This window comes from Bacillus manliponensis (genome assembly GCF_000712595.1).
GTDB lineage: Bacteria > Bacillota > Bacilli > Bacillales > Bacillaceae_G > Bacillus_A > Bacillus_A manliponensis.
Map to the genome: position 1 here is coordinate 230686 of NZ_JOTN01000005.1, position 50716 is coordinate 281401.

Sequence of the window (50716 nt, forward strand, 5' to 3'; positions counted from 1 at the left end):
CCTATTAAAAAGGATAGTTTTTAACATTTATATGTTATAAAGTATCTTAACTAAATATTGCGTCTGTTTTTTCTCAAAGTTGTTGTAAAAATAAGGTGATACAATCATATTTGTAAGTCCCTTTTCAATGCCTTGTTCCCATTAGACATACGAAGCAAAAAAATCACTCTGTTATGAGTGATTTTTTTGTGTAGTTATTCAAACAGCGGTATGTGTAGATCGCGAATATGCTCTGTTAAAAGTGTATGTAACTGCGCACGATGATGGTAAAAATGTGCAACGATTTGCAGGAGCCACTCAAAACGTGTATATGAAACACCCCAGTAAGATTGATTAATTTCCTTTAGTTCTGTAATAGAGTAACTTTGAAATGTTTCACGAAGAAAGTGGAAGCTTTCTAGTAACGTTTTTTGAATATCTTGGGTAGTAGAAAAGGTGTAACGATTGTAAAATCTATCTAACTCTTCTTTTGAAGCCCCATTTGCAATTAATAAATCAGCATGTGGTATAAGTGCCATATGTGTACAAATGTTAAAAAGTGAGCGTTTATTATGTATTGGTTGTAATTGTAGTTCTTCATAAGAAACGTGCTGTAGTATTTGTATCATCGATTTTACACCAACTTCCAATTGATGTAGGGCAGCTGTTGTAAACATTGAAAATCCCCTCGCATTCGTTTATAATTAATTGTTGAGAATATTATACCATGTTTAAAATTTTGAAAATTCTTGTAGTTTGACTGAGAAACCGAAACGTATTATAGTGTTAAAGGTTATAGAGAACGAAAATAGAGTGGATAGCAATTGCTGAGTTAGGAGTTTATATATATGAGTTCGAGATATGGAAGAGATACAGTCATCGAAATTAATTTAAATGCAATCAAGCATAATATAAATGAATTTAAAAATCATGTAAACGATGAAAATATTGCAATAATGGCAGCTGTAAAAGCAAATGGATATGGACATGGGGCAGTTGGGGTAGCTAAAGCGGCCGTTGCTGCTGGAGTGAGTCACCTTGCTGTTGCTTTTATAGACGAAGGAATCGAACTGCGTGAAGCAGGAATTACGGTGCCGGTTTTAGTATTAGGGTATACACCAAAAGAAGCGGCTATAGATGCGATTGAATATGATATTATGATGACAGTATATCGTTTGGAAGATGTGCGGTATATGAATGAAGCTGCTAAACAAATTGGAAAAAAAGCACGTATTCAAATTAAAATCGATACTGGAATGAGCCGAATCGGTTTACAAGAGGAAGAAGTAAAGCCATTTTTAGAAGAAGTAAAAGAAATGCAGTATGTAAAAGTAGAGGGAATATTTACTCATTATTCTACTGCTGATGAAATAGATAAAGCATATACGATCATGCAAACAGAGTTGTTTGAGAAAGCGGTAAGTATGGCAGCCGAAGTTGGGTTAGATATTCCACTTATTCATAGCTCAAATAGTGCAGGAACGATGGAAATGCAGCATACATTTCAAAATATGGTTCGTGTTGGTATCGGAATGTACGGTATGTATCCGTCTAAAGAAGTTGATAAGACTACCGTTTCGTTACAACCAGCATTAACGTTAAAATCCAGGATAGCTCATATCAAGCGTGCCAAAGCAAACCGTGGTGTGAGTTACGGAAACACGTATGTAACAACTGGAGAAGAATGGATTGCGACAGTGCCAATTGGTTATGCAGATGGTTTTAGTCGTCAATTATCTAGCAAAGGTCATGCATTGATTAATGGTGTTCGTGTACCAGTTATCGGAAGAGTATGTATGGATCAGCTTATGCTTGATGTCACGAAAGCGATGCCTGTTCAAGTTGGAGATGAAGTTGTTTTTTACGGAAAGCAAAATACGGAAGAAATTTCAGTAGAAGAAGTAGCAGATTTATTAGGGACAATTAATTATGAAGTAACTTGTATGTTAGACCGTAGAATTCCGCGTATCTATAAAGAAAATGGTGAAGTTGTTGCTGTTGTAAATACATTAAGAAAATAAAAAGAAGAATGGGCTGCCATTCTTCTTTTTATTTTTTATCTACTCAATGGGCTATGCCCTTCACGTTCCTTGAAAAAGGAGTATTCTTGGCTAAATAGATAAAAAGTGTACATGTAAACATCCCTCAAACAGTGTAGCGACGAGTCCACCTTTTATTTCTTACTGTTAAACAAATGTTTTCGAAAGGCGTATTTTCTTGTGATGGGATTTGTTGTTTACTAAATACAATTAATTGTTCGCAAATATATTTGCTATCTGTTTCGATCCACTCATTATGTATTTGCACAACTATTACTCTTTTTGAAATTTGATATGTATTATACAACAAGAGAAGGGAGAGTATGTTAAAAATATGACAATATACGTTTTGAATTTGCATAATAAGTCGCTTTCTTTGTAGTTTTCGTAAATGTTTTATATAATAAATATAAGAAAATATATATGTTTTGGGGGGATTGAATGAAAAAGGTATTAGAATATGTAATGTTAACGGTTGGATCCATCATTGTAGCTGGAGCGTTAGAATTAATTTTAGCGCCAAATGGTTTAGTAGACGGTGGGGTTACGGCGATTGCGATTATGGCAAATAAAGTAGCTGGCTTGCCACTATATGGCGTGTTTTTAGGAATTAACATTCCAATATTGCTATTTACAGCAAAAGTAATGGGAAAGAAATTTTTCATTCGTACAGCGTATGCAAATATTATTACAACAATTGGATTAGTATATTTAAAGCCTTTTCCAGCAATTACAACATCTGAATTGCTAATTGTTTTATATGGTGGTGTATTGTTTGGGGTCGGTGTAGGAATTGTTGTAAAGATGGGCGGGGCCATTGACGGGTCAGAAATGTTAGCCGTTTGGATGAATAAACATTTTAAAGTTCCAATTAGTACATTTTTAATGGCAGTAAATGCTGTGATTTTTGTATTTGTAGCAATTTTATTTTCCGTTGAACAAGCGATGTTTTCATTGGCGATCTTTTATATCGTAACAAAAATGATTGATTTCATTTTAGATGGTATTAATCAAGGTAAGAGTGTCATGATTATATCAAATAAAAGTGAAGAAATTGGTCAGTTATTGATGAAAGAGTTTGAACTCTCTGTTACGTATCTACATGGAGAAGGTGGTTTTTTAGGAGAACAACGAAAGATCATTTATTGTATTACAAACCGATTTATGTATCCAAAAATGAAAGATCTCGTTCTCTCTGTAGATCCAAGTGCGATATTAGAAGCTTCGTTTTCAACAGAAACAACTGGTGTGAAGCGAAAAGGTGCAGTTTCTCGTTCAGCTAAATAAAATGTAAAAAGAGTCGCTCAAAATTTTGAGACGACTCTTTTTTGTTTATCCCGCATTACCGGGCTGTAAGACTTCTATCTCAAAACTTGAGGAAAGCGAAGAAGTTTAGGTAAGAGATAAACAGCCTGTAAAAGTCTGATTGGTCGGGCTAACACTCAGTGAGGTATGGAGAAAACCCCCGCTGAGTAAAGTTTTACTTTAGGACCATGCTTCTTTTAATAATGTAATGGCATTAGAGATTTCATCTTCCTGGATTCCTCCAAATCCAAGTAACACATAAGATTCCTTTTGTAAATGACCAGTGATGTCATAAAGAGAAAGGGGATATACCTTTACATTCTTTTTAGCTGAAGACTGAACCAGCTCTTTTTCGGTCATGCCGTTATGAACTTGCAAAACGATATGTAGGCCAGATTGAGAGCCGATAATCCGGACGAATTGTCCGAGTTCGTCTTCAATGGCTGAAATTAAACGCTGGTGTTTTCTTTTATATACTGTGCGAATACGATTTAAATGACGCTCCCAATACCCATGCTTCATAAATTCAGAAAAGGCAAGTTGCTGTATTTTTGGTACTGTTTGTTTAATAATTATGCCGCGCTCCTTATAAATGCATAGTAAATCGCTAGGTAAAACGAGATAGCTCATCCGGATAGACGGCAAAAATGATTTTGAAAATGTTCCGGCGTATATAACACGATTGTTTCGATCTAATCCTTGTAAGGAAGGAATCGGTTTCCCAACGTAACGAAACTCCCCATCATAGTCATCCTCTATAATATAACCTTGTGTTTCATTTGCCCACTTTAATAGCTTCATTCTTTCAGAAAGTGGCATAATCATTCCAAATGGGAATTGGTGAGAAGGTGTTACATACACAATATTTGCTCCACTTTTATATAAATCTGTAATACAAATCCCTTTATCGTGTAAAGGAATTGGATGGATGGGTAAGTTGTAACTCTCTAGCACCGCCCTCACGCGGTGAAACCCCGGGTTCTCCATTCCATATTTATAATTATTAGGAAACAATTGTACTAATAGAGAAAGTAATTGCTGCGTACCAGCTCCAATAATGATTTGTTCTGGAGTAGAGCAAACACCACGGGATTTATATAAGTATTGTGAAATTTCATTTCGAAGCTGCCACTCACCTTGAGGGTCTTCGTTCGTAAATAACTCACTTTCATATTGTAAGAATGAATGTGACATGATTTTTCGCCAAGTTGATAAAGGGAATGAATTTGTATCAATACTACCGTGATGAAAATCATAACGAAATGTTTCTGTAGGCATTGGTACAATTGTAGTTTGTCCCGCGTTGTTCTCATTTTGCTGTACACTATAATCTACACGGGAAACAAATAAACCACGTTTTGGTTTACTTTCTGCATAGCCTTCCGCAATGAGTTGTTGATAGGCACACTCTACCGTATTTCTGCTTACGCCAAGTTGTAAAGATAAGTTACGGTGAGAGGGGAGGCGGCTACCTACTTTGATATTTCCATTCCAAATTTCTTGTTTAATATGCTGATAAATTTGCATGTACAATGGTATTTTACTTGTTGTTTGTAACGAAATAGCGAGCTCCATTGTTATGTCCCTCCTAAACTGGCACTATAAAAAAGTTATGAACTGTCACTTTCGGAAAAGGCAGAATCTTTTTACTATGAGTATAGAACATCTTGAATATTTTATAAACTATAGGAGGGAAATATGATGTATGTACAAGAGGTAAAAACCGTAAAGCAGTTTGAAGAGGTATTTCCAGTTTTAAAGCAATTACGAACGAATCTTTCAGAAGAAGAAGCGCTTTCGCTTTGGGATAGGATGAAAGAAGAGAGGTACCAATTATTTGCGATGTATAATGAACAGAAGGAAGTTGTCACACTTGCAGGGATAGGGATTTGCATAAATTTTTATCATGAAAAACATGTTTTTTTATATGACCTTATTACAGCGGAAGCCCATCGTTCAAAAGGATATGGAGAGAAAATGCTATCACACATTGAAGTATGGGGAAGAGAGCATGGTTGTTCATCTGTTGTGTTAACTTCAGCATTTCCAAGAATAGACGCTCATCGCTTTTATGAAAGAGAAGGGTATGAAAAAGCAAGCTACTCATTTAGGAAACAAATTTAAAGGTAAATAAAGTGAAAATTCAATCAGCGGGAGGGTTCTCCATCCCCCGCAAATAGCGGGATAAAAAGGTAATCTTGCGTTGGAGATTGCCTTTTTATTTTATGTAGAAATAGAAGAACGTTTTCTATCATTTTGAGCATGTACATATGTAACAGAATTTTGTTCATTTATCATATTTTTTATGAGACGTACTCGTATCATATGTCCAGAGCGTAATCCCTTGCTATATGCGACTTCAATACATTGTTTGTTATGTTCCTCCTTTATATAATCATCATTCAAAGTATTTGCAGGGTAGATAGTATTGATAAACAAGCAATAGGAAATAAATATACTCGTTTTTCATTTGTAAATAAAGGTGGGAGTGTCCATCATATGAGTAGTGTAAATACTGTGATGATTGCTTGTAATAATGAAAAAAGTAGTTTTTTAGCATAATATATCCTGAATGTTGTTTACAATATTATACAATATCTTCGGGATTTATTTTCAGAAAAGTTAAAAACTTATTAGGTTTTTCAGGCGAAAAAGTTAGATTTAGCAGTTATTATTTTTCTATTACGATATTATGAATATCCAATATATAGGATTTATTTAGAAAAAGATGTAATTTTTGTTTTAATTTTTGGTACTTATTGCTATAATTATGTCGTGAAATTGAAAAATATTTTACGATTTTATTAAATTGATAGGGGGAAATAAAAAATGGCTGGACAAATTCGTATGAGCCCAGAAGAATTAAAGGACAAAGCGAGACGTTATGGAGATGGTTCACAAAAGGTGCGCGATGTTCTTCAAGATTTAAAGAGACTACAAAATGATTTGAGAACGCAGTGGGAAGGTCAAGCGTTTGATGGATTCGATCGTCAGTTCACTGATTTAGAGCCAAAGGTAAATAACTTTGCACAACTATTAGAAGATATTCAAACGCAGTTAACGAAAACTGCAGATGCTGTTGCAGCACATGACCAAGAGCTATCTAAAAACTTCGGTCTTAACTAATTAAAAGACAAGCTATGAAAGATATACGCATCAGCCATACGACCTTAGGTTGCATGGCTGATTTCTTCTTTAAAGAAATATTAACAATAGACAATGAATTTTTTCATTGCAGGAGTGATACAACTTGAAAAAAATGAAGTGGAGTATCCTGTTATTTATTATTTTGGCTCTTGCATTGTCAGCAGGAACTTCTTATTTAGCTTTAACTGAAAAGTTTAAAAGGGAAGATATACAACGTACATCAAAAATGGCTATCGCTTTAGTCAATGAAGACGCAGGAGCATTGTTTGAAGGTGAAAAGATTTCATTTGGAGATCAGTTTGTTAAAAGTGTAGGAAAAGATAATAAACATCAGTGGAATGTAGTGAGTCGCGGAGTTGCAGAAAATGGCTTGAAGAATAATAGTTATAACTTAATGATTGTTATTCCGAATGATTTTTCTAGTAAAGCAGTCTCCATTCATTCAGAATATCCAGAAAAAGTAACACTGAATTATAAAATTAATGCAAGCGGAAACGATGATTTGAAACTAGAAGCCGAAAAAGCGGCTGCTGCGATTGTGGAAGATGTCAATAGCCGTGTTATAGATGTATATTTTGCAAGTATTATAGGGCAATTGCAAACTGCGCAAAATAATATTGGTACGATTATCAAAAAAGAACAAGAACATATGAATGCGTATCAAAAAGATGTACATAATCCGCTAGCTAGTTATACAAATCAATTCCAGTCTGTACAAAACTATACGGATGGTTTGGTCAATAATTTTGGTGGATTTCAAGATGTTTTAAAAACCTTTGATCAAACAATTGATGGCAGTTCACAGTCAAATGCTTCTCTTGTAGACAACTTCGGTAATCTCCAAAAGACAAAAGAAGCTGGGGATGTAGTAACCGGTGGATTTACAAATAAATTAAATGACTTTACGACTAGTATGAGTGCAGAAGATGTTTTAAAACACTTATCTGTACTAGAGTCTACAAATAAAATGATAGCTAGCCAGTTTGACTCTACAAATGAGCAAGCAAATATTTTGTCTGATTCATTAGCTGTACAGCAATATTTAAAAGATGTAAACAGCAAAATTAATGATTATGATGTAGAGTTAGCAGAAAAATTAAATTCAGATATTCAAGAGGTTTTATATGAGAAATTGAAAAAAACACTCTCGAATGATAATGAAAAAGAAATATATGTAAGTAATTTTATGCAACAGCCGAATAACCAGATAAAGAAGCATATTGAAGAAGCGATAAAAAAGCTCCCAAGTGTGGATTTAGAAGAGATGGATGAACTTGAAGTTTCAGCAGAGACAAAAGTTCAATTAAAGAATGTTATTGAAGTTACAAAGAAGTATGGAAAAGAGAACGATTTTGATTATGAGAAAGACGGAGATATACCAATTGGGGAATCGGTTGAGCGTATAAAAGAGAAGTTAGCAAATGATGGGATTGTTTTTAAGTCAGCAGAGACAATACAAAAAATGAACTCACCACAAACGTTCCAATTATATCTTCCAGATTATTTTGGCTTGCATTGGAGTTCAGGGTCTTTAACCATTAATGGAAAAGATTATACAACGGAGTTTTTAAATAACGGCTATGTAACACTTCCGGCACAAGAGGCAGGAAAATTAAAAGTACATGCTAGGGTAAAATTACTTGATGTAAAGGCAAATATAGATGTACTTGCCCCTGTAACATGGAAGTGGAGTTTAACCCATAGTGATGAACAAGTTGTTACATCTACAACGTCTGAAACTAATCAAGTAAATGAAGCAGTACAGAAAGAACAAGTAAGTACAAATGTAGAAGATGAATCAAGCGGTAATGTAACGAATGAAGAAAGAAAAGAAGAAAATGCAACTACTGGTGCAGATGAAACGGTTCAACAAGAAGCTGCAAATGAAAAAGATGTAGAGCAGCCGAAAAAAGAACAACAAACGGTCGTGCAAACAAATGTTGAAAAACAAACGATTGAACGAACAAACAACAAAATTATTTTTGAAAAAGAAGAGCGGTTGTATAGTAACTCATCGGAAGAAGAGGTAAGCGACCTGCAGTATTATCAACAGCTATTGAGTCTTTATGGATTATACTACGGTTTTGATATGCAGTCTCCAAATTTAACAAGTCAGTTAGAAGCAGGAACATTACATGATATTGCAACAACAGACTCGTTATACCACATGTTAATAAAACAAGATGTTATTGAACTATTAGCTGGTGTTGTTTCTTCTGAAATTCATGCTGAAGTAACAGCTGATACGAAAGCTTTAAAGCAAAAAGTAGAAGAATATAAAAAACTGGTAGATGAAGCGGATAAAAATTCAGAACATTTAACGCAAGTATTAAATGAAACAACAGCACAAGCAAAAAGTATGAATGAAAGTTTAAGCGAATATTTAAAAGCGTTAGCTACTTGGCGTGAGAGTAGTTTAGATTTAATGAAAGAACAGCAAAATGTTGTAAGTAGCAGGCAAGAAGAACAAACAGCAGTGTTGCAGTTAAATAGTGAAGCAAGCTCATTATTTACGCAAAGTCAAGCGTTAGCTCAGCAATCTGAACGAAGCCTTTCTAATTCTGAAAGTGTATATGATACTTTCGATAGAATTAATAATCAAGCAAAAGAAATTGAAAGTAGTGGCGTAACGATTGTATCGAAGGCAGATACATTACTGAAAAACTTAACAAAGAAACTAGACGATGATCAGAAATTTTCTAAAAACTTTACAAAAGTATTAGCAAATAGCCGTATTGGGGATCGTCCGAATGAAAATTTATATCAATTTTTAGCAAATCCGATTGAAAAACAAAATGCAGGTATTATTGTTGCAGGAGATGCATTTACACCATATTTAATTGTATTAGTTTGCTTTATTGTTGCGTTATTTACAGCGTATGTTATTGCAAATTATGATAAGCAGCGTAAACAAACGGATGATTTTGAAGAAGAATTGTCTTTAATAGCAATGAATTTCCCAATTACAGCTGTAGCGTTTGGGATTAGTATTGTTGAAGGTGTTATAATCGGCCTTGTTTCAGCGCATCTATTAGAATTCGGAAACTCGCAAACGTTAATTTGGATATCATTTATAACAACGGTTATGGCATCGTTTATTTTCATAGCATCATATTTATTACGTCAAGCGAAAATGATCGGGATGTTTATTTTATTACTTTGTTTCAGTATGTACTTGTTCTTAACAGATGCAGTTGGAAATGCAACAACTAAAGTATCTTCTATTGGAAAATGGCAACAGTTCTCACCACTTCAATATGTAGAAGAATTCTTTAATGACTTTATGAGTGGTAAGACTGGTGATCATATGATCTTTATTAGCATTCTTGTTATCGCAATCGTTGGATTTATTGCGAATTTACTTGTTTTGCGTAAAGAAAAGAAAGAAGTTGAGTTAGATGAACAAACAATGGAAATTAGTGGTTAAGCTATCGTTTGTGTTGTTTGTATGCTTATTTGTCGCGCTCCCGATAAGGGGCGCGGCAGAAAGCTATTTAAATGATAGCGGACAATTGGAATTTAAAGTGGATCGAATCGAGAAAACAGATGAAGAAAAAAGAAATCCAGAGCAAAAAGAAACAGAGCTTGATAAGCGAGCGATTGATTTGTTTTCTGAAGAAACAACGAGTTTGATGGAAGATAGGAAACGACAAGAAACACAAGAGAAAGAAGAGTTGTATTCTTCTTTGTTTTTAGATGAACAAATAGTTAATCCTCTGAAGAGTACATTGCAAACTTTATTTCACTCAGATTATGCAGTGAAGTTAGAAGGAAAGGAAATGAATCAAGGGGATAAAATGAATGGAGAGTCAATCAGTAATGTGGTTACAGGTTTACTAATTGCTGTCATTGCTCTTATTTGCATTGGTATTTATATCATCCTTCGAAAAAGCTGGAGGTAAGAACAGAATGGCTATTCAAACACATATTAATGTTACCGTAGATTTTCAGAAGTGGAATGGAAGCGTATATGATTTACGCATTCCGAATCATCAATCTGTTAAATATTTAATTAGAAACTTAATAGAAACATTAAAAATTGAAAATTATGACCAAACACATTATGTGATAAAGGTTACAAATAAATTGATTGTTATAACAGATGACGATCGCCTTGTAGATTATAAAATAACAGATGGAGATATATTACAAGTATTGTAAATAGCTAGAGTGGTGTTCTGTAATTTTGCGTAGTACTAGTTAGAGAACACGTATGTATCGAAGTGGAAAAGGAGAAAGAGAGAACATGACAGAGGAGAAAATTGTGATGGGCGAAACAGAATATCAATTCGAAATAGATGGAGATAAATGGAGTTTGGAAGTCGCTAAATCACAAACATATGTAAAAGATTTTCGACAACTGCAATTATTTATGGAGCCATCGACAGTTTTTGTACCGGCAACAGTGAAGGAAGATGATAGTACATATACATTTATGTATGTAGTCGATAAAAAATATAAGAAATGGAAAGATGTAAAAGAACTAGAAAGAAACGAAAAACTACGATTACTTCGAAATATAGCTCGCTTTAAAATGTATTTACACAAACGAGTTACTTTCTTTATGCACCCTGACAATATTGTGTTTGATGATAATTTTATACCTTATATTGTCCATCGAGGTATTCGCGATATTGTTCCCCCTAAACCATTATCAGATGAACAATTTTTAACCCAGTATAAATGTCTCATTGTTGCGTTATTTTCAAAAAAATATACTTACGATGATTTATACGGCGGATTGCTAGAGAGTCAGCAAGAAACTGCATTTGAACAAAATGTTGCTAGTATTAACGATTATGATGAGCTTATTCAGCTTTTGAATAAAAGTTTTGAAAAAGAACAAACAACAGCCGAAAAAAGTATGCAACTTGTACCGAAAAAACGCTTTAAGCTATTTAAATATTTATCGTATTCATTCATAGCAGCAACAGTTGTCTTACTTATGCCGCTTATATATTTACTTTTTATGAAAGTACCGTATCAAAATACATTATTAGCAGCGAATACAAGTTTTATTGCAGATAATTATGATGAAGTGATTCAGCACTTGCAAGATGAAGAAGTAGAATCATTACCAACAACAGCAAAATATGAGCTAGCATACTCTTACATTAGAGTTGAAAGATTAGCGGATAAACAAAAAGAAACAATTATGAAAAATGTAAGTTTAAAAAGTGATGAAAAATACTTAATGTACTGGATTTATAATGGTAAAGGAGACTTCGATAAGTCGCTAGATTTAGGAAGACAACTTGGTGACGCACAGCTTATTATGTACGGGCTAATTCAGAAAATTGAAGCTTTGAAAAATGACAAAGAGTTGTCAGGTAAAGAGCGAGATGATCAGTTAAAGAAATACGAACAACAGTTAAAAGATTATGAGAAAGAATATAGTGAAATCATGAAAGATGAAAAATTAGAAGATACATCAAGTGAAGAAATGAACCAAAATGCAGGGCAAACAACAGAAGGAGAAGGTGGAGCGGCAAATACAGAGCAAACAACACCAACTCAAGGAGATGCGACACCAAGTACAGAGCAAACAACTCCAGCGGAAGCTACAACAAGTGCAGAGTAGCAGCGGTGTTCTTGACATTAGAGTGAAGAAGGAGAAAAGTTATGGAGCAACAACTATTACTAGTAAGCTATAAAAACAGACTACATAAGTGTGGTTTGAATCCGTATGAACATCCAGAGGTAACAGTTGGTGGAGAGTGGACCAACAACATTACGAATCTTGAATTGAAAGAGTCATTTCCGCTAACTTGGGACGAACATATTAACGCATGGAAAATAAAAGATACAGTTATACCTTATCAAAAAGAATATACAATGAAATTACATTCTCATGAAATAGTAAAGGTTTGGATTACGAATATAGAAGAAGTAATGATGCTTGATACTGGTATGAAGTATTCCATTATGATTAGTAACAACAATGATGATGAAATTTCCATTGCAGATACAAAAGCTGATATTGTTTTACTACGTGAATCGCTATATGAGCCTTTTCAAATTCATGTTCATAACGGTGATGTGTATCATAATTACTGTAAAGTTGAAGGGACAACTACCATTCAAGAAGGAGACCATCTGTACGTTGATGGTGTAATGATCGAAATGGGGAAAGAGCACATTCAGCTTTACACTTCTCATAACTATGTACAATCTACGCTCCCTCGCTTAATAGAAGGGGACAACAATATGTATGGAGAAGACTATCCGGACTATCATCGCTCACCACGTATTATTTATCGTGAGCCTGTTGAGAAAATGACGATAGCAAAACCGTCTAGTGAGCCGACTAAGCCAACAGAACAACTTTGGAAACTTATTGCGCCATCACTTGTGATGATTTTTGTAACAGTTATGTTAGCGCTTTTCATGCGATACGGTGCATTTATCATTGCATCTTTAGCAATGACAATTGTAACAATTATTGTCTCTGTGACAACTTATATTAACAATGTAAGGCAATATAAAATTGACATGGAAGAGCGGGATACAAGCTATCGTGAGTACATAAAGCAAAAAACAAAAGATTTACATGAAGAACGTGAAAAACAACGCCATGCTCTTTACTATCATTATCCTAGTGTAGTGGAAGTTCGTGATATGGCAGTGCAAATGAACCATCGTATTTATGAGAAAACAATGCTACACCATGATTTCTTAACATACCGTGTTGGTACTGGTCGTACTGATATGAGCTTTGAAATTCAGTTTAGTGATGAAGAATTTAGCCAAAAGAAAGATGAACTTGTTGAATTAGGAAGGGAATTACGAAGACGTTATCTTTCGCTTGACGATGTTCCAATTACAACAGACTTAATGAATGGACCAGTTGGATATATCGGACAGCGCTCTTTAGTAATAGAACAGCTACAATTATTAGTTGCGCAAACATCTTTATTCCATAGTTATTATGATTTACAATTCATTACTATCTTCCCAGAAGAGGAGAAGCAACAGTGGGATTGGATGCGTTGGTTACCACATGCAAGCGTTCGGGACATTAATGTACGTGGATTTGTCTATCACGAACGTAGCCGAGACCAAGTATTAAATAGTTTGTATCAAATTTTAAAAGATCGAAAATTAAAGGTAGAAGAAAAAGCTTCTTCAAATGAGAAAATATATTTCGCACCGCATTATGTTGTACTTATCACGGACGAAAAGTTGATTTTAGATCACACTATTATGGAGCTCTTTAACGAAGATCCAACAGAATTAGGCGTATCACTTATTTTTGTACAAGATGTAATGCAAAGCTTACCAGAGCATGTGAAGACAGTTATTGATATAAGAGATTCGAAGCAAGGAAATATTATTTTGGAGCAAGGGGAACTTGTAAATCGTAAATTTAAATTAGATCGTTTCCCAGAAGGATTCCAAAAAGAAGAAATTACGAGAGCGCTAGCGCCTTTAAATCATCTGCAAAATTTAAAAAATAGTATTCCAGAGAGTGTAACATTTTTAGAAATGTACGGTGTTGAAAAAATCCACGAACTAAATGTTATGGGACGCTGGGCAAAAAATGCAGCGCATAAATCGTTAGCTGTACCGCTTGGTCTGCGTGGAAAAGAAGATATCGTTAATTTAAACTTGCATGAAAAAGCACATGGACCACACGGTTTAATTGCCGGTACAACAGGGTCAGGTAAATCTGAAATTATTCAGTCGTACATTTTATCACTAGCAGTAAACTTCCACCCGCATGAAGTCGCATTTCTACTAATCGACTATAAGGGCGGAGGAATGGCAAATCTATTTAAAAATTTACCGCATTTATTAGGAACAATCACAAACTTAGACGGTGCTCAAAGTATGCGTGCCTTAGCGTCAATTAAAGCGGAACTACAAAAAAGGCAGCGCATATTTGGTGAAAATGACGTTAACCATATTAATCAATATCACAAACTATATAAAGAAGGTTCCGTACAAGAGCCAATGCCGCACTTATTCTTAATTAGTGATGAGTTCGCGGAATTAAAAGCAGAACAACCAGAATTTATGAAAGAACTTGTTTCAACAGCACGTATTGGACGTTCACTAGGTATTCATTTAATACTTGCGACGCAAAAACCAAGCGGTGTTGTTGACGACCAAATTTGGAGTAACTCGAAATTTAAGTTGGCACTAAAAGTACAAAACGTAGCTGATAGTAACGAGATTTTAAAAACACCAGATGCGGCAGAAATTACCCTGCCAGGACGTTCTTACTTACAAGTCGGAAACAACGAGATTTATGAACTATTCCAATCTGCATGGAGTGGTGCGGACTATGTAGAAGACAAAGAAGATCAAGAACAACTAGATGCAACAATTTATGCAATTAACGATCTCGGACAGTATGAAATCTTAAGTGAAGACTTAAGTGGACTTGGTCATAAGAGCCCAGTTACAACTGTACCGACAGAACTAGATGCAGTTATTGATTACATTCATGATTACACGGAGCAGGCAGGGATTGCGCAGCTGGCAAGGCCGTGGTTACCGCCGCTTCCTGAAAAGTTATTCTTACAGGACTTACATCCGGTTCACTTTAAAGAAGCATGGGCAGAAAAGAAGAAACCGTTACAAGCAACAATTGGTTTACTAGACCAACCAGAGTTACAATCTCAATCACCGCTTACATTAAATATAAGTAAAGATGGACACGTTGCGGTTTATTCAAGCCCAGGATACGGAAAGTCAACGTTCTTACAAACGGTAGTTATGGACTTAGCTCGTCAGCATAACCCAGAACATTTACACATGTATTTAGTTGACCTTGGAACGAATGGATTACTTCCATTAAAAGGACTACCTCATGTAGCTGATACAATTACAGTTGATGAAACAGAGAAATGCTTGAAATTAATAGAGAGATTAACGCAAGAAATGAAGACGCGTAAAAGGATGTTAAGTCAACACGATGTTGCTAGCTTAGAAATGTACGAAAAAGCAAGTGGAAATGAAGTACCAAGTATTATTGTCGCAATAGATAATTATGATGCGGTAAAAGAAGCTGGCTTCTATGAAGCATTTGAAATGCTCATTATGCAAATCGTTAGGGAAGGCGCAAGTGTGGGAATACATGCTGTAATTAGTGCTGGAAGACAAAACGCATTACGTATGCAGATTTACAACAATATTAAACTACAAACTTGTCTGTATATGATTGACTATACGGAAGTATCAAGTATTGTGGGAAGAACAAGTTTAAGGGTAGAAGAAATAGCAGGCAGGGCGATTATAAAAATAGAATCACCTACAATATTCCAAGCGGCATTACCGACGATGGCAGAAGATGCATTGCAACAAATTCAGCTATTACAGCAAGAAGCGAAAGAGATGGATAGTGAATGGCAAGGAGAACGTCCAAAAGCAATTCCAATGATGCCAGAAGTTATCGACCTAGCAACATATCGTATGAATAGACAAGTAGGAAGAGCGCTAAAGCAAGGACATATTCCAATTGGCTTAGACTTCAAAGATGTAGAAGTCATCGCTCATGACGTTGCCGTTAACGATCATCTTATGATTTATGGTGTAGATGATAGTTTAAGAAAACGAATTGTCGCTAGCATCGTTGCTCAAGTAAACAAAGACTACTTCGAAAGCGTCACGCTTATCGATACAGCGGAATACAGCTTCGTTGAACAAAAAGAAGAGGTTACACACTACTTAGTAGGAGAAGAAGAAACGCGAAGCCACGTTACAAATTGGATAGCAACAATCCATGAACGCTCGCAAGAACTATCAAATGCAAGACAAGAAGGAAGAGAAGCACCTGTATTTCCAAAGCAGCTAATTATCGTTTCGAATGTAGAAGAATTTAACAAATTCATGCAAATTGAAGATGATGATGCAACAACGTTAGTAGACTTATCTCGAGCGGTAGGAATCTACTTCGTCTTTGCAGGACACCACGACTATATATACCGAAACCGAGAAGCGCTGCCAATGAAAATTCGTGGCAAACTAACAGCCGCTATTGTAGCAATGCCGTTAAACGACCAAAGTATCTTCAGTGTGAAATATATTAGTAACGAGCCAGCTCTAGGAAAAGATGAAGTGTATTACTACGTAAAAGGAAACATCATAAAAATCAAAATGCCGAGAGTATTAACTGGGGTGACAGTATGAAACAAAAGCTAATGATAAAACTAACAGCAGTAGTGACAACAGTAGCAACTTTATTAGGAGGATGTGGAATCGTGGGAGAAACAAAAATAGCGTATGAACCGTTTGAAAAAGCATTAGATGAAGGTGATATGGCGAAGGTGATGTCAGCTGGGGAAGATGGGTATGCGCATGTGGGTGAACAAGTGATTTTTAGTACGCGAGAAGCTAAGGAAGATGGTAAGCATATTAAAACCATCTATCAAACGACGAATGGAGTTTATAATTCGACAGAAAAGAAATTATATGGAAGTACGACACAAAAAATCGCTACAAAGATTAAGAGTAAGGAAGACCCTACATCCGTTGAAAATTATAAAAGCGAACATATTTATGATGCCGATATTATGTATGCGGATGGAAAGGTAACAAGTGTGAATCCCGATGTGGATATTTCTCATGTTTCATTTCTTCTTGATCAGTTACAAGGAATTGGTAAACTGACACCAGATGAAGATACACAAGGAGGAAGTGAGCCGAACTCTGTTGGGTATGATCTAACAGAAGAGCGATTCCAAGAGTTAATTAACAATAAGTTGAACATTAATTATGATGAGTTTGAGGACGGGTCTATTGTATTAGATTTTAACTCTACTAAAGGATCTAGTACTTTACCCATGGCATTATTGGAAATCGGGATAGTTGTAAGGTTTAAGAAAAAGAATGATGAAGGGAGTCTAGTAAATCATAGTTTGCAAATATACTACAGTTTTAATGATAAGAAAGGTAATGAAAAAGCCAAGGCAGTTTACATGGACTATGAAAATAAGTACAAAAATAAATAAATAAAAGGAGGGGAAAGCAAAAATGAATGAAGAGAAGTTTAACCTATCCTCTGATCGAGGAAAGTTACAATTAGCTAGTGATGATATTTATAAATTTGATGGGGGTAAAAAACCATATAATTCTTCAACGGAGAGTAATATTCTAGACTTAGAAGAGAAATTTAATGCAACGATTAAATATCCTGAGACAGATCCTAAAACAGGGTTTTCAGGATATACATTTGAAACTGATACTGGGGAAATAGTAATAGCGTATGTAGGAACACAAACAGATAAGGATTTAGCATTTAATATTGGTACGGTAGATGCAAAGGATGTTAAAGAGGATGCAAAAATTGGTTGGAATAATATATTTAACACAAACATCCCAGTAGATAACTATGATAAGTCAGATGAATATTATAAAATGATAAGAGAAAAGTATCCTGATAAGAAAATTACAGTAATCGGTCATTCATTAGCAGGAGGAAGTGCGAATACTGTTGTAGTAAGAAATCCAGGAGATAATGTTGAATCGTTAACTTACAATCCAGCTCCAATTTTAGATTCGGATTTTGAAAAGTATGGAAGTATGCTGGATGAAAGGAATATTCGCAATGCAATTAATGAATATGACCCTTTATATCAAGGGGTAAAAGCTATGGATTTTATTATTCCAGGGCAAAAATTTATTATAGAAAATGGTGCGGGACACTCTAACGCACTTAAAGATAATGATTTTGATACAAATAGCGACCTAATAAGGTTTAAAACATTACCAAATAATGATGAAACAGGCGTAGATACTACTCCTAGCATTTTGGAACTTGTAAAAGCGAGTGGGGCACTTTATGCGGGGATTACATATGATGGAAAAGAAGTCTCCGCTGCAGAAAAAATAATAGGTGGTGGAGTAGTAAGGAGTATTATGAGGGCTCCAGGGATTTCTCATTTGCTAGTAAGTTTGAGTTTCGCTGCAGATATTGGAGAGGCAGAAGAAATAGTAAAAAAAGTTAAAGCACAAATTGAAGAAAATATGTCTAAGCTAAACGGGATATATGAAGGTGCAAAATCAAAAGTTATTGCAGAAGCTATAAAGTTTAGTATAGTAGTTTCTACGGAAATTAATAGTACAATTGATGAAGCTGTTGACTGGATTGAGACAAATTTAGCACGTTGCAAAGAACTTGTTATGAAAGTACTAGAGTCTGTTTTTGATCATGCAGTAGACTTTTTAGCTGGATGCATTGCAGTGTATTTAACATTAGGGGAAATTCAGGAGATTGCTACAGAAATAGCCGCCTCACTTGTACAAGATATATTAGACTTGTTTGAAGGAGATTTTGTTCTTGATACAAGTATTACCGCAATTGTTGGTGATCATATCCGCAGTAATCGAAATGCGTTAACGAATTTATTTATGAATGATAGTAGAAGAGGTATTGATCGTTCATTGTTGAATGAGGTCGCAAAAGATATAAAAGAGTTTTCAGAAGAGCTAAAGGAATTTAAGGAAGATGTTTCATCTGCAGTTGTTTCTATGATGGCAAAAGATGAAGAACTTTATGCAGTTAAGTATCACTAAGTTTTGAAAGAAATAAAATTTGATAGATTATATGGATGAGGAGAATCAAGATGAACTTGCATTTGATTATGAGTAGAATCCATAGTACATTTCCTGATAATGGTGGACAGGCTGAAATTACGAGTGTAGTCAATAAGCTTGAGAAAGCTGCTGTTGCTTTAAAAGCTGATGTGAAAAAATTAGAAAGTAGTATTGATACACACATGCAAGGTAAAACACGAGATGCTTTTATTGATCGAATCGATAAGTTAGAAAAAAAGAGACGTAAAATAGAAGAGAAAATTACGGTATTGAAAGGGACGATTAATTAACATGAAAGACTACATGGAGAATGTGTTGCCACTAGGAAGTGTTGTACGAGTCAACTTTGACGAAAAAGTAGAGTATGTCATTACAACACGCGGCGTTTTACTAGATGATGAAACATTTTATGACTATGGGGGAGTGTTACACCCAGTAGGGTTAACAGCAGAAAGTTATAAGTTATTTAATCACTCGGATATTGTAGAAGTAAAATTTGAAGGGTATAAAAATAAAATTGAAACTCAATTTGCGGCTAAGTTTAAAGTATGGCGTAATGAGTTCGTTGAGAAAGTAATTGAAAAAAACAAAGAAGAGAAAGAAGAGCAACTAGTAGAAGGATGAGATTCATAATTTATGTGAGGCCATCAGGTTTATCGATGAAATAGAATATAATTTGCCTTTACAAAATGAATAGATTTCATAAGTATCCTTAATAGATAGTTGAAGTAATTAAAGATGGGTTCGGGAAATCGAACCCATCTTTTTTGTTTAGTAAGTGAATGTATACAAAAGTTCAGGAATGAAAATACATGGATGGTTAAAGAAAATAAAATATGAACTGGAGTAAAAATATGAAACGAAAGTTGATGATAAGGTTTGTAGTAGTAACAATAGTAGCAACTTTATTAGGAGGATGTGGAATCGTGGGAGAAATAAAAATAGAGTACGAAAGACTTGTAAAAGCATTAGATGAAGGTGATATGGCGACGGTGATGTCGGCTGGGGAAGATGGGTATGCGTATGTGGAAGAAAGGGGGATATATAGTATTCTTGAAGAGAAGGAAGATGGTGAACATAGCAAGACAGTGTATCAAACGACAGAGGGTATCTATAATACAAAAGAAAAAATTTTATACGGGGATACAACACAAGAGATTGTTACAGATATTGAGAAGGAAGAGAATCTAATATCACGTGAAAATTATAAAGATGAACACATTTATGATGCCAATATTATGTATACCGATGGAAAGGTAACGAGTGCGAATCCAAATGTAGATGTTTCTTACATTAAAATGATTATTGATAGTTTACAGGGAATTGCTGAGTTAGAACCAACTAATGATACAAAAGGTGGGAGCGAACCAAATACAGTAGGTTATACCTTAACAGAAGCGCAATTTCAGGAAATAGTAAATGCCAAATTGAAAATAGAGTATGACGAGTTTAAACATGCGACTATTACTTTAGATTTTGATTCGGCTAAAGATTCTAGTACATCGCCAATGGATTTGGTAAAAGTTGGGATAGTGGTGAGTTTCAATAAAAAGAATGAAGAAGGCCAGAGTCTGTATCATCAGTATCAAACTTATTATAGTTTCAATAGTAAAAAAGATAATGAGGAGGCCGAATCAAAAGAAGATTATAAGGATTATAAAGAGGAGTACCTAAATAGATAGATTAAGGAGTGGAAAATTAATGACTAATAATAAAGTTAAATTGTCTTCTGATAGAGGAAAATTACAATTGGCCGGCGATGATATTTATAAGTTTGATGAGGGGAAGCCACCATATGATGACCCTGATAAAAAAATATAAAGAAATTAGAAGCCAATTTTAATGCGGAAGTTAAATATCCTGAGACAGACCCTAATACAGGATTTTCAGCATATACATTTAAAACTAAAGATACTAAGGTAGTCATAATGGAGAGAATAAGAAAAGGCAGATTTGGTGTTCACGCTGGTAAAGAATATAAAATATATGAAAATGATAATGGGAGTTATGATTTGGTTTCCAGTGATATAACAGATTTAAAGAATGGTTTTGTTGAAGAATATCCATCCACTTTTGATCAATAATTGTAGAAAAGTAGTGTTACTTACTGTCCTAAGCATAATGAGTAGAAGGATAAAAATTAAAAAAGGTAAATGTGGAGGACTTCAGTATTAATCTGAAGCCCTTTTTTATAGAATTCATGTAGTACAATACAGGTAGACTAGTAGGGAAACTTAGTTATAGTAAAAGCAGCAGATACCGCATTAACGAAAGTTGAAAATGCCGTGCTAAACATAGCAAAAAAGACGAATACAGCTATTACAAAAGAAAAAGTCTTGTTCCGGATGTGGAAGCAGCTGGGGTTGGTAGAGTAGCGGCAGAATCCCCCATGCAATTGAGAAGAAAACGGCACAGTTTTTTGAGAAAGGTTGTGTTTATAGAGAAAGTTGGAAAATAAAAATTTAGATATGGTAGTATATGGATTTATAGATAATAACATCTAGTACATATTAGAAAGAAGGCATAGTAGATGGAAGGAATTAAAGAAGAAAACTTAAATCGTTTTCAAAGTATAAATGACGGTCGCTTAAGTCCAGGGAGGGGTCGGCATTTTTTATTTGGGACTTTCGTTTATACGTCATTAATTATGGGATTATTGTTTTATGGATTTTTAAAAGAAGGAAAAGATGTTTTTTTAACGCCATTTGAAGAGATAGTGTCTCTTATTGAAACCGTATTATATATTTTTCAATGTGTATTAATACTTCCGAATATATTTGTGAAAAGTGCGTTTAAATTTCAAAAGTTACAAGCATTAGCGATTGTATTTTTTGCATTTCAATTAGCTACTTTACCTTTTATGTTTATAGTAGTGGAAGGGGTATTTGAAGTCCCTTCTAGTGGTAAAACAATATTTTATATTGGGGTACTTATATTAGGAGCTATTATTACTCATATGATAGCTGTCAAGAGAGTCTTTGGAGAAGCTGCTAGTGGAGAATATATCCCTGAAGGAGTACAAATTTCATTTTTTGAAAAGGGACAAATACGCCAATCTCTTATAGGAGCCATTGTTGTAATTATTATATTGGTATTAGCGGTTTTTAGTATCAATTTTGATTCTAATGGAACGGTATTTCTTATTATTCAAACAGTTGTGTTGTATGGGATGGCAATTGGAGCAGCCGACTTTGTATTACTAGCTTATTGTAGATTTGAGTTTCCAAGTTTTAATCGTTCATGGAGAGATTATATGAACGAAAGAGAAGTTTTCTTAGCATATAGAAACAGAGAAAAACAAAAGGGAAAATATAAAAACAATAAATAGAATACGGTGACAGTATGAAACAAAACTTGATGATAAAACTGATAGCAGTAATAATGATAACAACTCTACTCGGAGCATGCAGTTTCTTAGGCAAAACAAAAATAGAGTATGAAAGACTTGTAAAAGCGTTAGATGAAAGAGATATGCCGACCGTGATGTCAGCAGGGAAAGATGGGTATGCAAGTATTTATGAAAGAGGAATATATAGTACATATGAAGAGAAGGGGGATGGTGAACATAGTAAGAACATCTATCAAACAACAGAAGGAATTTATAATACAAAAGAAAGAGATTTATATGGAAGTACAGTTCAGAGTGTAGTTACTTATATTGAAAATGAGAAAGATCCAACGTCACGTGAAAGTTATAAAAAAGAGGTCATAAGTTTAGTATGACCTCTTTTGACATTTTGTACTATATTTGTTCAGTGGTGAATGTGGGCTCTGCTTCTTTTTCTGGCATTGTTAAGAAAATGACAGCAACGACGATACATACACCGCCTAGTAATTGATATGCCCCAAAAGATTCTTTTAGCCAAACGATAGAAATAATAGCTGCTACAAGAGGTTCAATACTGGATAAAATACTGGTCTCTGTTGGTGATAAATATTTTAGACTACCAATGTAAAGAAGAAAAGAAAGTGTTCCACTTATAATAATTAAAATCAGCATAGAGAATGTTAGCAATGTAAAGGTTTGTGAAAGCTGTTTCCATTCAAAAGAGCGATTGTAAATGAATAGTGCAATTCCTCCGATTAACATACCCCAGCCAATAATAAGAGTCGTTCCCCATTGTTTAATAAGAGAAGCTGGGTGAAGTGTGTAAAAGGCAAACCCAATAGCTGTTAAGAGACCAAACAAAATCGCTTCTTTCGATAAAACAATGTTTTGGACAGATCCATTGGTAATGATAAAGTATGTGCCTGTTAGGGCAGCAACAATTGCTAATACTTGCATAGTGGAAGGGAGTTTTTTATATTGCATTGCAACATAAATAGTAATGAGAACCGGCCCTAAAAATTGGAATAGAGTAGCTGTAACAGCGTTGCTAATATGCACTGTTTCAATAAAAGCATACTGAGCTCCAAGCATTCCGAGAATCGAGAAAATAATCAGTTGCAAAAGATGGCGTGGTTGTTGCCAAATACGGAATATATGTTGTTTTCTTATAAGTAAGAAAGATAAAATAAAGACCCCAGCAAGTAATAGACGAATGACTAAAAAGTCGATAGATGATACTTTCGTATGTTGAAAAAGCCACTGAATCATCGGACCTGATAATCCCCATAAAGTAGCTCCTGTAATAATCATAATGAGGCCAAGTCGTCTGTTATTGTTCATTATCATGATGCTCCTTTCTAAGATTGATTTTTAAAAATTTACGTGATAAAAGGAATTATATATAACTTCTGGTACTATAAAAAGTATCAATAATGAATTTTTTAAAGGGGTCAGAATTTATGATAGAATTAACGCCAAATTTGAATGTAGAGAAAAAAATCCCACTGTATGTACAGTTATATGAGTATATAAAAGCAGAAATAAGAAGTGGAAAAATCCCTCCTTTGACCAAGCTCCCAGCAAAAAGAAAGTTAGCAGTACATTTAGAAGTAAGTAAAAACACGGTGGAATCGGCATATGAACAGCTTCTTGCAGAAGGATATATTGAATCAGTGTCGCGTAAGGGCTATTTTGTATGTGAAATAGAACAAATGATACATACAGTGAAAAAAAAGGAACTCGTGAAGGAAGTATCGTACAGGGAGCCAAAATATAAATATGATTTTACACAAACTGGTGTAGATGCAAATTCATTTCCATTTTCAGTATATCGGAAGATTTCAAACGAGGTATGGCAACTAGAAAATAAGGATCTACTCTTTCTTGGTCATCCTCAAGGTGAATTGAGTTTACGTGAGGAGATGGCGAAATATTTATATGAATCAAGAGGCGTGAGGTGTTCAGCAAGTCAAATTGTCATAGGAGCCGGGACTCAGTTTTTAATAAGAATGTTATTTCAGTTACTAAATGGAAGTCATTTTGCAGTTGAAAATCCAGGTTATCACCGGAAATTAGTTGCTTTTGAGAAAGGGGACGACAATGTTCAGATGCTCTCGCTTGATGAGGATGGGATTTGTATTTCGGATTTAGAAGGTGGTAAGGCAAATGTTGTGTTCGTTACCCCATCTCATCAATTTCCATGTGGAATGATTATGCCAATTAAAAGAAGGATGCAACTACTGCAATGGGCACAAGAACAGCGTGGGCGTTATATTATTGAAGATGATTATGATAGTGAGTTTCGTTACTCTGGAAAGCCGATTCCCGCATTGCAAGGACTTGATACAGAGGGGAATGTAATTTACATGGGAACACTTTCAAAAGCATTGCTTCCATCATTACGGATGAGCTATATGGTGCTACCAAAACAGCTAATTGAGCTGTATCAAACACAGTATTTATTTTATACACAAAGTGTTTCCAGAATCGACCAAGAAATCATTAGAAGATTTTTAAACGAGGGACATTGGGAAAAGCATATTCATAAAATGCGAGTGGTTTATCGAAAAAAGAGAGATGCTCTCGTCTCAGCAATAGAAAGGTACTTTTCTACTCAGGTGGAAGTGATAGGAGAAGATTCTGGTTTACATATTTTATTAAAGGTTCGCAATGAAATGTTAGAAGAAGAATTAATTAAAAGAGCAGCTGAAAACAGCATAAAAGTATATCCAGTTTCTATGTATTATAAAGAAGGGACTACTCCCAAAAATCCAGTTTTACTTGGGTTTGCCGTTTTATCAGAGGAAGAAATTGAAGAGGCCACTCAATTGCTATATCAGGCCTGGTTTTTAGGAAAATAGGAGCAGTTTGGTGAAAGAAGTTATAGGGGATAAAAGAATACAAAATATCATTATGATTGCTGGATTAATAAGCATATTACTAGGACTAGAGAAGTTAAATATATATACTGGGATTTTGTATGGGTTATACTGACAATTATTGTATATATTTCGAGTTATGTGTATCTAGAGCCAATGTGGGAAGGTTGCTCTATTCAGTAAGCTCAGTATTAATACTAGCTGTTCTTTATCCCGTATTAACTGGCTGTAAGACTCCCACCTCAAAACTTAGAGGATTCAGAGAAGTTTAGGTGGGAGATTAACAGCCAGTAAAAGCCCGATTGGTCGGGCTGACACTCAGTGGGGGATGGAGAAAACCCCCACTGAGTGAAGTTTCACTTTATGGAATATTTGCGATTTTTTCAGCGGTTCATTATATAGTGGTTATGATTATCATTGGAGTAGTATGTTTACATATTTTGTTAGGGAATGAAAAACATCCTCATACATGCATGTGAGGATGTTTTTATTATTTCTTTTCATCTCAAACATAAGTATTCTGACATTGATATACTTTGCTTGTTCGCCAATCACCGTTACTTCAAAGATAAAAGTTGGTAACCCCAGTGCTGACAATTACATAATACTCTAGTTATTTATTCCCTTGTTCTATAGTATGAAATATGTCATATCTTCTTTAGATTTTTATCACTATTAAATCAAACTAATTCTTTTTATGTAATAGAACCGCAAATAATACTTTTGGATGAAACAAATGAGTCGGTTTACAAAGTAAATGTATCACCTTCGCCAAACGAGAATAGACCTCTTCATTAGTTGCAGCAACTTCGTATACTTTTTTTGTGTACCACTGTTGAAACTTCTGTTTTACAGATAAATCACCTCTTAACTCTGGGTGGCGAAAGATTTCTGTTGTTGTCATCTCCCAAGGTATATCTACAATCTTTGCTATACTAGCATAAAAGATTTGAGTAAACTTTTTATCTATTTTATTCAACTGTTGCAAACATTTCTGTAGTTCTATAGATTCCATAGCCGCAATTGTCATTCCTTGTCCATATATAGGATCAAATCGAGTGTGTGCGTCTCCCATTACTAAAAAGCCAGCTGGCACGTTTTTAGTTTTCTCAAATTGTTTTCTTACTTGATAAGGCACTTTGTACATACTTATATCGGAAATCGCCTCAGCATGTTGTAAAAACTCTAATATATCTGGAAGAGCCATTTTTTTCGAAAAATCATAAAATCCTTCCTCGTTTTTCGGTAATCTTTCATTTGCATACCCAATATATGTTAAGAAGTATTTGTTTTTTTCAAGCTTCTGGATGATTGCGCCATAAGGAATTTCAGGCAATTTAGGTGTTACATATATAACCTTACCATCTATACAATAATTCTCTTTTAAACGAAACATTCTTGTTGAATAAGATAAATCTATCTTTATCTTTTCTTCTTTTACATTGATTTTATGTTCTTGTAACCAAGATATATTTTTAGAATGAAATCCACTTGCATCAACTACTAAATCTGCATACATATTTTCCTGTATCCCTGTTTCCAAACATTTTACTGTTATCCCACATACCTTAATCCTTTGATCGTCCATAATCAATTTTTCTACTACTTTACCATTTTGAATGATAATATTCGAAATCGCTTCAGTTCTATATTGAATATGTTGTTCTAACATAAGACGACTTTGTTGAATTATATTAATATCACCTTTGAAACGATGTTTTAGTTCGCCGAAGTGATACCATTTTATATCTTGGGTTACATTACTTGTTATACTACCTAGTTCAATTAATTCATTTTTAATATTTGGGAATAGTTTCTCAAGTTCTTCCGCTCCAGTTGCTAATAATACATGTATATGATTACTTTGGGGCACTTGTTTCCTTGCACTTTCTTCTTTTCGCTGCTCACCAGCTTCTAATATCACTACTTCTTTAAAAAAGTCAGACAAAGCTTTTGCTGCTAATTTACCTGCAATACTTCCTCCAATTACAATTGCTTTATTTCTCACAGTCTCACTCCTAAATAATAATTTCTACGCCTATCTTTATAACTATTTTCCTTAAGATATAGTTTAAACAACATCTTATGACTATCCTTCTCCAGTAGTTAAATAACAAAGATGCATCTTTGTTTCAAGCCAACAACGGGACATATTATGGAAGTAGCTAATAAATTATGAAGCTTTGAGATATTGAAAATGAATCATACAGATTTAAATTACAGATAATTGACAAAAATCAAACGGAGGTATAAAATCAAAATTGTTTACTAGTGAACAATTTTGATTTTATATTACATATAGAACTTGAAAGAAAGGTTGTATCGCTATGATTAATTCCACAAAACAGACAATATACGATAACTATTTGCAGTTATTACACCTCAATGAACAAAAAGCAGATCAAGATATACAAGCATTTTTTAAGCAAGCAGTAGAGGAAGAAATACAGTATGTACCTACAAATATGACAAGTATACATGTCATTGCATGTATTGGTGAAAATCAACCGATTAATCATACTACAATTGCAAGGAAAATGAATTTGTCTAAAGCGAACATTACAAAAATTAATAAGAAATTAATGCAGGAAAATTTAATTACTCGTTTTCAATCATCTGATAATAAGAAAGAGGTATATTTCGAGTTAACTCCTAAAGGATATTCTTTGTTTCAATTACACGAAAAAATCCATAATCAAAAAGAAGAAGAGTTTTATCAGTTTATTGGTACATTTTCTAATCTAGAACAAGAAGTTATTCTAAGGTTTTTACAAAAAATGAACAAGAAAATCATAGAGAACGAAAAGTCTTTTTAATGATGAAGGTAGCTTTTTACACAGGATGCGCATGCTTAATGTTTGTATAGGAGGGTTAATATGAATCGCGTTAAATCAAAAGCTTCTTTTGTTTTATATTTGGTTTGCATTAGTGCTTTTTTTGCATCTTTACATCAAAATATTTATTCTCCAGTCCTTCCTTTAATTAGAGATTCATTTCATGTTTCCATCACAATGGTAAACTTATCGGTTTCAATATTTATCTTTGTGACAGCTATTATGCAAATTGTTTTTGGATCGTTAATTGATTTTAAAGGAATGAGGTCCATTCTTATTCCTAGTATCATATTAATGGTTGTAGCTAGTATAGGCTGTGCGGTTACCAATAACTTTACAGTCTTTTTTATTTGTAGAATTTTACAAGCGATAGGAACAGCTGCGATCCCTATCGTTGCAGTAACTACAATTGCATCTTTGTTTCAAGGGAATCAAAGGGGAAGTGCAATGGGAACATATCAAATGTTGTTATCAATTGCTCCAGCTATCGCACCTGTACTAGGTGGCTTCATTGGTGAACAATATAATCATCGTGGTGTTTTTTGGTTTCTTGTAGGGGCATCAGTCATTCTGCTTTTTATCAACTGGTTGTATTTTCCTAAAGATCATATAGGTTGTAAAAAGGAAATCAACTTTAAAACATTCATGCTACACAACGCTGCTATCTTCAGCAATAAAGTAGGAAGCTCCATTTTAACTTTAAGTTTTTGTATATTCTTTCTCTATTTTTCAATCATTGTATATTTACCAATTTTGTTAACAGATCACTATCATTTAAGTCTAAAAGTAGTAGGACTACTTTATTTACCGATGGCTTTAAGTCTAATCATTGGAAGTATTGTATTTAAATCTATTCAAGCGAAAATCTCACTTCAAAAATTATTTGTATTTGGAAATGTAATGGTATCTTTAAGTGTTATTTTATTCGCTGTTACTCATTCGTACAGTTTAATAGGCATGTCTATTACTTTAGTTATGTACGGGATAGCTATAGGTATTTTAACGCCCCTATATGCTACTATGATAACGAATGAATTTGAGAGTAACAGGGCAAGCGCAATGGGAATGTTCAATTTTATTAGATATATAGGTATGGCTATGGGACCAGTAATTTTTAGTTTATTACTGACTGTAGCACACTCTACAGTTATATTTGGAGTGTTAGGTGTATTTTTTTCTTTATTAAGTTTTTGGATGTTATTACGAATGAACAAGAAAACGAATAGCGTTATACAGCATGGGGGATTTTTAAAATAATATCAATATTCTTTTATGTGTAGAGAGAAAGATTTGTTAAGAAGTTTAATCCGCTTTGGAATTATATTATTCTGAAGCGGATTTTTATATAGAAATATATATGGAAAAGTGTACAAGATTTCATAATGTGAAATAAGCAGGTCGTTTTCATAAATAAACATTTTATAATGATGTAAAATTCTTTCGTTTTGAGAGGGGGAAGTATATTTTACAGTTTGTTTTTAAAATCTTGAAAACGCATACAATGGAGGGGTTGTAAATGGGGATTCGAACAGGTGCCGAGTATATTGAAGGGTTACGAGCGAGGAATCCAGAGATTTGGGTTGGCGGGAGAAGAGTAACGGATGTGATGGATGAAGATGTGTTTCGGGAGCCGATTTTACAAATTGCAAAATTATATGATATGCAGCATGATCCAGCTTACAAAGATAAAATTACGCATATTTGTGAAGAAACAGGAGAACGTGTTTCAAATGCATTTTTAGTTCCAAAAAACTATGAGGATTTGAGAGCACGCCGTGAGTTGTTTGAAGTATGGGCGAAAGCTACGTTTGGCTTAATGGGAAGAACACCAGATTTTTTAAATGTTACTGTTACATCAATGGCAAGCAATGCGTGGTTCTTTGAAGAGTTTGATGTACAGTGGGGAGAAAATATTAAAAACTATTATAGACATATTCGCAATCAAGATTTGTTTTTAACACATGCGATTATTAATCCGCAAAATGATAGAAGTAAAGCATCTCATCAACAAGAAGATGAGACGATGCATTTAGGTGTTGTGAAAGAAACGGAGGAAGGGATGTATGTGAGCGGTGCGAAGATGTTAGCTACGCTTGCACCAATTACTGATGAAGTCATTATTTATTCTTATCCGAGTTTCAAGCCAGGTGATGAACGTCATGCGATTTCTTTTGCGGTGCCGATTGATGCACCTGGGTTACGAATTCTATGTCGTGAACCGATGCAAGATGGCAAACGCTCTTTATTTGATCATCCGCTTGCATCAAAGTTTGAAGAAATGGATGCATTGTTAGTGTTCCATAATGTCTTTATACCGTGGGATAAAGTATTTATTTATAAAAGTGTAGACGCGGGAAATCAACTGTATCCAAGAACAGGGATTGGACATCAACCAGCCCATCAGTCGGGGGTAAGAGGTCTTGTGAAGTTATCATTTGCCGCAGAAGTTGTCATGAAGTTAGCGGATTCAATTGGAGTAGATGGCTTCTTAAATGTACAAAATCAGTTAGCTGAGCTCATGCAAGATGTAGAAACGATTCGAGCGCTGTTACAAGTCGCTGAATATGAGTATGAGACAACTGCTTACGGTGAAGTGGTACCGGCGAGATTACCACTTGATACAATTCGTAGTTTATTACCAAAGATGTATCCACGTGCAATTGAAATTATGCAAACAATTGGTGCAGGTGGATTGTTAATGTCGCCAACAGAAGCGGACTTTATGCACCCGGAAATTCGAGACGATATGAATAAATATTATATTGGCCGAGAAGGAGTTTCTTCAGAAGAGCGCGTTCGCTTATTTAAGTTAGCTTGGGATTTATGTGGTGAAGCGTTTGGACAACGTTTAGTACAGTATGAGCGTTATTATTCAGGTGATCCTGTCCGGAAAATGGGGATGTTTTATCATGCATATAAGAAAAAACAAACATTTTCATTAGTAGAGGAAGCTTTGCGCAAAGCGGTTTCATCTGAAAAGTCATAAATACTGCATGTAGAATATGGAATGAAAGACAGGAGAGGTAAGGGGAAACAAAGAATTTTACTGTTAGGATGAGAAGCTTCTTTTGCATTTTAGCTATGTATCAACAGGTTGTATATGTAACTGAAATAGAGGAGGTACTGTATTGTGATCGCGTCCATCAGTAAAATTTGCAAAATTTTAAATTGTTTTACAAATGATGAGCCGGTATTAGGGAACGCTGAAATTGCTGAAAAGTTAAATATGAATGCTAGTACAGTTCATCATCTTGTTCGCACGTTATGCGAAGAGGGAATGTTAATTCGAGATGAGCGAAGGAAATATCGTCTTGGTTGGAAACTGTTAGAGTGGGGTAACCAAGTGATGTTCCAGCAAGAGATTTATAGTGGTGCCATTCCAATTGTCGAAGAACTTGTTCGGAAGTTTAATGGGACAGTTCACATTGGGATGTTTGACCGAGGAGATGTTGTATTTATTTTAAAAGTATCATCAAAAGACTCCATTCAAGTTTCAACGCATGTTGGATCTAGAACACCCGCATATTGTACAAGTACAGGAAAAGTACTTCTTTCGTTTAATCCATCTTCTTTAGCATCCGCAATAGAGCGCGGGCTACCACCGAGGGCACCAAATACAATTACTTGTATGAGGAAATTTCAAGAAGAGTTACAACAAATTCGTAAGCAAGGATATTCTGTTAGTAATAATGAAAATGAATACGGTTTATACGGAATTGCAGCGCCAATTCGCTCTTATACAGGCAAGACGATTGCAGCATTAAATATTGTAGGGCCAATAGCTTATATGGAAGAAACAAATCAAGAAGCAATTGTGCGTCATGTGATGCATACAGCTAATTTAATTTCAAGGGAATTTGGTTATTTAGAAATATAACTGTTAGTTTGAACAATAAATAGAGGAGGTGTTCTTCATTTATATACATGATAACTGTGTGCCACAGTTACAAAACTCTATCGTTTCGATAGGTGCATTTGATGGGGTGCATAAAGGACATCAAGCTGTTATCCAACGTGCGGTAGAGAAGTCGAGAAAACTTGGCGTTCCAAACGTCGTGTATACATTTGATCCACCGCCACGTTCCTACTTTCAAGGAGCACGGGAATTAACGGCAATTTCAGAAAAGTTGAAGCGATTTAAGGGGTTAGGAGTAGAGTATGTCATTGTCATGCATTTTAATGACTCGTATGTGACGAGGCGGGCTGTTTGTTTTATACAAGAATTGCAGCGTTTACAACCAAATGAAATATATGTAGGAGAAGATTTTCGGTTTGGGAATAATCGTGAAGGTAACGTTCAACTGCTTAAAAAGCATTTTCCTGTTTCGATTATAGAGGATGTTTGCTGTGAGGGTGGTGAGCGCATTTCATCAACAAGAATTCGAGAATATATGTTTCAAGGAGAATTGCAGCGGTCACATTCTTTGTTAGGATGGCCACTTGAACCGATGGAAGTATGAATACAAATGAGGAGGAATTAATATGGTAAAAACATTACAATCTTTTAATTTATTAAAATGGATTGATGAAAATAGAGAGCTATTAAAGCCACCGGTAAATAACAAAGTCATTTGGCAAGATTCGGAGTTTATTGCAATGATTTTGGGTGGGCCAAATAAAAGACGTGATTTTCACGTGGATCCTTCAGATGAATTTTTTTATCAAATAAAAGGTGACTGTTATGTAGAGTGCATTACAGAGGAGGGGAAACGTGAAGTTGTGACGGTGAAAGAGGGAGATGTATTTATGTTGCCAGCGATGATTCCACATTCTCCGCATCGCGTTGCAAACACGTACGGATTAGTCATTGAGCGAAAGCGCAAACAAGGTGAACTAGAAGATTTTGTTTGGTTTTGTGATGAGTGTAACCACGAGATGCACCGCGTAAGGGTACAACTAGAGGATATTGAAAGACAAGTGAAAGAAGCAATTCATAGTTTTAATTCCAATAAGGAAGTGCGTTGTTGTAAAAACTGCGGTTATATCATGCCTGAAGAAGTGGAGGAATGGAAGTGCGAATAGATTTTCACACACATATTATTCCTGAAACGTTTCCTAATTTTGAAGAGCAGTTTGGCGGTGAAAAGTGGCCTATATTACAGCGCACTTGCACGTGCGGGGCTTCCATTATGGTTGGTGGTAAGAATTTTCGAGATGTGACGGATCAAGTATGGTGCCCGGAAAAACGAATTGAAGATATGGACCGAGAAGGTGTAGATATTCAAGTACTGTCGCCTATCCCAGTTACGTTTTCTTATTGGGCAAAGCCAGAAGAAGCAGAAAAAATGGCTCGTATTCAAAATGACTTTATTGCGGAAACAGTTGCGGCATATCCTGATCGATTTGTTGGGCTAGGTACAGTGCCGATGCAAGATAGTGAAACGGCAACCCGAGAGATGGAGCGTTGTATAACAGAGCTACAGTTAAATGGCATTGAGATTGGGACAAATGTGAATGGTAAAAACTTAGATGATCCATCTTTTATTGAGTTTTTTAAAATGGCTGAAGCATGGCAAGTTCCAATTTTTATTCATCCGTGGGAAACGTTAGGACGTGAGAGAATGCAGCGCCATAACTTCATGTACACAATTGGTATGCCAAGTGAAACGGCACTTGCAGCTGCTACGCTTATATGGAGCGGTATCATGGAAAAGTTTCCGAAGTTAAAAATTTGTTTTGCACATGGTGGCGGGTCGTTACCGTACATTCTTCCGCGTTTAGATCAAGGATGGCAAGTGTGGCCGCATTTAAGATTGACAACGTATCCACCTAGTTATTATGCAAAGAAGTTTTATTTCGATTCACTCAACTACGACCCAATTAATCTGAAATATATGATTGAACGATTCGGACACGAAAAGATTTTTATGGGATCTGACTATCCATTTTTACTGAGAGAAGTATATCCGGGAAAGGTGATTGACGAGACGTTAGATGTAACAGAAAAACAGAAAGAAGATATGCTCGGTAGAAATGCAGCAAAGTTTTTAAACCTTGATATGAGAAAAAGAGGTGTTGTATATGCAGAAAGTGCAAACGCCGGAGAGTAGATTAGTAGAAATGGGGATAACATTACCAGCAATTCGTCCGGCTGTTGGTAATTATGTAAGTTGTGTAAGAGTTGGGGATTTACTTTTTACTGCTGGGCAAGGCGTTGACGAGTATCACGGGAAATTAGGAAAAGAGATATCGGTAGAGGATGGTTATAAAGCGGCAAGACAATCAATGTTGAACTTATTAAGTGTTGTGAAACAAGAACTTGGAGAATTGTCTAAAGTAAAACGGATTGTGAAAATTTTAGGATTTGTAAATAGCACAGAACAATTTACCGAGCAGCCGAAAGTAATGAATGGGGCTTCGGACTTATTAGTAGAAGTGTTTGGTGAAAAGGGAAAACATGCGCGTTCGGCTGTTGGAATGGCACAGCTTCCAAATAATACAACAATTGAGATTGAAATGATTGTAGAAATTGCAGAGTAGGAGGGCTTGAAGTGAATAAAGTAGTAGCAGAAAAAAGAAAAGTACAAGATGCGAAATTATTTATTGATGGACAATATGTCGATGCGATTTCCGGTGAGACATTTCAGACGTTTAATCCAGCTACAAACTTAAAGTTAGCTTCTGTTGCACAGGCGAGTATAGAAGATGCGAAGCGAGCAATTGATGTCGCACAGCGTACTTTTGCAAGTGGTGTATGGAGTAAGATGCCAGTCGAAGAACGATCGGATATTTTATGCAAAATGTCGGATTTAATTATGGAGCGAGTAGATGAGTTAGCATATGTAGAAACACTTGACGTTGGAAAACCAATAAAAGAAAGTCTTGGATTTGATATCCCACGTGCTGCTCAAAATTTTCGCTTTTTTGCTGAAATGGCAAAGTATATGGTGCATGAACATTACGATAAGCATAACTTTATGTCTTATGCAAAGTATGCACCAGCTGGTGTCACAAGTTTAATTATTCCTTGGAACTTGCCATTTATGCAAATGACGTGGAAGGCTTCGGCAGCACTAGCTGCGGGAAATACAGTTGTTGTGAAACCGGCATCTTATACACCGCTTAGCGCAATGATGTTAGGTGAAATTGCAAATGAAGCAGGTTTACCTCCAGGTGCTCTTAATATTATTACAGGTCCGGGAAGTACAGTTGGAACAGAAATGACAAGAAATCCTTTCGTAAGGCGGATTTCCTTTGTGGGAGAGAGCAATACGGGGAAAACGGTAATGCGAAATGCTTCGGAACATTTAATTCCTGTTTCACTTGAATTAGGAGGGAAGTCAGCGAATATTGTATTTGCTGATGCTGACTTAGACGAAGCGGTACAAGGATCAATTGAAGCAATTTACCGAAATCAAGGAGAAATTTGTTTAGCTGGTTCAAGATTACTTGTACAAGAGGAGATATATGAAGAATTTCTTTCTAAGTTTGTTGAAGAAGTAAAAAAGATAAAAGTTGGAGATCCGTTAGACAAAGAAACTGATATGGGAGCATTGGTTTCAGAGTCGCATCTAGAGACGGTTGATAAATATGTGGAAATTGGTGTTTCTGAAGGGGCGAAATTAGCGTACGGCGGGAAACGAGTTGCTCATTTATCACAAGGTAATTTTTATGAGCCAACTGTATTATATGATGTTGATAATTGTATGCGTGTAGCCCAAGAAGAAATTTTCGGCCCTGTGTTAGTTGTCATTCCATTTCAAACAGAAGAAGATGCCATTCGCATCGCAAATGAATCAATCTACGGTTTAGCGGGTGTTGTTTGGACAAATGATTTAAGACGGGCGCAGCGCGTTGTAGCACAAATTGACTCTGGACTATTATGGGTAAACTGTTGGTATGTTCGTGATTTACGTACACCATTTGGTGGATCAAAAGCAAGCGGGATTGGTAGAGAAGGTGGGCGTCATAGTTTTGAGTTTTATACAGAAGCGAAGACAATTACGATGAAATTGTAATGTTCCATATGCACCAGTGATTGTGCTTACGTACTGGTGCATATTTGTAATAGAAAATATTAAAAAATGAGGTGAACATAAATGCAAGTCGTAATCAAAAAGTTAGCGGATGAACTCATGCAAGCAGAAAAGTTATGTCAATCTGTTTCCCCAATTACAGAAAGGCATCCGGAATTATCTGTAGTAGATTCCTATGCAATTCAATTAGAAGTAGTCGAAAGAAAACGAAAAGAAGGAAAGAAAGTAATTGGTAAAAAGGTAGGGCTTACAAGTAAAGTAATGCAACAAATGCTAGGTGTGAATGAACCAGACTATGGTCACTTATTAGATGATATGAAACTAGAGAGTGGTAGTACAGTTTCTATCCATTCATTTGTATCTCCAAAAGTTGAGGCAGAGATAGGGTTTGTTTTATCAGAAGACTTGTGTGGTCCTCATATTACATATGTAGATGTCATGATGGCGACAAAATATGTCGTTCCAACAATTGAAATTATTGACAGTCGCGTTGCTGACTGGAAAATAAAATTAATTGATACAGTTGCAGATAATGGCTCATCTGCAAAAGTAGTAGTAGGTAATAAATTATCGTGTATTTCAGAGGTAGATTTACGTACGGCAGGTATGTCTCTTTGTAAAAATAATAACTTAGTTGCTACTGGCGCTGGAGCAGCTGCATTAGGGCATCCTGCTCAGGCAATTGCTTGGTTAGCAAATAAATTAAGTGAATTTCACATTTCATTAAAAGCGGGAGAGTTAATTTTACCTGGTGCGCTCTCTGGAGCAATTGCAGTAGAACGTGGTGATAAGATTCGGGCAGACTTTGGCTCTTTAGGGGCAGTTTCGGTGAATTTTTCATAATGAAGAAAGGCGGTAGGGCATGAAGAAAGTAAGTGCAGCAATTATAGGTTCCGGTAATATTGGCACAGATTTAATGTATAAACTGCAAAGAAGTAATGTTATTTCCTTAAAAGCAATGATTGGTATTGATTCTGAATCAGATGGGTTGAAGCGAGCGAAAGAAGAAGGTTATGTTACTTTTGATAACGGAATACAAGCATTAGTAGAGAATCCTAACTTAGCAGAAATTATTTTTGATGCAACGTCAGCAAAAGCACATATTCGTCACGCACAGATTGTAAAGGAACTAGATAAAGTTGTAATCGACTTAACTCCAGCAGCATGTGGACCTTTTATTTGTCCGGCAGTAAAAAATGAAGTACATGAAGATGTGAAAAATGTAAATATGATTACATGTGGTGGGCAAGCAACAATACCGATTGTTTATGCAATTAATGAAGTAGCGGACGTTACGTATGCAGAAATTGTTGCGACGATTGCTAGTTTAAGTGCAGGACCTGGTACAAGGTCAAATATTGATGAATTTACATTTACGACAAAGCGTGGAATTGAAGAGGTAGGCGGAGCCGACCTTGGTAAGGCAATTATTTTATTGAATCCTGCCGATCCACCTATTTTGATGAGGGATACTGTCTATTGTGAAGTAAAACATATGAATGAGATTTCTATTAAACAAGCGATATATAGAATGGTTGAAATTGTTCAATTGTATGTCCCAGGATATTCATTAAAACAAGAACCGATGTTTGATGGGAATCGTGTAACAGTATTTTTAGAAGTTGAAGGGGCTGGCGATTATTTTCCGTCATATGCAGGGAATTTAGATATTATGACAGCGTCAGCAGTGAAAGTAGGAGAAGAGTATGCAACACGTATCATTAGAGAGCAGGAACGGGGTGTGATGAATGAAACGAAATAGTAGTATGCCAGTGAAAGTAACAGAGGTTTGCTTACGTGATGGAAGCCATGTCATGAAGCATCAATTTACAGAAGAGCAAGTTCGTTCTGTTACGCGAGCTTTAGATAAAGCAGGCATGCATTATATTGAAGTGAGTCACGGAGATGGATTAGGAGGATCGACGTTACAATACGGGAAGTCACTAGTAAACGAAATGAAACTAATTGAAGCTGCAGTAGAAGAATGCGATCAAGCAAAGATAGCAGTATTACTCATTCCGGGGATTGGAACGGTTCATGAATTAAAGAAAGCAGAAGGTATTGGGGCAAGGCTTGTCCGCGTTGCAACCCATGTAACAGAAGCTGATGTTTCAGCGCAGCACATTTATATGGCTCGTCAATTAGGAATGGAAGTGTGCGGGTTCTTAATGATGGCACACTCGGCACCAGTTGAAAAATTAGTAGAGCAAGCGAAGCTGATGGAAAGCTACGGAGCGGAAGCGGTGTATGTAACAGATTCAGCGGGTGCTTTATTGCCGCATGAAGTACGTGAACGAATCCAGGCACTTCGCCAATCGTTGCATATAGAAATTGGTTTTCACGGTCATAATAATTTGTCTATGGCGGTTGCTAATACGGTAGCAGCAATTGAAGAAGGAGCGACACGTATTGACGGGAGTATACGTTGCCTTGGAGCGGGTGCTGGTAATGCGCAAACAGAAGTATTGCTTACCGTATTAGAACGGATGGGCCTACATGTGGGGATAGATTTATATAAGATGATGGATGTAGCAGAGGAAATTGTTGCACCGATTATGCCAAACTCACAAGAAATTCAAAGGGGAAGTCTTGTTATGGGATATGCGGGTGTATACTCTAGCTTCCTATTACATGCAGAAAAGGCAGCGGAGCGGTTTGGGTTAGATGCAAAGGATATTTTATTAGAACTTGGTAAGCGGAAAGTCGTAGGCGGACAAGAGGATATGATATTAGATGTAGCATCTGAGTTAGCGAAACAAAAAACGGGGGTGTAAGAGATGGCATTTGTAAAAGGAGTGAACCAAGAAATTATTGAATACTTGCTTGAGGCAGAGCGAGAGAGAAAAGAAGTTGTGAAGGTGACAGATCAGCATCCAAATTTAACGGTGGAAGATGCCTATGTACTACAAAAACAATTAATACAACAAAAAATAGATGCAGGTTCAAAACGAATTGGTATAAAGCTTGGATTAACAAGTGAAGCAAAACAAAAGATGATGGGAATTCATGAAGCAATTTACGGCTATTTAGTAGAGGATATGTTAGCATTCGAGTGGGAACCATTGCAATATAACACGTTTATTCATCCGAAAATAGAACCGGAGATTGCATTTTTAATAGGAGAAGATTTAAATGGTACAAACATTACTACCGATGATGTTTTGAAAGCAACGAAATATGTTGCACCAGCTCTAGAAATTATTGATAGTCGCTATGAAAACTTTCGATTTACATTGCCTGATGTGATTGCTGATAACTGCTCCTCTGCTAAGTTTGTATTAGGAAGTAAGTGGTTGAATCCAAAAGACATAGATTTAAGTAATGTTGGCATGGTAATGATGAAAAACGGTAAAACAGAAACGGTAGGTAGTGGTGCAGCTGTCCTTGGGCATCCAGCTGCTGCAATTGCTTGGGCAGTTAATAAGCTTGGTATGCAAAATGAGGGTTTAAAAAAGGGTGATGTTGTGCTTAGTGGTGCATTATCAGAAGCAATTGCATTTCAAAGCGGAGATGCAATTATTGCACAGTTTGAAGGGATGGGTAGTGTATCAATGTTTTGTGAATGAACTGTAAAGTGAGTGATGCGGTATGCCAATTATACAAATTCAAGTGATTGAAGGTAGGGAGAAAGAGACAATTGAGCATCTTATTTCCAACGTTACAAACGCAGTATCGGAAAGCTTACATGTAGATAAGGAGCGAGTACGAGTATTAGTACAAGAGATTCCAGGCTCTCACTGGGGGGGAGGCGGTAAGGTAAAAGGCGATTTTGTGAAGTGATAGTGATTATAGACGAGCTATTCTTATTGTAGAAATGAGAGTAGCTCTTTAATTTTGATTTTTCTGTAAATTTATATTAAGATAATAAAGTGAAACTTCATTCAGTGGGGGGCTTCATCCACCGCTGAGTGTCAGCCCGATCGATTGGGCTTTTACATTCAAAAGCGAAGACGACTGTTCAAGTACGAAAAGCACAAGATAAGCCTTGGCATGGCGAAGTTTGCCACAGAAAGGATTAGCTTGTGGCTCGAGTGCTTAGGAGTCGTAGCTAGATTCGGGCTATTAATCTCCTATCCAAATTTCTTCGTTTTTTTTAAGTTTTGAGGTGGGAGTCTTAAAGCCCGCAAATAGCGGGATAAAAGTATAAAAGTTTGTTTTACATTATAGGAGGATTATATGGAACAAGTGTATATACAAGGTGAAAAAATTGTAATGAGAATGATTCAAGAGAAAGATATGTATCCGTTATGGCAACAAATATACAAAGATGAGAAACCGGAGTGGAAAAAGTGGGACGCACCGTATTTTCCATTCGTACGACAAGAATTTTCTGTTTTTAAAGAAAATTTGAGCGTAAAATTAAAGAAAGACCCATACTCACAGCTTCTTTTTCAGGTGGATGGCGATATCGTTGGGTCGGTTGGTTACTACTGGGAACATGAACCATCACGTTGGCTAGAGATTGGAATTACAATTTATGATCCTTCCTATTGGAATGGTGGTTATGGCACAGAGGCACTGCAGCTATATGTAGATCTTTTATTTAAAAATATGGAGATTGGAAGGGTTGGTTTAACAACATGGTCCGGTAATGAACGAATGATGAAAGTGGCCGAGAAAATTGGTATGAAATTAGAAGGAAGAATGAGAAAGTGCCGTTATTATAACGGGGAGTATTATGATTCTATTCGTATGGGGATGATTCGTGAGGAATGGGAAGTCTTGCGTAATGTACAGGGGTGAGGGAAAATGTATGCAGTAATTGCAACATTTGATGAGAAAACGACAAATCGAGTAAAAGAGATTTGGAAGCAGATTGAAAAATTTACTGGTGTAAGTATGGAAGGATTAGATCCACATATCACATTTGCAGATTACCATCATATAGATGAAAAATCATATTTACAAAAGTTAAAGCAATTTACAAAACGTACAAGTGCATTTTCTGTTGTTTTTTCGTCTATTGGTATGTTTCCGAGTACAGGTACTATATTTTTAGCACCAGTAGTGACAAAGGAATTACAAGATGTTCATCGCTCGTTTCACGAATATTTTGGAGATTTCCTAGATAATGAACAGTCATATTATGTACCGGATCAATGGGTACCGCATTGCACAATTGCCAGCCGTTTAGACAAAAATCAATCTCTTCGGATTTTGGAGCATATGTATGGTAAGTTTCGAGTAGAACAAGCAGCATTGCAAACGATAAAAGTAATAAAGGTAACATATGAGAATAATGAGCCGGCTATATTTGAGACAATCGGAGAATACTCACTAAAGGAGAAGGGGTAAGATATGACATTTACAATTAAACATATGAACGAAGATGACATTGCTGCGGTACAAGAAGTGGCAATAATATGCTGGCATGACACATATGAGGGGATTTTACCAAAAGAAGTACGAGAAGCGTTTTTAGAGCAGTTATACTCACATGAAATGATGAAACGCCGTCTGGAACAATCACATTTGTTTGTCGCAGAAGTAGAAGATAAAGTTGTTGGGTTTGCAAACTTTTCGTCTATTAAGTATGGCGGTGAAGCGGAGTTAGGTGCAATTTACATATTGCCGCAGCATCAAGGAACGGGGATTGGAACGGCATTACTGCAAAAAGGCATTTTGTACTTAGAGAGTGTGAAGAAACTTTATGTTTGCGTAGAAGCGGAAAATGATAAAGGAAAATCTTTTTATAAAGCAAAAGGGTTTTCAGAATTAGAGAGATTTGAAGAAGACTTTGAAGGGCATACATTACAAACGATGCGTATGGTACTACATATATAAATAAAGGGCTGCTGATCTCTCAGCAGCTTTTTTAGCGATACATCGTCCACGTACCGATATCTTTAAATCCTAGTCTTTTGTAAATGCGCCCAGCAGCAGGGTTATCGTAAAATAGGCAAAGTGAACGGCCTTCAGCAGTGAAATCTTCTATCATTTTGCTTAATAGTTGTGAGGCATAGCCTTTTCCGCGGTAATTGTCATGTGTACATACACCAACAACCATCGCTGATAAAGAATTTTCTGCGGAAGTAGATGCGCAAGCAACCATTTCTCCATCCTTTTCAATATAATAAGTACGGCCTGTATTTGTTTCGATTGCTTGGCGAAGCAGCTTTTCAGATTCATCACCGAGTGTGAATTCAACAATTTGTTTTCGTAACTTCATGATATTTGGGACATCATCGATTGTGGCGATTTTAATATTCTCTTCGTTTTTTCTAAAATCTAGTTCATTGTCATTTGTACATTCAGCAAAGTGTAGGCGTCTCTTTTCACCGAGTGTAAGTGTAGGAATTGCTTCAAATTGCTCAACAACTTCAGATTTTCCAGAGATTTTGATAGGACTGTTACTATCAATTTTACTAGCAAATTCTTCGAGCGAGAACGATTCTGCTGCATATGGAATGAAAGAATCATGAAAACGTAATAATACACCTCTTAATTCATTGTCTTCTGTAAATTGTCCCCACAACTCTTGGAAATCTGTATCATATCCAAATGCTTCAATATCACCAATTAAAAATAAATTCATAGCAGTTTCTCTTTTTAAATAAGATAAGACTTGTTGATTATCTTGATTTGTTAACTTTCGAATCAAAGGTGACAGCTCCTTTTGTTCATTTTTCTAAATATTATCATTTATCATTCTTTTTATCGATAGAAATTTTATGTTTAGTTCACGAGGTTTCGGAAAAACTAGGAAAGATATGAAAAAGGAGGTATGTAAGGTGGAACATCCAATTCAAGGATTAATGAAGGCGGCCATGGAAAACTTAAAAGAAATGGTCGATGTGAATACAATTGTTGGGGAACCAGTTCCAACAGCAGATGGTGGAGTTGTATTAACGGTATCAAAAGTAGCATTTGGATTTGGAGCTGGAGGATCGGATTTTGAAGTAAGTAACAGCCAGCAATCAAATGGAAATCCTGCATTTGGTGGTGGTAGCGCAGGAGGTGTTTCTATTACACCAGTAGCTTTTTTAGTTGTTAATAAAGACGGTGTGAACATTCTTCATTTACAAAATGCGACTCATTTAGCAGAGAAAATAATTGAAATGGCGCCGCAAACGATTGATAAAATACAATCGATGTTTCAGAAAAATAATCAACAAAGTGGTCAACAAAACAATCAGCAAAGCAGCAATTATTCGCCGCAAACTCCAGATGATATTATGTAAAAAAGCCTGTTTTGAATCAGGCTTTTTTTCTTGTAATCGTAGTGTAATAAAACTCATGAAATTTTAAATACTTTTTGCAGTTTTTTCTATGTTTCTAAAAATTTTCATGATAAAATATCCTATAGAATTACACATATAAAACGAAGGTGGCTAGGTGCTTTGTCGGGAGGATCTGACCAAATAAAAAATATGATTTATATTAATGGTAATCGTCGTAACCATTGTTTCATTACAGCGGGCATCACATTCGAGGAATTTGCAAGCAACATTCCTTCACCAATTCATCAAGTATTGCTTTTGAAGCATAACTTTGAGTGGGCAGATTTTCATTATCATACCTTATTCGAATATGTTGAGGAAGAGAATATGAATAAATTAATCACAGCAGATATTGATGAATTTCATGATTTTTGCTGGGTTGATTTTGATGATGTGAGCGACTTGGATGAATTAGAGCCAAAGGAGATTGCAGAATTGCTTTATTTGGCTCATAAAAAAGAACCGCTAGGAAGAGCGTTCTTCCCACTCTTGAAAAATAGATTTGCTTATTTTTCTCATGATGACGGTTGGTACAGTAAAGTGTATTATCGCAGAATGCTAGATTTTGTTGGAATGCTGAGCAAAGTAATTCCATATAAACTTGGTTCTTTTGGGAAAAAACGTTTCTCTTTATTTCAAAAATCGAAAATTTATCCAGCAATTTCAAAAGAAGTGATTTTAGAGCTTGTTCCTCTTATGGAAGATGGCTTGTATTTCGATCTTGCTGGGAAGATTGAGTCAAGGCGTGGTTTAGATATTCCTGTTTATGTCATTGGTTCGTATGAAAGTACGGATGAAGTATTAGACAATTTAGCAGAGTTAAAACGTGGCGCTTCTCAAACAGGATGGCTTATTTTTGATAAAAAAGAACAAGAGTGGCAATGGATGATGGACTAAGAGAACTTGACGATATATGTCAAGTTTTCTTTCTTTTTTGAAAGGAGAAAAAATGAAGAAATATTATGCAGCAATGGGTATTGGGAGTATCGTATTTGTAGCGGTGTTATTATTAACGTGTCCACGAGAGACAGACTTCCAAAACGTTTTAGAAGAGAAATTTGGGATTGTTTGCAGTAACGTAAGTTTTAGCTGTGAACAAAAAATTGATGGGAAAGAACAGAGTTTAACGTTTGTGGATAGCCATGCTCGAAATGGTGTATTTTTTATAAAAGTAAAGCAAACTTTTGAAACAGAGGCAGGAAAGAAAAAAGAATATAGTGGGATTGGTATGTTCGGAAAATTTTTTGCCGTCTCAGAAAAGGCTTTCTAAATTGGAAGGTCTTTTTTTTATGCCTTAATTCATATAGTTATGATAAGACAAGCTAAGGAGGGATTGAAATGAAAAAGACATGTATTGTATGTGGAGGAGATGATTTTATATCATCTACTTTATACGCTCGTACAAAGCAAGAGATGAGCTATGCTCCTAACATGTATCGATTTGAAAAAGTATTTATGCAAGAGCGAGATGAAGAGAATTATCCAATTTTCCAAGAGATTATTGGATATCATTGCCGTGAATGTGGGCATGTGATGTTATTTCACGCATAAAACACACCAAGTTCTATCTTGGTGTGTTTTATAATGCACCTACGGCGAGTGGATAAAAGATTGTGAATAAAACAGAAAAAGCTCCAAATCCTATTGCTGTATAACCAAGTGTTTTTGCACCGAGAAATACAGCGATAAGACCAAGTATAACGGAAGTAATGCCAAATGTAAGTGGATAAAATGCGATAGAAAATAATGCAAGAAATAGTGCGAGATAGCCAATTATTGTACCAGTACTACTTCGACTATTTTCTTCTTGTGCTAGCAAATCCCGTCTTCGTTTAGTAGGAAGGCGCTGTGCATAGATTTCAGCTGCATATTCCTCATCGTGAATATTTTTATGCTGATTTGTTTTTTTATGTTGTTTGTATTTTTTAGACAATTGATTTCCCTCTTTTCTATAGAAGAGTACTATTAGTATTTTAGATATGAAAAGAAACATGTGCATGAGTTCTATCCAACTTTGGGGAAAAATGGTGGTTGTAATAAGTAAAAAAATGAAAAGGTTCTGGAATAGATATCATAATTGTCTAAAAACTTTAAATAATATAGAATAATTAAGGGATGTAATATGATTTTCGTTTGCAAAGAACCTTCCTGAATGTGAGATAGATTAAAATATGAAGGTGGAGAAGAGATGGAAAATTTTAATTGGCACGAAGCAGCGCAACAAAAGTGGGATAATAATGCAGATTTTTGGAATCAAAATAGTGAAGAAATGTGGGATAGTGGAAGTAGAAGTAAAATCTTACCGTTCTTTGAGCAATATGTAGAACAAGGTGCCAAAATTGTAGATGTAGGCTGCGGGGATGGATATGGTACATATAAAGCGAGTGAAGCAGGGTATTTAGCCTACGGTGTAGATTTATCGAAAGAAATGATTCGCATTGCAAAAGAACGTGGTGAAAACGAAAGGTTATCGTTTGTAGAAGGAGACCTCATTGCACTTCCGTTTTCAGATGAAGAATTTGATGCGGTATTGGCGGTGAATTCATTAGAATGGACAGAACAGCCACTTCTTGCTTTAGAGGAAATTAAACGTGTTTTACAGCCAGGTGGCTTTGCTTGCATTGCAATTTTAGGACCAACAGCAGCACCGCGCCAAAATAGTTTCCCGCGCCTATACGGAAAAGAAGCGGTTTGTAATACGATGATGCCGTGGGAGTTTGAGCATCTTGCACTGCAGGAAGGGTTTAAGATGGTTGATGGCATTGGTGTATATAAACGAGGCGTGAATGAAAAAATGATTGGCCAACTTTCAGTAGAATTACGTCAAGCATTAACATTCATGTGGGTGTTTATGCTGAAAAAAGCCTAGTGCATAAGCCTATAGGATGGTGAAATAAGTGCAGAAAATACCAAAAACTGATACAATATCATCAGAGCCAAATAAAGGGGGACTAAATAATATGACAACAACTACTACAGTTAAATCTGATATTGAAATCGCACAAGAAGCAAGCATGAAAAAAATTCAAAAAATTGCAGCTGAATTAGATATTTTAGAAGAAGAATTAGAACCTTATGGCCACTATAAAGGTAAGTTATCTCTTGATATATTTAAGCGTTTACAACATAAAGAAGACGGAAAAGTGATTCTTGTAACAGCAATTAACCCAACGCCAGCAGGGGAAGGGAAATCAACGGTTACAGTAGGACTTGGACAAGCATTTCATACAATTGGTAAAAAAGCGGTAATTGCACTGCGTGAGCCATCTCTTGGACCAACGATGGGAATTAAAGGTGGTGCAGCAGGTGGAGGTTATTCACAAGTTGTTCCAATGGAGGATATTAACCTTCATTTTACTGGTGACCTTCATGCGATCACAACAGCAAATAATGCACTTGCAGCATTTATTGATAATCACATTCAACAAGGAAATGAATTGCGCATTGATACGCGTAAAATTGTTTGGAAGCGCTGCGTAGATTTAAATGACCGTGCACTTCGTAATGTTGTTATTGGTCTTGGTGGTCCAGTACAAGGTGTACCGCGCGAAGACGGTTTTGATATTACAGTTGCTTCTGAAATTATGGCTGTATTTTGCTTAGCGACAGATGTACAAGATTTAAAGGCGCGTTTATCTCGCATTGTTGTTGCTTACAACATGGATAACGAACCAGTGACAGTAAAAGACTTAGGTGTAGAAGGTGCATTAACACTTCTTTTAAAAGATGCATTAAAGCCAAACTTAGTCCAAACATTAGAGAATACACCAGCGATTATTCATGGTGGTCCTTTTGCAAACATTGCGCATGGTTGTAATAGTGTTATTGCAACAACGATGGCAGCGAAGCTTGGTGATTATGTAATTACAGAGTCTGGATTTGGTGCAGATTTAGGTGCTGAGAAATTTTTAAATATTAAAGCACGCGCAGCAGGTATTAAGCCAGAGGCGGTTGTTATCGTTGCGACAATTCGTGCTCTGAAAATGCATGGCGGCGTAGCAAAAGATATGTTAAAAGAAGAGAATGTAGATGCGTTAGCAAAAGGAATGGAAAATCTACAAAAACATGTAGAAACTATTCAAGCATTTGGCGTTCCATTTGTTATTGCAATTAATAAATTCATTACAGATACAGATGAAGAAGTGCAATACTTACAAAACTGGTGCAGCGAGCGTGGCTATGAAGTATCCTTAACAGAAGTTTGGGAAAAAGGTGGTCAAGGCGGTGCTGACCTTGCTAAGAAAGTATTAAAAGTAATTGAAAATGGCGATAATCAATATGCACCACTATACGATTTAGATCTTCCGTTAGAAGAAAAGATTCGTACAATCGCTCAAAAAGTATACGGTGCAAAAGATATTGAATTCGCACCGAAAGCACGCAAGCAATTAACGCAGTTTGAAGGAGAAGGCTGGAGTAAATTACCGGTTTGTATGGCGAAAACGCAATATTCTCTTTCTGATGATGCAACAAAATTAGGCCGACCATCTGACTTTGTTGTAACAATTCGTGAGTTAAAACCATCCATTGGTGCAGGATTTATCGTAGCGTTAACAGGAACAATGTTAACAATGCCGGGCCTTCCGAAAAAGCCTGCTGCACTACAAATGGATGTAAATGAAGATGGAAAAGCAGTTGGTTTGTTCTAAAAGGTTGTATTTCTTCACTTTTATTTGTACACTATATATACATCACAAAGCGCCTTTCAAATGAAAGGCGCTCGTTTTTTGGAGGAAATTATGTTTGATCCAACAGCTTTTGAAAATTTAAAAGTTATCGTCGAAGGTGCTATATATGATTTGGACTTACACGGTGATATTTTAGTAACGGACCGAAAAGATATGGTGGATTTAGCGTCATTAGGTCGTATATATAATATATCGTTTCAACTGACTGAACAGAATCCATTAGTAGAAGCTACATTTTCTTTGGCAGTTGATGCGAAGAATTTATCTGGCGAAATATTAGAAGTACCACAGTTCGTACCAGGATGTGAAATGAAACTGTTTTTCACATTTTTACTGAAGCATCCAGAAAAAGATTGTCAACATATTGAACCGTTGCTACAATCCATATGGGGAACAAAGCGAATGATTACGCAACAAATTTCATATGAATATAATGAGGGAGCGCTTTCATATCATAACAAGGTAAGTATCTCATTCCAAAAAGCAATTACAGAAGATCACGTTGATGATTTGTTAGCGGTTATTTCTCATGTGATAGAAACAATGAGAAACTTGCAACATTTTCTTCAAAAATAGAGAAAAAGGAGAAACATAAATGATTAAAGATATGCAACCATTTTTGCAAGATGCTTGGGAGAAAGCTGGTTTTAAAGAATTAACAGAAATTCAGCAGCAAGCGATTCCTTCCATCGTAGAGGGACAAGATATAATTGCCGAATCACCAACAGGTACAGGGAAAACATTAGCATACCTATTACCACTCTTACATAAAATCAACCTCGAAGTAAAGCAGCCACAAGTTGTTATTATGGCACCAACACGTGAGCTTGTAATGCAAATTCATGAGGAAGCACAAAAGTTTACCGCAGGAACGGAAATTTCAAGTGCGTCATTAGTGGGCGGAGCTGATATTAAACGTCAAGTTGAGAAATTAAAGAAGCATCCAAGAATTGTAGTTGGATCACCAGGGCGAATTTTAGAATTAATTCGTATGAAGAAACTGAAAATGCATGAAGTAAAAACGATTGTATTTGATGAATTCGACCAAATTGTGAAGCAAAAAATGACAGGCGCTGTATCTGATGTTATTAAATCGACGATGCGTGATCGTCAATTAGTATTCTTCTCTGCAACGATGACGAAAGATGCAGAAGATGTAGCGCGTAACTGTGCAAATGAACCAAAGCTTGTTCGTGTTAAGCGTACGGAAACGAAAAACATTGTTGAACATATGTATATTGTATGTGAACGCCGTGAGAAAACAGAATATGTACGCCGCATTATGCATAGCGGTAATGTGAAGGCGGTAGCCTTTATGAATGATCCATTCCGCTTAGATGAAATGACAGAAAAGCTAAAGTATCGCAAACTAAAAGCCGCTGCTTTACATGCTGAGGCGAAAAAGCAGGAGCGTGAAGCGACGCTGCGAACGTTCCGTCAAGGAAAAGTAGAAATTTTACTGGCAACTGATGTGGCAGCGCGTGGTTTAGATATTCAAGATTTAACACACGTTATTCATTTAGATTTACCAGATACACTTGATCAGTATATTCATCGCTCTGGCCGTACAGGACGTATGGGAAAAGAGGGAACGGTTATTTCCTTAGTGACACCTCAAGAAGAGCGCAAACTATTACAATTTGCAAAAAAATTAGGTATTCAATTCAACAAGCAAGAAATGTTTAAAGGTTCGTTTGTAGAATCAAAACCAAAGGCACCAAAGAAAAAGAAACCATCGTTTACTGGGAAGAAGAAGCCTAGATAAATAAAAAACGTACCAGCTTATCGTAAAGCTGGTACGTTTTTTATATATAATATTCCTTTATGAACAGATGTTTCAATGTAACCGATGATTTGCTGAAGGGTAAATACTTGCAAAGGTGTTTGTAAATCCTTTTCACTATATAGCATATCATCTCGTACAAATTGTTTAAAAGTACATATATTCTCTATTGTTACTTCTTCAATATCAACAAAATTGGCTTCTCGGTCTAGAAGGGATAAGAGGTTTTTCTTTGAATCGTAATGGTATAAAAGTTTTCCATTTAGCAGTTTAAAGTCATTATGGTAAGCGTTTAATACCGTTGAATCCGCCTCGATTCGATTTTTTAACCAGGGGAGATAAAAGCCTTTGAGCCATAAATCATCGGCGATAAGATGGGTATAATAGCCTAAAATAAACGGTGAATTTTGATGTCTCTCATATTTGTTCAAAAACCTTTCAAAGTCAATTGACTTTGAGTAGTCATTGTAGTTACCGCTATAAAAGTGTGACGTTATTTTGTCCTCTCCGCTGTTTACTGCATCTGCTGCAATGCCTCCAAGTAAAAAGGAAACTTTATCTTCAATTTTTAAAGTATCTGCAATCTTATTTGCGATTATAAAATGCATAATTCTTGAGCCCAAATTTTGTCACCTCATTGAATTTCTTCTATTTGTAATATAGCCTTTCCGACACTTTTTCTACTTTCGACCCATTTGTGAGCTTTTCCTGCATCTTATAGTGGAAATCGCTTACCAATCTTAATTTGTAAAGAAGCGCTTTGCAAATAATAAAAAACTTTCTCTGCTGTATGACGAAGTAGGTGCGATCTTCTTTTACAGATTCTCCGAGCGTGAAACCCCAACTCCTTTAGGGGGGATGACAGCGAGGTCGGGATAGGGCGTGGCTTTTGCCACATCAAAGCCCGAAATTCAACTGTTTTGCGCGTGCCTTTTTGTGATTTTTTGTAATTGTTATGTTATACATACATGTATAAAGTGAGGTATAATTCATGTATA

General features: G+C 35.8%; 48 protein-coding genes and 4 pseudogenes. 44 read left to right on the forward strand and 8 right to left on the reverse strand.

Annotated elements, in window-relative coordinates; all coding sequences use genetic code 11:
• Window positions 1-194: 194 nt before the first annotated feature.
• Window positions 195-656: a DinB family protein gene (locus tag BAMA_RS08530; RefSeq protein WP_034638278.1), complete on the reverse strand. Its 462-nt coding sequence runs from the start codon at window positions 654-656 to the stop codon at window positions 195-197.
• Between the two features lie 171 nt (window positions 657-827).
• Between BAMA_RS08530 and alr the strand changes: the two genes are divergently transcribed.
• Window positions 828-2000 (forward strand): alanine racemase, encoded by a 1173-nt coding sequence (gene alr / locus BAMA_RS08535; RefSeq protein ID WP_034638280.1) that lies wholly within the window; start codon window positions 828-830, stop codon window positions 1998-2000.
• 124 nt (window positions 2001-2124) lie between these two features.
• Here alr and BAMA_RS24470 read toward each other — a convergent pair whose 3' ends face one another.
• Window positions 2125-2286 carry a hypothetical protein gene (locus tag BAMA_RS24470; RefSeq protein WP_157405969.1) on the reverse strand — a complete coding sequence of 54 codons (162 nt, stop codon included), beginning with the start codon at window positions 2284-2286 and terminating at the stop codon, window positions 2125-2127.
• A 173-nt stretch (window positions 2287-2459) separates the two neighbouring features.
• Here BAMA_RS24470 and BAMA_RS08540 point away from each other — a divergent pair, with 173 nt between their 5' ends.
• Complete coding sequence (locus BAMA_RS08540) at window positions 2460-3305, forward strand: YitT family protein (RefSeq protein ID WP_034638281.1); 846 nt, start codon at window positions 2460-2462, stop codon at window positions 3303-3305.
• Window positions 3306-3503: 198 nt separating this feature from the next.
• Here BAMA_RS08540 and pdxR (BAMA_RS08545) read toward each other — a convergent pair whose 3' ends face one another.
• Window positions 3504-4898, reverse strand: a complete 1395-nt coding sequence (pdxR, locus tag BAMA_RS08545) for a MocR-like pyridoxine biosynthesis transcription factor PdxR (RefSeq protein WP_034638283.1) — start codon at window positions 4896-4898, stop codon at window positions 3504-3506.
• Between the two features lie 126 nt (window positions 4899-5024).
• Between pdxR (BAMA_RS08545) and BAMA_RS08550 the strand changes: the two genes are divergently transcribed.
• From BAMA_RS08550 to BAMA_RS08620, 16 genes and pseudogenes are all read left to right on the forward strand, one after another.
• Window positions 5025-5447, forward strand: coding sequence for a GNAT family N-acetyltransferase (locus tag BAMA_RS08550; protein ID WP_034638285.1), 423 nt, complete (start codon window positions 5025-5027; stop codon window positions 5445-5447).
• A gap of 705 nt (window positions 5448-6152) precedes the next feature.
• On the forward strand, window positions 6153-6449 hold the full coding sequence (locus BAMA_RS08555; RefSeq protein ID WP_034638287.1) for a WXG100 family type VII secretion target: 297 nt from the start codon (window positions 6153-6155) through the stop codon (window positions 6447-6449).
• Between the two features lie 133 nt (window positions 6450-6582).
• A complete protein-coding gene (esaA, locus tag BAMA_RS08560) occupies window positions 6583-9897 on the forward strand; it encodes a type VII secretion protein EsaA (protein ID WP_051758906.1) in 3315 nt (1104 codons plus the stop codon).
• On the forward strand, window positions 9869-10372 hold the full coding sequence (gene essA, locus BAMA_RS08565) for a type VII secretion protein EssA (protein WP_034638291.1): 504 nt from the start codon (window positions 9869-9871) through the stop codon (window positions 10370-10372). The genes esaA and essA overlap by 29 nt, the downstream gene beginning before the upstream one ends.
• A 7-nt stretch (window positions 10373-10379) precedes the next feature.
• Window positions 10380-10631 (forward strand): EsaB/YukD family protein, encoded by a 252-nt coding sequence (locus tag BAMA_RS08570; protein WP_034638293.1) that lies wholly within the window; start codon window positions 10380-10382, stop codon window positions 10629-10631.
• A gap of 85 nt (window positions 10632-10716) precedes the next feature.
• Window positions 10717-11913 (forward strand): annotated as a pseudogene (gene essB, locus BAMA_RS08575) (type VII secretion protein EssB); the annotation flags it as partial.
• Window positions 11914-12092: 179 nt separating this feature from the next.
• A pseudogene (locus BAMA_RS25615) lies at window positions 12093-12377 on the forward strand (FtsK/SpoIIIE N-terminal domain-containing protein); the annotation flags it as partial.
• 30 nt (window positions 12378-12407) lie between these two features.
• Window positions 12408-16604: pseudogene (essC, locus tag BAMA_RS08580) on the forward strand (type VII secretion protein EssC); the annotation flags it as partial.
• On the forward strand, window positions 16601-17425 hold the full coding sequence (locus tag BAMA_RS08585; protein WP_034638297.1) for a DUF3952 domain-containing protein: 825 nt from the start codon (window positions 16601-16603) through the stop codon (window positions 17423-17425). The pseudogene essC and the gene BAMA_RS08585, both read left to right, overlap by 4 nt.
• Window positions 17426-17447: 22 nt before the next feature.
• Window positions 17448-18989: an alpha/beta hydrolase family protein gene (locus BAMA_RS08590; RefSeq protein WP_034638299.1), complete on the forward strand. Its 1542-nt coding sequence runs from the start codon at window positions 17448-17450 to the stop codon at window positions 18987-18989.
• 50 nt (window positions 18990-19039) lie between these two features.
• Window positions 19040-19300 (forward strand): hypothetical protein, encoded by a 261-nt coding sequence (locus tag BAMA_RS08595; protein ID WP_034638301.1) that lies wholly within the window; start codon window positions 19040-19042, stop codon window positions 19298-19300.
• Window position 19301: 1 nt separating this feature from the next.
• Complete coding sequence (locus BAMA_RS08600) at window positions 19302-19634, forward strand: DUF4176 domain-containing protein (RefSeq protein WP_034638303.1); 333 nt, start codon at window positions 19302-19304, stop codon at window positions 19632-19634.
• A 230-nt stretch (window positions 19635-19864) separates the two neighbouring features.
• On the forward strand, window positions 19865-20692 hold the full coding sequence (locus tag BAMA_RS08605) for a DUF3952 domain-containing protein (RefSeq protein WP_034638305.1): 828 nt from the start codon (window positions 19865-19867) through the stop codon (window positions 20690-20692).
• A gap of 246 nt (window positions 20693-20938) precedes the next feature.
• Complete coding sequence (locus BAMA_RS24735) at window positions 20939-21094, forward strand: hypothetical protein (protein ID WP_162176057.1); 156 nt, start codon at window positions 20939-20941, stop codon at window positions 21092-21094.
• Window positions 21095-21540: 446 nt separating this feature from the next.
• Complete coding sequence (locus tag BAMA_RS08615) at window positions 21541-22338, forward strand: hypothetical protein (RefSeq protein WP_034638307.1); 798 nt, start codon at window positions 21541-21543, stop codon at window positions 22336-22338.
• 14 nt (window positions 22339-22352) lie between these two features.
• A pseudogene (locus tag BAMA_RS08620) lies at window positions 22353-22721 on the forward strand (DUF3952 domain-containing protein); the annotation flags it as partial.
• A 31-nt stretch (window positions 22722-22752) separates the two neighbouring features.
• On the opposite strand, the gene BAMA_RS08625 reads toward BAMA_RS08620, so the two are convergent.
• Entirely contained in the window at window positions 22753-23679 is a 927-nt protein-coding gene (locus tag BAMA_RS08625; protein WP_034638308.1) for a DMT family transporter, read from the reverse strand.
• 119 nt (window positions 23680-23798) lie between these two features.
• Here BAMA_RS08625 and pdxR (BAMA_RS08630) point away from each other — a divergent pair, with 119 nt between their 5' ends.
• Window positions 23799-25199 (forward strand): MocR-like pyridoxine biosynthesis transcription factor PdxR, encoded by a 1401-nt coding sequence (pdxR, locus tag BAMA_RS08630; protein WP_034638310.1) that lies wholly within the window; start codon window positions 23799-23801, stop codon window positions 25197-25199.
• A gap of 703 nt (window positions 25200-25902) precedes the next feature.
• Here pdxR (BAMA_RS08630) and BAMA_RS08635 read toward each other — a convergent pair.
• Window positions 25903-27225: an FAD-dependent monooxygenase family protein gene (locus BAMA_RS08635; protein ID WP_034638313.1), complete on the reverse strand. Its 1323-nt coding sequence runs from the start codon at window positions 27223-27225 to the stop codon at window positions 25903-25905.
• 319 nt (window positions 27226-27544) lie between these two features.
• Here BAMA_RS08635 and BAMA_RS08640 point away from each other — a divergent pair, with 319 nt between their 5' ends.
• The 17 genes from BAMA_RS08640 (at window position 27545) to BAMA_RS08720 (ending at window position 41811) form a co-directional block, all read left to right on the forward strand.
• Window positions 27545-28033: a MarR family transcriptional regulator gene (locus BAMA_RS08640; RefSeq protein WP_034638316.1), complete on the forward strand. Its 489-nt coding sequence runs from the start codon at window positions 27545-27547 to the stop codon at window positions 28031-28033.
• 60 nt (window positions 28034-28093) lie between these two features.
• On the forward strand, window positions 28094-29308 hold the full coding sequence (locus BAMA_RS08645) for an MFS transporter (RefSeq protein ID WP_034638318.1): 1215 nt from the start codon (window positions 28094-28096) through the stop codon (window positions 29306-29308).
• Between the two features lie 259 nt (window positions 29309-29567).
• Window positions 29568-31037, forward strand: coding sequence for a 4-hydroxyphenylacetate 3-hydroxylase family protein (locus BAMA_RS08650; protein WP_034638322.1), 1470 nt, complete (start codon window positions 29568-29570; stop codon window positions 31035-31037).
• Window positions 31038-31181: 144 nt separating this feature from the next.
• Window positions 31182-31928: an IclR family transcriptional regulator gene (locus BAMA_RS08655; protein WP_034638324.1), complete on the forward strand. Its 747-nt coding sequence runs from the start codon at window positions 31182-31184 to the stop codon at window positions 31926-31928.
• Between the two features lie 28 nt (window positions 31929-31956).
• On the forward strand, window positions 31957-32511 hold the full coding sequence (locus tag BAMA_RS08660) for an FAD synthetase (protein WP_157405970.1): 555 nt from the start codon (window positions 31957-31959) through the stop codon (window positions 32509-32511).
• A gap of 22 nt (window positions 32512-32533) precedes the next feature.
• On the forward strand, window positions 32534-33073 hold the full coding sequence (gene nbaC, locus BAMA_RS08665; RefSeq protein ID WP_034638326.1) for a 3-hydroxyanthranilate 3,4-dioxygenase: 540 nt from the start codon (window positions 32534-32536) through the stop codon (window positions 33071-33073).
• Window positions 33058-34101: an amidohydrolase family protein gene (locus BAMA_RS08670; protein WP_034638328.1), complete on the forward strand. Its 1044-nt coding sequence runs from the start codon at window positions 33058-33060 to the stop codon at window positions 34099-34101. The genes nbaC and BAMA_RS08670 overlap by 16 nt, the downstream gene beginning before the upstream one ends.
• Window positions 34073-34531 carry a RidA family protein gene (locus BAMA_RS08675; RefSeq protein ID WP_034638331.1) on the forward strand — a complete coding sequence of 153 codons (459 nt, stop codon included), beginning with the start codon at window positions 34073-34075 and terminating at the stop codon, window positions 34529-34531. The genes BAMA_RS08670 and BAMA_RS08675 overlap by 29 nt, the downstream gene beginning before the upstream one ends.
• A gap of 11 nt (window positions 34532-34542) precedes the next feature.
• Entirely contained in the window at window positions 34543-36009 is a 1467-nt protein-coding gene (locus BAMA_RS08680) for an aldehyde dehydrogenase (protein ID WP_034638334.1), read from the forward strand.
• A gap of 81 nt (window positions 36010-36090) precedes the next feature.
• Window positions 36091-36870, forward strand: coding sequence for a 2-keto-4-pentenoate hydratase (locus tag BAMA_RS08685; protein ID WP_034638335.1), 780 nt, complete (start codon window positions 36091-36093; stop codon window positions 36868-36870).
• A 19-nt stretch (window positions 36871-36889) separates the two neighbouring features.
• The gene (locus BAMA_RS08690; RefSeq protein ID WP_034638337.1) at window positions 36890-37789 is read left to right on the forward strand and encodes an acetaldehyde dehydrogenase (acetylating); all 900 of its coding nucleotides are present in this window, start codon (window positions 36890-36892) and stop codon (window positions 37787-37789) included.
• Window positions 37776-38801, forward strand: coding sequence for a 4-hydroxy-2-oxovalerate aldolase (gene dmpG / locus BAMA_RS08695; RefSeq protein ID WP_034638338.1), 1026 nt, complete (start codon window positions 37776-37778; stop codon window positions 38799-38801). The genes BAMA_RS08690 and dmpG overlap by 14 nt, the downstream gene beginning before the upstream one ends.
• A gap of 3 nt (window positions 38802-38804) precedes the next feature.
• Window positions 38805-39593 carry a 2-keto-4-pentenoate hydratase gene (locus BAMA_RS08700; protein ID WP_034638339.1) on the forward strand — a complete coding sequence of 263 codons (789 nt, stop codon included), beginning with the start codon at window positions 38805-38807 and terminating at the stop codon, window positions 39591-39593.
• Window positions 39594-39615: 22 nt separating this feature from the next.
• On the forward strand, window positions 39616-39807 hold the full coding sequence (locus BAMA_RS08705) for a 4-oxalocrotonate tautomerase (RefSeq protein WP_034638340.1): 192 nt from the start codon (window positions 39616-39618) through the stop codon (window positions 39805-39807).
• A gap of 396 nt (window positions 39808-40203) precedes the next feature.
• A complete protein-coding gene (locus BAMA_RS08710; protein WP_034638342.1) occupies window positions 40204-40770 on the forward strand; it encodes a GNAT family N-acetyltransferase in 567 nt (188 codons plus the stop codon).
• Window positions 40771-40776: 6 nt separating this feature from the next.
• The gene (locus BAMA_RS08715; RefSeq protein ID WP_034638343.1) at window positions 40777-41322 is read left to right on the forward strand and encodes a 2'-5' RNA ligase family protein; all 546 of its coding nucleotides are present in this window, start codon (window positions 40777-40779) and stop codon (window positions 41320-41322) included.
• Window positions 41323-41325: 3 nt separating this feature from the next.
• The gene (locus BAMA_RS08720; protein WP_034638345.1) at window positions 41326-41811 is read left to right on the forward strand and encodes a GNAT family N-acetyltransferase; all 486 of its coding nucleotides are present in this window, start codon (window positions 41326-41328) and stop codon (window positions 41809-41811) included.
• A 31-nt stretch (window positions 41812-41842) separates the two neighbouring features.
• Here the strand turns inward: BAMA_RS08720 and BAMA_RS08725 are convergent, their stop codons facing one another.
• Entirely contained in the window at window positions 41843-42628 is a 786-nt protein-coding gene (locus tag BAMA_RS08725) for a GNAT family N-acetyltransferase (RefSeq protein ID WP_034638346.1), read from the reverse strand.
• A gap of 130 nt (window positions 42629-42758) precedes the next feature.
• Here BAMA_RS08725 and ytfJ point away from each other — a divergent pair, with 130 nt between their 5' ends.
• The 4 genes from ytfJ to BAMA_RS08745 all read left to right on the forward strand — a co-directional run bounded on the left by ytfJ (window position 42759) and on the right by BAMA_RS08745 (window position 44798).
• Window positions 42759-43208: a GerW family sporulation protein gene (ytfJ, locus tag BAMA_RS08730; protein WP_034638347.1), complete on the forward strand. Its 450-nt coding sequence runs from the start codon at window positions 42759-42761 to the stop codon at window positions 43206-43208.
• A 159-nt stretch (window positions 43209-43367) separates the two neighbouring features.
• Window positions 43368-44144, forward strand: a complete 777-nt coding sequence (locus BAMA_RS08735; protein ID WP_034638349.1) for a hypothetical protein — start codon at window positions 43368-43370, stop codon at window positions 44142-44144.
• Between the two features lie 52 nt (window positions 44145-44196).
• Entirely contained in the window at window positions 44197-44517 is a 321-nt protein-coding gene (locus BAMA_RS08740) for a hypothetical protein (RefSeq protein WP_034638399.1), read from the forward strand.
• Window positions 44518-44585: 68 nt separating this feature from the next.
• Window positions 44586-44798: a hypothetical protein gene (locus BAMA_RS08745; protein WP_034638350.1), complete on the forward strand. Its 213-nt coding sequence runs from the start codon at window positions 44586-44588 to the stop codon at window positions 44796-44798.
• Window positions 44799-44826: 28 nt separating this feature from the next.
• On the opposite strand, the gene BAMA_RS08750 is transcribed toward BAMA_RS08745, so the two are convergent.
• Entirely contained in the window at window positions 44827-45180 is a 354-nt protein-coding gene (locus tag BAMA_RS08750) for a hypothetical protein (protein WP_034638351.1), read from the reverse strand.
• Window positions 45181-45435: 255 nt separating this feature from the next.
• Here BAMA_RS08750 and BAMA_RS08755 point away from each other — a divergent pair, with 255 nt between their 5' ends.
• The 4 genes from BAMA_RS08755 (at window position 45436) to BAMA_RS08770 (ending at window position 49700) form a co-directional block, all read left to right on the forward strand.
• The gene (locus BAMA_RS08755) at window positions 45436-46116 is read left to right on the forward strand and encodes a class I SAM-dependent methyltransferase (protein ID WP_034638353.1); all 681 of its coding nucleotides are present in this window, start codon (window positions 45436-45438) and stop codon (window positions 46114-46116) included.
• A 91-nt stretch (window positions 46117-46207) separates the two neighbouring features.
• Entirely contained in the window at window positions 46208-47896 is a 1689-nt protein-coding gene (locus BAMA_RS08760; RefSeq protein ID WP_034638355.1) for a formate--tetrahydrofolate ligase, read from the forward strand.
• A gap of 90 nt (window positions 47897-47986) precedes the next feature.
• Window positions 47987-48511, forward strand: a complete 525-nt coding sequence (locus BAMA_RS08765) for a hypothetical protein (RefSeq protein ID WP_034638356.1) — start codon at window positions 47987-47989, stop codon at window positions 48509-48511.
• A 19-nt stretch (window positions 48512-48530) separates the two neighbouring features.
• Window positions 48531-49700, forward strand: coding sequence for a DEAD/DEAH box helicase (locus BAMA_RS08770; protein WP_034638357.1), 1170 nt, complete (start codon window positions 48531-48533; stop codon window positions 49698-49700).
• 17 nt (window positions 49701-49717) lie between these two features.
• On the opposite strand, the gene BAMA_RS08775 is transcribed toward BAMA_RS08770, so the two are convergent.
• Window positions 49718-50341 carry a zinc dependent phospholipase C family protein gene (locus tag BAMA_RS08775; RefSeq protein WP_034638359.1) on the reverse strand — a complete coding sequence of 208 codons (624 nt, stop codon included), beginning with the start codon at window positions 50339-50341 and terminating at the stop codon, window positions 49718-49720.
• Window positions 50342-50716 lie beyond the last annotated feature (375 nt).

What these genes read in the sequence shown, in the direction of transcription:
- dmpG (WP_034638338.1), top strand. Translation starts at nt 37,776, where the DNA reads ATGAAACGAAATAGTAGTATGCCAGTGAAAGTAACAGAGGTTTGCTTA.
- pdxR (WP_034638310.1), top strand. Translation starts at nt 23,799, where the DNA reads ATGATAGAATTAACGCCAAATTTGAATGTAGAGAAAAAAATCCCACTG.
- BAMA_RS08645 (WP_034638318.1), top strand. Translation starts at nt 28,094, where the DNA reads ATGAATCGCGTTAAATCAAAAGCTTCTTTTGTTTTATATTTGGTTTGC.
- essA (WP_034638291.1), top strand. Translation starts at nt 9,869, where the DNA reads ATGAACAAACAATGGAAATTAGTGGTTAAGCTATCGTTTGTGTTGTTT.
- BAMA_RS08585 (WP_034638297.1), top strand. Translation starts at nt 16,601, where the DNA reads ATGAAACAAAAGCTAATGATAAAACTAACAGCAGTAGTGACAACAGTA.
- BAMA_RS08740 (WP_034638399.1), top strand. Translation starts at nt 44,197, where the DNA reads ATGAAGAAATATTATGCAGCAATGGGTATTGGGAGTATCGTATTTGTA.
- BAMA_RS08720 (WP_034638345.1), top strand. Translation starts at nt 41,326, where the DNA reads ATGACATTTACAATTAAACATATGAACGAAGATGACATTGCTGCGGTA.
- BAMA_RS08540 (WP_034638281.1), top strand. Translation starts at nt 2,460, where the DNA reads ATGAAAAAGGTATTAGAATATGTAATGTTAACGGTTGGATCCATCATT.
- BAMA_RS08615 (WP_034638307.1), top strand. Translation starts at nt 21,541, where the DNA reads ATGGAAGGAATTAAAGAAGAAAACTTAAATCGTTTTCAAAGTATAAAT.
- alr (WP_034638280.1), top strand. Translation starts at nt 828, where the DNA reads ATGAGTTCGAGATATGGAAGAGATACAGTCATCGAAATTAATTTAAAT.
- BAMA_RS08570 (WP_034638293.1), top strand. Translation starts at nt 10,380, where the DNA reads ATGGCTATTCAAACACATATTAATGTTACCGTAGATTTTCAGAAGTGG.
- BAMA_RS08715 (WP_034638343.1), top strand. Translation starts at nt 40,777, where the DNA reads ATGTATGCAGTAATTGCAACATTTGATGAGAAAACGACAAATCGAGTA.
- BAMA_RS08590 (WP_034638299.1), top strand. Translation starts at nt 17,448, where the DNA reads ATGAATGAAGAGAAGTTTAACCTATCCTCTGATCGAGGAAAGTTACAA.
- BAMA_RS08600 (WP_034638303.1), top strand. Translation starts at nt 19,302, where the DNA reads ATGAAAGACTACATGGAGAATGTGTTGCCACTAGGAAGTGTTGTACGA.
- BAMA_RS08760 (WP_034638355.1), top strand. Translation starts at nt 46,208, where the DNA reads ATGACAACAACTACTACAGTTAAATCTGATATTGAAATCGCACAAGAA.
- nbaC (WP_034638326.1), top strand. Translation starts at nt 32,534, where the DNA reads ATGGTAAAAACATTACAATCTTTTAATTTATTAAAATGGATTGATGAA.
- BAMA_RS08700 (WP_034638339.1), top strand. Translation starts at nt 38,805, where the DNA reads ATGGCATTTGTAAAAGGAGTGAACCAAGAAATTATTGAATACTTGCTT.
- BAMA_RS08705 (WP_034638340.1), top strand. Translation starts at nt 39,616, where the DNA reads ATGCCAATTATACAAATTCAAGTGATTGAAGGTAGGGAGAAAGAGACA.
- pdxR (WP_034638283.1), bottom strand. Translation starts at nt 4,898, where the DNA reads ATGGAGCTCGCTATTTCGTTACAAACAACAAGTAAAATACCATTGTAC.
- BAMA_RS24735 (WP_162176057.1), top strand. Translation starts at nt 20,939, where the DNA reads ATGGAGAGAATAAGAAAAGGCAGATTTGGTGTTCACGCTGGTAAAGAA.
- BAMA_RS08595 (WP_034638301.1), top strand. Translation starts at nt 19,040, where the DNA reads ATGAACTTGCATTTGATTATGAGTAGAATCCATAGTACATTTCCTGAT.
- BAMA_RS08710 (WP_034638342.1), top strand. Translation starts at nt 40,204, where the DNA reads ATGGAACAAGTGTATATACAAGGTGAAAAAATTGTAATGAGAATGATT.
- BAMA_RS08685 (WP_034638335.1), top strand. Translation starts at nt 36,091, where the DNA reads ATGCAAGTCGTAATCAAAAAGTTAGCGGATGAACTCATGCAAGCAGAA.
- BAMA_RS08765 (WP_034638356.1), top strand. Translation starts at nt 47,987, where the DNA reads ATGTTTGATCCAACAGCTTTTGAAAATTTAAAAGTTATCGTCGAAGGT.
- BAMA_RS08690 (WP_034638337.1), top strand. Translation starts at nt 36,890, where the DNA reads ATGAAGAAAGTAAGTGCAGCAATTATAGGTTCCGGTAATATTGGCACA.
- BAMA_RS08605 (WP_034638305.1), top strand. Translation starts at nt 19,865, where the DNA reads ATGAAACGAAAGTTGATGATAAGGTTTGTAGTAGTAACAATAGTAGCA.
- BAMA_RS08555 (WP_034638287.1), top strand. Translation starts at nt 6,153, where the DNA reads ATGGCTGGACAAATTCGTATGAGCCCAGAAGAATTAAAGGACAAAGCG.
- BAMA_RS08530 (WP_034638278.1), bottom strand. Translation starts at nt 656, where the DNA reads ATGTTTACAACAGCTGCCCTACATCAATTGGAAGTTGGTGTAAAATCG.
- BAMA_RS08650 (WP_034638322.1), top strand. Translation starts at nt 29,568, where the DNA reads ATGGGGATTCGAACAGGTGCCGAGTATATTGAAGGGTTACGAGCGAGG.
- esaA (WP_051758906.1), top strand. Translation starts at nt 6,583, where the DNA reads ATGAAGTGGAGTATCCTGTTATTTATTATTTTGGCTCTTGCATTGTCA.
- BAMA_RS08550 (WP_034638285.1), top strand. Translation starts at nt 5,025, where the DNA reads ATGTATGTACAAGAGGTAAAAACCGTAAAGCAGTTTGAAGAGGTATTT.
- BAMA_RS08640 (WP_034638316.1), top strand. Translation starts at nt 27,545, where the DNA reads ATGATTAATTCCACAAAACAGACAATATACGATAACTATTTGCAGTTA.
- BAMA_RS08675 (WP_034638331.1), top strand. Translation starts at nt 34,073, where the DNA reads ATGCAGAAAGTGCAAACGCCGGAGAGTAGATTAGTAGAAATGGGGATA.
- BAMA_RS08625 (WP_034638308.1), bottom strand. Translation starts at nt 23,679, where the DNA reads ATGAACAATAACAGACGACTTGGCCTCATTATGATTATTACAGGAGCT.
- BAMA_RS08745 (WP_034638350.1), top strand. Translation starts at nt 44,586, where the DNA reads ATGAAAAAGACATGTATTGTATGTGGAGGAGATGATTTTATATCATCT.
- BAMA_RS08670 (WP_034638328.1), top strand. Translation starts at nt 33,058, where the DNA reads ATGGAAGTGCGAATAGATTTTCACACACATATTATTCCTGAAACGTTT.
- BAMA_RS08755 (WP_034638353.1), top strand. Translation starts at nt 45,436, where the DNA reads ATGGAAAATTTTAATTGGCACGAAGCAGCGCAACAAAAGTGGGATAAT.
- BAMA_RS08770 (WP_034638357.1), top strand. Translation starts at nt 48,531, where the DNA reads ATGATTAAAGATATGCAACCATTTTTGCAAGATGCTTGGGAGAAAGCT.